We start from the raw sequence: 57671 nt of genomic DNA, 5'->3' as shown, positions 1-57671 counted from the left end.
AACTCCGCTTTGGCTCTCGTCCGGGGTGGGCATCTCCGGGGCACCGCGCGTGGCGCGGGGAGGGACGAGGCGCCCACGGGGGGTGGCTTCGGGGGACCGGGAGAAGGTGGCGCCATGGATCCGTTCGTCGTCGGACTGGTGGGAGTGTTCGTCCTGTTCGTCGTCATCGCGCGGGTGTCCGGGAAGAAGGGCGGCAGGCGGGGCGGGGGCAAGGGCGGGGCCGCGCGGCGGGGCGGCGCGGCCGGGAGCGCGGGCGGCGGCAGCTGGTGGGCCGGGGACTCCGGGTCCTCCTCGTCCGGCGGGCACCATGGGCACCACGGGGGCCACGGGGGCCACGGGGGCCACCACGGCGGGCACTCCTGCGGCGGCGGCCACTCCTCGTGCGGGGGTCACTCCTCCTGCGGCGGCGGGTCGTCCTGCGGGGGCGGCGGTGGCTGCGGGAGCAGCTGAGGCGGACGGGGCGGACGGCGCCGGGGAGAGGCTGCTGGGACGAGGGGTGCGGGCCCTTGGCACCCGCTCCCGGCGTACGCCGTGGTGGAACAGTTGAACTGTGAGCCCCCCGAGGGATGGAATGCCCCCGTAGTTGGGTAAAAACGCTGTGGCAGGGCCTCTGTTCATGATTCCCTCTAAAACGCCAATGCAGCCAACGCAGCCCCCAGGACGTCTCGCAGACGCCTCGTACCGGCCGGGCCGGCCGGGCTGACACGGCCATCTCCCCTCATTTGCGTGTTAGCGGAGCCGATCCATGCTCACGACCCTGAACACCACGTACAGCGATACGCGCGCTGCCGACCTCGCCTGGGCCCTGGGGCGCGAGCCGCTCCCCGCCCTGGCCACCCTCGACCTCGAACTGACCGGCACCAAACTCCAGTTGAGGCTCCTCGGCGCCTCCCACCAGATCCTCCTGGAGGAGGACCGCGGCCTGTGCTCCGAGACCGTGGCCTGCATCCCCGGCTCCAGCACCCCGCTGCCGCTCGGCGTCGCCAAGCGCGTCGGCGACTGGGAGTACGAGTTCGCGGCGCGCGTCGAGATGCTCACCCCGGGCTCCTTCGCGGGCCGCGCCCAGGAGTTGCTCGCCCTCGTCTCCGAGCACCCGCACGGACTCGCCGGTGTCTTCCCGGGCAGCCCGCACGCGTTCACCGCGATGCTGGCCCAGCGGCACGAGGACCATGTGCACTGGCGCACCTGGCACGCCTACCCGCAGGACGGCCAACTCGTCGCCACCCGGACCCGGGTGGGGGCGCGGGCGCGCGGCGGGCGGCCCGGCCAGGACGCCGACGCGGCGTAGTCCGGGACGTCCGCCGCATAAACCCGGATGGGGTCAACTGCCCCCAGATACACACCTGCGGGTGACGAAGCGTGCCCGTCGCGTGACGTAACGTCGCAGCGTGATCGAACCGCAGGCCCCCGCGCCCCCGGGCGCCCCGCCCTCCCGGACCGGCCCCGCAGGGCTGCCCGTCCGGCCCGGCACCGGGCGGTTCCTGGTCCTCGCGTGCGTCTTCGTCTGCGCGGCCTGCGGACTCGTGTACGAGCTGGAACTCGTCGCGTTCGCCTCGTACTTGATCGGTGACTCGGTCACCCAGGCGTCCGTCGTGCTGTCCGTGATGGTGTTCGCGATGGGCATCGGCTCGCTCGGCGCCAAACGGCTGCGCCGGCACACCGCCGTCGGCTTCGGCGCGGTGGAGACCCTGCTCGCCCTGGTCGGCGGGTGCAGCGCGATGGCCCTGTACGCGGTGTTCGCCTGGACCGGCGGCTGGGGCGGCCTGTGGGCCGAGGGCCCGCGCTGCCTGCTGGTCGCCTTCTCGCTCGCCATCGGCCTGCTCATCGGCGCCGAGGTCCCGCTGCTGATGGAGCTGATCCAGCGCATCCGCCGGCAGGACGCGCCCGCCGCCGTGGCCGACCTGTTCGCCGCGGACTACGTCGGCGCCCTCGTCGGCGGCCTCGCCTTCCCCTTCGTACTCCTGCCGTTCTGCGGCCAGTTGACCGGCGCGCTGCTCACCGGCACGGTCAACCTCGTCGCGGGCGGCGCCCTCGTCCTCGGCCTCTTCCGGCGCGACCTGACCCGCCGGGCCCGCTGGACCCTGCTCCTCGTCGGCCTCGCCGTCCTCGGCGTCCTCGCCTCGGCCGCCGCCCTCTCCGCCGACTTCGAACGCGCCGCGCGCCGGGCGGTGTACGGCACCGACGTCCGGGTCGCCGTGCAGACCGGGGTGCAGGAGGTCGTCCTCGCGGGCGGCACCGGCGGCCGCCCCCTCGACCTCTACCTCGACGGCCGGCTGCGCGTCGGCGGCCAGGACGCCCGCCGCTACCACGAGGCCCTGGTCCACCCCGCCCTCACCGGACCGCACGCCCGCGTGCTGATCCTCGGCGGCGGCGACGGCCTCGCCGCGCGCGAGGTGCTGCGCCACCGGGGAGTGCGCCGCGTCGACATCGTCGAACTCGACCCGGGGCTCGCCCGGTTGGCCCGCAGCGACCCCGGCCTCGCCGCCGCCGACGGCCATGTCTACGCCGATCCCCGCGTCCGTCTCACCACCGCCGACGCCCTCAACTGGCTGCGCGCCGCGCCCGGCGCCGCGTACGACGTCGTGATCGCCGACCTCCCCGACCCCGGCATCACCGCCAGCACCAAGCTGTACTCCGAGGAGTTCTACGGCCTCACCCGCCGCGTGCTCGCCCCCGGCGGGCGCCTCGTCGTGCACGCCGGGTCCGCCACCACCCGCCCCCGCGTCTTCTGGACGGTCGCCGCGACCCTGCGCGCGGCCGGGCTCGCCGCCACCCCCTACCGGGTCCTCGGCCACGACCCCGGCTTCCCGGCGGGCCCCGACCGCTCGGCGGGCGCGCCCGAGGCCCCGCACGACTGGGGCTTCCTGCTCGCCGCCGCGGGCCGCGCCGCGCCACCCCTGCGCCTGGACCCGGCGGTCCCCGCGGCCACCCTCACCCCGGCCGCCCTCGCCGCGGACCGGCGGGCGGCCGAGCGAACCCGGATCGGGGGGCTGCCCCCCTCCACCCTGATCCATCCGCGGTACTGAGCGGGTGCCGGTTCCGGCGAGGGTACGATCCGCCTCCACCTGGGTAGGCTCAGCCGACATGGAGCAGCAGGTCTTCGTCCCGGTCCCGGCCGACCGTCTCGCCACGGCACTCGCCGACCCCGCGCGCGTCGCCCGGGCCGTCCCCGGGCTCCAGCAGGACGCCGGTGCCCCGCCCGTCGCCGGGCGCCTCAAACTGCGCGTCGGCGGACACTCCGTCACCTATCGCGGCACCGCGCGGGTGCTCGCCCGGCAGGACGGCGCGTACACCGTCGAGGGCGACGCCACCGAGGCCCGCGGCAGCGGCGCGGTCACGTTCGCCCTCACCCTGCGCCTCGCGGACGCCGAGGGCGGTACGACGGTCACGGCCGAGGGCGGCGCGGACGCCTCCGGCCGGATCGCGGAGCTTCCCGCCGACACCGTCGCCGCGGCGGCGACCCGGCTGCTGACCCGGTTCCTGGAGGCGCTGGGGGAGCGGGCGGAGGAGCCCGGGACCGGGACGGAGGAGGCGGCAGAGGCCGAGGAGGCGCAAGAGGCGTCGGCGGCCGGGCACGCGTCCGTTTTCGACACCGAGATTCCGCCATCCTCGCTCGACCCCGACCCCGACCCCGACGCGGACGACGAGGACGACGCGCAGGAGACGGCCGAGGACGGGGCGGGCCCCGCGGACGACGGGGAGGGCCCCGCGGACGACTTCACCGACACCGGCGTCCCGCCCGCCGAGGCGGCCCACGCCCGCCGCACGATGATCGGCCGCAGCGCGGAGGAGGTCGACCACGCCCCGCCACGCGGCCGCTATGCCCCGGTACCGGCCCCGCAGACCGTTTCGGCGAACCAGGCGCTCAAGTGGGCGGCGCCGGCCGCGGCGTTGGCGGTGGCGTCGGCGTTCGTGGTGGGCCGGGCACTGCGCCGACGCCGTTGAGACCGTCCGCCTCGGGCGGCTTTCGCCGTGGCCGGTCCGCCCGCGGGACGGAGCCGCGTATCGGACACGGTCGCGCACCTTCGGGCGCCGCCCCAGTACTGTCGTCCCGTGAGTGACGAAGACATCACGCTGACCGCGGGCGACGCGGAGGTGATCGTGCGGCCCGGGAACGGCGGCCGCATCGGCGGACTGAGGATCGGCGGCACGGAACTGCTGCGGCAGGGCGACCGCTTCGGCTGCTTCCCCATGGTCCCCTGGGCCGGCCGCATCCGCGACGGCCGTTTCCTGGACGGCGGCATCGTCCGCCGGATGCCCCTCAACTCCCCGCCGCACGCCATCCACGGCACGGCCCGCGACGGCGCCTGGCGCACCGCGCGCGTCACCGCGCACGAGGCGGTGATCACGCACGAACTGACCGACCCCTGGCCGCACTCCGGCCGCGTCACCCAGATCGTCGCGCTTGCCGAGGACAGCCTGACGCTGACGATGGCCGTGGAGACGTACGACGACTCGTTCCCCGCGCAGATCGGCTGGCACCCCTGGTTCCACCGCACCCTCGACGGCGTCGACGCGGCCCTGGACTTCGCGCCCGCCTGGCAGGAGGAGCGCGGCGCCGACCACCTGCCCACCGGCAACCGCGTCGAGCCCAAACCGGGCCCGTGGGACGACTGCTTCGGGATGCCCGGCGGCGTCGACGTCACGCTCACCTGGCCGGGCCTGCTGGAGCTGAAGGTGGCGAGCCGCGAGGAGTGGGTGGTGGTCTACGACGAGCAGGACGAGGCAATCTGCGTGGAGCCGCAGACCGGTCCGCCCAACGGGCTGAACACCTGCCCGCGCCTGGTCACGCCCCTGGAGCCGCTGGAGGCGACCACGACCTGGAGCTGGCGGCGCCTCTAAGCTGGCCGCATGAGCGATGTACGGGCTGAGCTGCTTCAGCAGATCAAGGACAAGGCCGTGGTGCACGGCAAGGTGACCCTCTCCTCGGGTCTGGAGGCCGACTACTACGTCGACCTGCGCCGCGTCACCCTGGACGGCGAGGCCGCCCCGCTGGTCGGCCAGGTGCTGCTGGACCTCACCGAGGACCTGGAGTTCGACGCGGTGGGCGGGCTCACCATGGGCGCCGACCCGGTCGCGGCCGCCATGCTGCACGCGGCCGCCGCGCGCGGGCGCCGGCTGGACGCCTTCGTGGTCCGCAAGGCCGCCAAGGCGCACGGCATGCAGCGCAGGGTCGAGGGCCCGGAGATCCGGGGCCGCCGGGTCGTGGTGGTCGAGGACACCTCCACCACCGGCGGTTCCCCGCTCACCGCCGTGGAGGCGGTGCGCGAGGCCGGTGCCGAGGTCGTCGCCGTCGCGACCATCGTGGACCGCGCGACCGGCGCCGCCGAGAAGATCGAGGCCGGCGCGGGGGTGCCGTACCGTTTCGCCTTCTCGAAGGATGAACTGGGTCTGGACTGACACTCCCGTGTGACCTGGACTTGGGGGGCGTCGTGCGTCACCCGCCGTCTGGAAGGATGGGGGACCGACGACGACGTCACCCACCAGGTCCAGGGCCGTACGCAGAACCCACCCGCAACACAAGGAGCGGACAGATGCCCATCGCAACTCCCGAGGTCTACGCCGAGATGCTCGACCGGGCGAAGGCAGGCAAGTTCGCCTACCCGGCCATCAACGTCACCTCCAGCCAGACCCTGCACGCCGCGCTGCGCGGCTTCGCGGAGGCGGAGAGCGACGGCATCGTCCAGATCTCGACCGGTGGCGCCGAGTTCCTCGGTGGCCAGTACAGCAAGGACATGGTGACCGGCGCGGTCGCGCTCGCCGAGTTCGCGCACATCGTCGCGGAGAAGTACCCGGTCAACATCGCGCTGCACACCGACCACTGCCCGAAGGACAAGCTCGACGGGTACGTCCGTCCGCTGATCGCCCTGTCCAAGAAGCGCGTCGACGCCGGTCTCGGCCCGCTGTTCCAGTCGCACATGTGGGACGGCTCCGCCGAGACCCTCGCGGACAACCTGGAGATCGCGCAGGAGCTGCTGGAGCAGGCCCGCGCCGCCCGGATCATCCTGGAGGTGGAGATCACCCCGACCGGCGGCGAGGAGGACGGCGTCTCGCACGAGATCAACGACTCCCTGTACACCACGGTCGACGACGCGATCCGTACGGCGGAGGCGCTCGGCCTCGGCGAGAAGGGCCGCTACCTGCTGGCCGCGTCCTTCGGCAATGTGCACGGCGTGTACAAGCCGGGCAACGTCGTGCTCCGCCCCGAGCTGCTGAAGGAGCTCAACGAGGGCGTGGCCGCGCGGTTCGGCAAGGAGTCCCCGTTCGACTTCGTCTTCCACGGCGGCTCCGGCTCCAGCGAGGAGGAGATCCGCACGGCGCTGGAGAACGGCGTGGTGAAGATGAACCTGGACACCGACACCCAGTACGCCTTCACCCGCCCCGTCGCCGGCCACATGTTCGCCAACTACGACGGCGTCCTGAAGGTCGACGGCGAGGTCGGCGACAAGAAGTCCTACGACCCGCGCACCTGGGGCAAGCTGGCCGAGGCCGGCATGGCCGCGCGCGTCGTGGAGGCCACGCGGCACCTGCGCTCCGCGGGCAACAAGATCAAGTAAGCGCTCGGGCGCCGTGCACGGCGGACCTGGCGGCTTTCGGGCCGCCGGGGCCGCCGTCCGCTGTATGTGCCGGGGCCGCCGTCTCGCTGTATATGTGGGGGCATGCCCGAAGTCCGGATCGGCTCGTCCCGGGGTACGTGGATCCTGCTCACCACGGTGCTCGGCTCCAGCATGGCCCTGCTGGACTCGACCGTCGTCAATGTGGCGCTGCCCCGCATCGGCCGCGATCTGAACGCGAGCCTCGGCGCCCTCCAGTGGACCGTGAACGCGTACATGGTCACGCTGGCCGGGCTGATCCTGCTCGGCGGCTCCCTCGGCGACCGCTACGGCCGCCGCCGGATCTTCGTGCTCGGGGTGGTCTGGTTCGCCACCGCCTCCCTGCTGTGCGGCATCGCGCCGAACTCCGTGCTGCTGATCGTGGCCCGCGCCCTCCAGGGCGTCGGCGGGGCACTGCTCACCCCCGGCTCGCTCGCGCTGATCCAGGCGTCCTTCCACCCCGACGACCGCAGCCGGGCCGTCGGCCTGTGGTCCGGGTTCGGCGGGATCGGCGCGGCGGTCGGCCCCTTCCTGGGCGGCTGGCTGGTCTCCGGGCCCGGCTGGCGCTGGGTGTTCCTGCTCAATGTGCCGCTCGCCCTGCTCTGCGTGCCGGTGGCCCTGCGCCATGTCCCGGAGTCGGCCGACGAGGGCGCCCACGGCCGCTTCGACGTCCTCGGCGCGGTGCTGGGCGCGCTGTCGCTGGCGCTGCTGACGTACGCGCTGATCGAGGCGCGGGCGGGCACGGCCGCGGTGGTGGTGAGCGCGGTGCTCGGGCTCGCCGCGGCGGCCGCGTTCGTGTACGTCGAACGGCACCGGCCCGACCCCATGCTGCCGCCGGACGTCTTCGCCTCACGGCAGTTCACGGCGGTCAACCTGGTCACGCTGTGCGTGTACGCGGCCTTCGGCGGCTTCTTCTTCCTCACCGCGCTCCAGTTGCAGGTGGCGGTCGGCTGGTCGCCGCTGGTCGCGGGGACGGCGCTGCTGCCGACCACCATCCTGATGCTGCTGTTCTCCTCCGCCTCGGGCGCGCTGGCCGACCGCACGGGCCCCCGGCTGCCGCTCACCGTCGGGCCGCTGCTGTGCGCGGCCGCGATGCTGCTGATGCTGCGCGTCGGCCCGGGGGCGAGCTATCTCACCGACGTGCTGCCCGCGCTGCTGGTCATGGGCGCCGGGATGGTCACCCTCGTCGCCCCCCTCACCGCCACGGTCCTCGCCTCCGTCGACACCGCCCGCGCGGGCGTCGCCAGCGGCATCAACAACGCGGCGGCCCGGGCGGCGGGCCTGGTGGCGGTGGCGGCGCTGCCGCTGCTGGCCGGGATGGGCGCGGACGCGTACCGCTCCGCGCCGGCCTTCGACGCCTCGTTCAACCGGGCGATGCCGATCTGCGCGGGGGTGCTGGTGCTGGGCTCGATCCTCGCGTTCTTCCTGGTCACGGGACGCCCGACGCCGGAATGCCGGCACCCGGAGCGGCATACGCACTGCTCGCTGACGGCGCCTCCGCTGGAGGGGGAGCGGGCCGGTTCGTAGCCACCCCCCAGGGGTTCTGCCGGACGTGGACGCCGGTACGCGAGACTGAACCCATGACCATTCACGAGAACCTGCTCGGCGGGCCGCCCCCGACCCACCTCCCCGATGACCCGGAACCCCGTGAGCAGCTGGCCCAGGGCACCGCGCCGGCGGACGTCGCCGCGCAGCACCCCACCTCCTCCCTCGCGTGGGCGCAGCTCGCCGACGACGCCTTCGAGCGCGGCTCCGTCGTGGAGTCGTACGCCTACGCCCGTACGGGCTACCACCGCGGCCTCGACTCCCTGCGCCGCAGCGGCTGGAAGGGCCACGGTCCCGTGCCCTGGGAGCACGAGCCCAACCGCGGCTTCCTGCGCGCCCTGCACGCCCTCGCCCGCGCCGCCCAGGCCATCGGCGAACAGGAGGAGTACGAGCGCTGCGCCCAGTTCCTGAAGGACTCCTCGCCCACCGCGGCGTCGACCCTCGGCTGAGACACCGCGCGTCACCTGTGTGGCCCGTCTGGCAACAGGCGGGCCTTGCCGTACCGGGGGTGATTGCGGAGGATGCGAGTGGGGACCGGGGCCCCCGTGCCGGCATCGGCAGGGGCGGACCGCTACCCGTAGCAACAACAGGAGACAGCGATGTCCCAACAGGCTCACCCCCACGAGGCCGCTGAGCCCGAGACCCCGCATCTCGACTTCGCCGGCACGACGCCGTACGAGGACTACGTCCGCGCGGACCTGCTCACCCACCTCCAGCACACCCTCTCCGACGACCCCGGCGAGATGGTCTTCCTGGTCACCACCCAGGTGATGGAGCTGTGGTTCACGGTGCTCGTGCACGAGTGGGAGACCGCCGCGAAGGCGCTGCGCTCGGACGACGTCCCCACGGCGATCGCCGCGCTGAAGCGCTCCGTGCGCGAGCTGGAGGCCCTGAACGCCTCCTGGACCCCGCTCGCCGGTCTCACCCCCGCCCAGTTCAACTCCTACCGCGCCGCCCTCGGCGAGGGCTCCGGCTTCCAGTCGGCGATGTACCGGCGCCTGGAGTTCCTGCTCGGCGAGAAGTCCGCGTCCATGCTCGTCCCGCACCGCGGTGCCCCCCGCGCGCACGCGGAACTGGAGAAGGCGCTGCACGAGCCCAGCCTCTACGACGAGGTGCTGCGGCTGCTGGCCCGCCGGGGCCACGCGATCCCGGACGAGGTCCTGTCCCGGGACGTCTCCCAGCGCCATGAGCCCGTCCCCGCCGTCGAACAGGTCTGGGCCGAGGTCTACTCCGGCGCCCAGGACGGCGAACTCGTCCGTCTCGGCGAGGCGTTGACCGACGTGGCCGAGCTGGTGTGGCGCTGGCGCAACGACCATCTGGTCGCCACCCGCCGCGCGATGGGCTCCAAGACCGGCACCGGCGGCTCCGCCGGGGTGGCCTGGCTGGAGAAGCGCGCCCGCAAGAACGTGTTCCCCGAGCTGTGGACGGCCCGGTCCTATGTCTGAACTCACCTCGCGGGCCAAGGAGCTGGACGCGGCGGACGCGCTGGCGCCGGTGCGCTCCCGCTTCGTCCTCGACGACGTCGTCTACCTCGACGGCAACTCGCTGGGCGCGCTGCCCGCGCATGTCCCGGACCGGATCGCGGACGTGGTGCGCCGTGAGTGGGGCGAGCTGCGGATCCGCTCCTGGGAGGAGAGCGGCTGGTGGACCGCGCCCGAGCGGATCGGCGACCGGATCGCTCCGCTGGTCGGGGCGGCGCCGGGGCAGATCGTGGTCGGCGACTCCACCAGCGTCAACGTGTTCAAGGCGGTCGTGGCCGCGGCCCGGATGGCGGGTCAGGGGCGCACCGAGATCCTGGTGGACGCCACCACGTTCCCCACGGACGGCTACATCGCGCAGTCGGCGGCACGCCTGACCGGGCACACGCTGCGCGCGCTGACGCCCGCCGAGGTGCCGGACGCGCTCGGGCCCCGCACGGCGGCGGTGCTGCTCAACCACGTCGACTACCGCACCGGGCGGCTGCACGACCTGCCCGCGCTCACCGCGGCCATCCACGCGGCGGGCGCGCTCGCGGTGTGGGACCTGTGCCACAGCGCGGGCGCGCTGCCGGTGGGGCTCGACGAGCACGGGGTCGATCTCGCCGTCGGCTGCACGTACAAGTACCTGAACGGCGGCCCCGGTTCACCGGCGTTCCTGTACGTCCGCCGCGAACTCCAGCCACGCTTCGACTCCCCGCTGCCCGGCTGGAACTCCCACGCGGAGCCCTTCGGGATGAGGCCGTCGTACGATCCGGCGCCGGGCGCGGTGCGCGGCCGTGTCGGTACGCCGGACATCCTCTCCATGCTGTCGCTGGAGGCGGCGCTGGAGGTCTGGGAGGGCGTGGGCATCGACGCGGTCCGCGCGAAGTCGCTCGCGCTGACGGACTTCTTCCTGTCGTGCGTGGCCCGGTACGCCGGGGACCGGGTGGAGTCCGTGACGCCGACCGCCCACGGCGAGCGGGGCAGCCAGGTGTCCCTGCGCTGCGAGAACGCCGGTGACGTCATGAAGCGGCTGATCGAGGCGGGCGTCGTGGGCGACTTCCGCCCGCCGGACGTCCTCCGCTTCGGCTTCACCCCGCTGTACACGAGCTTCGCGGAGGCGGAGCGGGCGGCGAGGGTGCTGGGGGCGGTGCTGAGGTAATCCCGGGGGCCCCGTCCGCTCCGGTCCGGCGGCGTCGTCGGATGGGGGTGGGCGGGGTTCGGGCGCCGGGCGCCGAGTGCGGTGCGCGGGTGCGCCGTGGCTGGTCGCGCGGTTCCCCGCGCCCCTTCGGGGCGGCTGGCCGGCGTGGGGCGAGCGACCCGTCCCCCACCCCCCGTCCCCCACCCCCGGACCCCACGTAGCCGCACGTCACACGCCTGATACCGTTCCCCGCCAACGGCCGACGAAGACCCCCACCTGGTCCGCCGAACCAAGAAACGTCCCGTCGTTGAGAGGTTGGAGCATGCCGGACGACGCCGCCGCAGCAGCCCGCGCCGCCGCCGAAGAGGAGTCGGCCTTCTCGCACGACCCGGTCGACCCCGATGCCACCGCCTCCTACGGCACCCACCCCGACCAGGTGATCGACTTCTACGCCCCGCGCACGGCGGGGGACACCGAGGCCCCGCTGGTCGTCGTCCTGCACGGCGGAGCCTGGCGCGCCCGCTACGACCGCCGCCACGTCACCCCCTTCGCCGGCTTCCTGGCCCGCAGGGGCTTCGCCGTGGCCAACGTCGAGTACCGCCGCGGCGGCGACGGCGAGCCCGAGGGCGACACCCCGCCCGCCGGCCGCTGGCCCGACACCTTCGAGGACGTCGCCGCCGCCCTGGACGCCCTCCCGGACCTGGCCCGTACGGCGCTCCCGGGGGCCGACGCCCGCCGCACCGTCCTCACCGGCCACTCCGCCGGCGGCCACCTCGCGCTGTGGGCCGCCGCCCGGCACCTCCTGCCCGCCGACTCCCCCTGGCGCCTGCCCGAGGCCGCCCCCCTGCGCGGCGTCGTCGCCCTCGCCCCGATCGCCGACTTCACGACCGCGGAGCGACTGGCCGTCTGCGAACACGCCTCCCTCCAACTCCTGGGCGGTCCCGAACACTTCGAGCACCGCCGCCCGTACACCGACCCCGCCCTCCTCCTCCCGACAGGCATCGCCACCACCGTCGTCCAGGGCCGCGCGGACCTCGTCGTACCGGAAGCGGTCGCCGAGGCGTACGCGGACGCCGCGGCGACCGCGGGCGAGATGGTGGGCCTGACCCTGCTGGCGGACGTCGGCCACTTCCCCCTGATCGACCCGTCGGCGGACGCGTGCGCGGTGGTCGCGGAGGAGATCGCCCAACTGGCCTGGTGAAGCCGTCCAGGTGATCGATCCCGTGGTGGACCATTCGGACGAGTCCGCACCCGGCTCACCTGGACCCCCCTGGGAAAACCTCATGCGTGGGCCCTTACGAGGAGGGACCCCGTGTCCCTTCCTGCCGGGGGAGAGATGATCTCGGTCCTGATGTCCGAGAACCCGAAAGAGGTCAGGGCGGCGGACCACTCCCGCGGTGTGTGGTCCCACCTGGTTACCGCCCTGGCCTCCCGCAGAGTTCCCGTCGGCTGGACGCCGGCCGGGGACGCGGTGAGGGCCGTATGCCCCGGGTAGTACCTGAGACGGACACCGGGGAACCCGACTCCAAGCTGACGACCGGCCCCCGTCCGGCGCCTACCGTTGACCGGGTGACCGAGACGACGCCCCCGCGCCCGACCCCGCCGTTCGGGTCCGGCCGCCCGCGCAGCCCGGAGCTCCGGCTGGCCGCGGATGCCCTCGCCGGGCTGCGGCAGGACCTGTTCCACGACGCCTTCGCCTACCGGCCGCTGCCCCCGCTGGGCCCGGACAGCCGTCTCGTGCGCCGCCGTTCGGGCCGGCTGCGGGAGTACGCGGTCTGGGCCCCGCACACCGCGGTGGCCCTGCTCGGTGTGCTGGCGATGTGGATCGACCTGTTCCGCGCCGGCACCTTCACCGCGTCGGCCCTGGTCTGCGCGCTGCTGACCCTGGCACCGGTCCTGCTGACCCTGGCCCGCCCGGCCGGGGCGTTCTGGCTGTCCCTCGCGGCGTGCACGGTCATCGGGGCCGTCACCGGCGACCCGATGGGCGGCATCTGGACGCCGGGCGGTTTCTTCTCCCACCTGGTGGTGCTCACCGTCGTGGCGATCCGCACCCGGCCCCGCACGGCGGCCTGGATGTGGGCGCTGACCGGTGTGTACGGCTTCTTCGACGCGAGCCTGTTCGGCCATGTGTACGCCCGCGACGACGTGGCCCAGATGATGTTCCTGTCCGCGCTGATCCTGCTGGTGGTCGCCGTGCGGCACGTCCGCAAGGAGGCCGCCCTGGAGGTGACCGCGCAGCAGACCGTGACCGAGCACGAGCGCTCGCGCCGCACCCTCCTGGAGGAGCGCACCACCATCGCGCGGGAGCTGCACGACGTGGTCGCCCACCACATGTCGGTGGTCGCCATCCAGGCCGAGGCGGCGCCCTACCGGGTGGAGAACCCGCCACCGGAGCTGGAGAAGGCGTTCGTCACCATCCGGGAGAACGCGGTGGCGGCCCTGACCGAGCTGCGCCGGGTCCTCGGGGTGGTGCGCGCGGAGGACCACGAGGCGCCGGACGCCCCGCAGCCCACGCTCGCCGACCTGGACCGGCTGCTCGCCAACGTCCGCGAGGCCGGGCTCACCGTGGACAAGACGGTGACCGGCGCGGTGCGCGAACTGCCGCAGGGGGTGGAGCTGTCCGCCTACCGGATCGTCCAGGAGGCGCTGAGCAACGCCCTGCGGCACGCGCCGGGGGCGAGCGCCCGGGTGGAGGTCTCCTACGTCCTCGGCGGCCTCGGCCTGCGCGTGGTCAACGGCCCGCCGCCCGCGCCGAGCCTGCTGAAACCGTCACCGGGCGCGGGGCACGGCATCACGGGCATGCGGGAGCGTGTCACCATGCTGGCCGGCGAGATGACGGCGGCCCGCACGACCGAGGGAGGCTACGAGGTGACGGTGTTCCTCCCCGTGGCACCCCCGGCGGCCGGACCCGAGGACGGCGCATGACGATCCGTGTCCTGATAGCGGACGACCAGATGATGGTCCGCGAGGGCTTCTCCGTCCTGCTGAACGCGATGCCCGACATCGAGGTCGTCGGCGAGGCCGTCAACGGCCGCGAGGCGGTGGAGCGGGTACGGCAACTCGCCCCGGACGTCGTCCTGATGGACATCCGCATGCCCGAGATGAACGGCATCGAGGCGACCCGTGAGATCGTCGCGGCCGGCACCGCGGCGAAGGTCCTCGTGCTGACCACCTTCGACCTGGACGAGTACGTCTACCAGGCCCTGCGCGCGGGCGCCTCCGGTTTCCTCCTCAAGGACGCCTCCGCCCGCCAACTGGCCGACGGCGTAAGGGTGGTGGCCTCGGGCGAGGCGCTGCTCGCGCCCTCCGTCACCAAACGCCTGATCTCCGAGTTCTCCCGCCTGGCGGAGGTCCGCCGTCCCCTGCCCACCACCCAGAGCGGCGCCTACGGCGACCTCACCGAGCGGGAGACCGAGGTCCTCGTCCTCATCGCCCAGGGCCTGTCCAACGCGGAGATCGCCGAACGCCTGGTCGTGGCCGAGTCCACCACCAAGACCCACGTCAGCCGCATCCTGGTCAAACTGGGTCTGCGCGACCGCACCCAGGCGGCGGTCTTCGCGTACGAGGCGCGGCTGGTGACGCCGGGCTGAGTCCGCGGCCTGGTCAGATCCGGTCCGGCGGGTTAGCGTCGGCGCATGTCAGGGCCTGTAGACCTCGCTTTCGACCCCTGGGACCCGGCGTTCACGGCCGATCCGTACCCGGCGTACGCCGAGGTGCGGGCGCGCGGGCGGGTGGTGCGGTACGAGCCCACCGACCAGTGGCTGGTGCCGCACCACGCGGATGTCTCGGCGCTGCTGCGGGACCGGCGGCTCGGGCGGACGTACCAGCACCGGTTCTCGCACGAGGAGTTCGGCAAGAGCGCGCCGCCTCCCGCGCACGAGCCGTTCCGGACGCTCAACGATCACGGGATGCTGGACCTGGAGCCGCCGGACCACACCCGGATCCGGCGGCTGGTGTCGAAGGCGTTCACCCCGCGCACGGTGGAGCGGCTGAGGCCGTACGTGCACGGCCTGGCCGGCGAACTGGTCCGGGGCCTCGTCCGGGACGGCGGCGGGGACCTGCTGACGGACGTCGCCGAGCCGCTGCCGGTGGCGGTGATCGCCGAGATGCTCGGCATCCCGGAGGCGGACCGGGGGCAGCTGCGGCCCTGGTCGGCGGCGATCTGCGGGATGTACGAGCTGAACCCGTCCGAGGACACGGCGGTCCGTGCGGTCCGCGCGTCGGTCGAATTCACCGAATACCTGCGGGAGTTGATCGCCGAGCGGCGGGGGCGCCCCGGGGACGACCTGATCTCCGGGCTCATCGCCGCGCACGACGAGGACGACGACCGGCTGACCGAGCAGGAGATGGTCTCCACCGCCGTCCTGCTGCTCAACGCGGGCCACGAGGCCACCGTCAACGCCACGGTCAACGGCTGGTGGGCGCTCTTCCGCAACCCCGCCCAGCTGGCCGCGCTGCGCGCCGACCACTCCCTGATCCCGACCGCGATCGAGGAGCTGATGCGCTACGACACCCCGCTCCAGCTCTTCGAGCGCTGGGTCCTGGACGACATCGAGATCGACGGCACGGTGATTCCGCGCGGCGCCGAGATCGCCCTGCTCTTCGGCTCCGCCAACCACGACCCCGCCGTCTTCCCCGACCCCACCCGCCTCGACCTCACCCGCGCCGACAACCCCCACATCTCCTTCAGCGCCGGCATCCACTACTGCATCGGCGCCCCCTTGGCCCGCCTCGAACTGACCGCCTCCATGACCGCCCTCCTGAACCAGGCCCCCACCCTCACCCTGGCAAAGGAACCGACCCGCAAACCGAACTTCGTCATCCGGGGCCTGGAGGGCCTGAGCGTGGAAGTGCGGTGAGACACCGGTGTCCCTCCAGCCGAGGAGGAGGACCGCGCCGCCGACGACCCGGATCGCGGGGGGGTTGGACGAGGCACGCGGCCGGCAGCGGGCCGGTGTCCTTGCCCTGGCCCGCCGCGAAGCCCAGGCCGGTGAGCGGCATCAGCAGGGCCGAGCCCCCGAAGGCGATCACCAGATGCCCGGCGGCCCGGCGCGGCCTGCCGACCGCGCCCGCGAGAACGGGTTCGGCCCGGCCGGAGGGCTCCTCGCCGCCCAGCCGGAGCACCGACTGCACCGCCGCCCGTCAGGGGCACGGGAAGTGGCGCGCTCGACCACCACGGCGCATCAGCCACGGCCCGTCAGCCACGGCGCGTCGGTCACGGCGCGTCGGCCGGGCGACGCGCCGTCACCTCTCCTTCGTCTCCTCCAGTACCGTCCGCCCCACCAGCGCATACCGCTCCGGCGCCCGCCGCTTGAGGTACCGCGCGTACGCCACCCCCACCACCGCGACCGCCCCCACCAGCCACGGCGTGGCCCGCAGCACCAGCGACCCCGACTCGCTCCCGGCCGCCGCCCCCATGTTGGACACCAGCAGCACCACCACCCCGAGCATCGCCACCCCGCCCACCAGTGGCGCGGCGAACGTGCGGAACCAGTGCCGGCTCTCCGGGTGGTGCGAGCGGAAGTACGCCAGCACGGCGAACGAGCAGACGGCCTGGACGACGAGGATCGCCATCGTGCCGAGGATCGCGAGCAGCACGTACGTGCCCGTGTACGGATCCTTCCCCGCGATCCAGAACGCGCCGATCAGCACCGCCGCCACCCCCGTCTGCACCAGCCCGGCGATATGCGGCGAGCCGTGCCGGGCGTGGGTGCGGCCGACGGTGCGCTGCATGGAGGGCAGCACGCCCTCGCGGCCCAGGGCGTACAGATAGCGCGCGGCGCAGTTGTGGAAGGCCATCCCGCAGGCCAGCGACCCGGTGATCATCAGCCACTGCATGACGTCGACGGCCCAGTGGCCGACGTACCGCTCGGTGGGGACGAAGAACATCGAGAGGGGGTTCGCGGAGGACGCCGCCCGCACGGCCTCCCTCTCGCCGTTGCCGCAGATGGCCATCCAGGAGACGAGGACGTAGAAGACCCCGACGCCCAGGACGCTGACCATCGTGGCCTTGGGGATGATCCGCTTGGGGTCGCGGGACTCCTCGCCGTACATCGCCGTGGACTCGAAGCCGACCCAGGACCAGAAGGCGAAGAACAGGCCGAGCCCGGCGGACGTGCCCTTGAACGCGTTGACCGGGTCGACCGGCGCGAGGCTGAACCCGTGCGGCCCGCCGCCGTGCAGGGCGACCGAGACGGCCATCGCGGCGAGCACCGTGACCTCGGTCGCCAGCAGCACCACCAGCAGTTTCTCGGCGACGCTGACCCCGAACCAGGTGCCGGTGGCGTTGATCGCCAGCATCAGGATCGCGAAGGACCACCAGGGCAGGTGCACCCCGGTCTGGTCCCGGAGGGTGGTCGTGGCGAAGGTGGAGAAGATCCCGATGAGCGCGGGCTCGAAGACGACGTAAGCGAAGGTGGCGAGCAGCCCGGAGGCGAGCCCGATCGTGCGGCCGAGGCCGTAGGAGATGAATCCGTAGAAGGCGCCCGTCGACGTGATGTGCTTCGCCATCGAGGTGAATCCGACGGAAAAGATTGCCAGTACGACCATTGCGACGAGATAACTCGCGGGCGCCCCGATGCCATTGCCGGACGACACCATGAACGGCACGTTCCCGGTCATCGCGGTGATCGGCGCGGCCGTGGCCACGGCCATGAACACCACACCGAGCAGCCCGACGGCATTGGGTTTCAGCCGATGAATCGTTTCGCCTCCGTCGGTGTCCGCCGCCGGTACGACACCCTCGTCCACTGCCATGAATGACCCCCTCCGGGTCCGGTCCCTTGGGTCCTGATGGGTCCTGATGGGTCCTGATGGAGCAGGATGCTGGACGAGAAGGGGGCACGGGAAGGGGTCGGCGCGGTTAAATATTTGTCACTAGACCATTGGGGCGATGCGTGCGGGGTCATCCGCGGGCGGGCAGCACCAGTCCCCACGCCCCCTCGGCCACCCGCCAGGTCCGCCGCCGTACCGGGCCCGTCACCTTCGCGTCGGCCCGGTAGTGGAAGTCGGGGCCCGTGACCGTGACCGTGTGCCCGGCGGCCCGCAGGGGCCCGGCCGCGGTACCCGTCGAGAGGGGGCGGACCTCCAGCTCGGCGAGACCGCCGCCGGCCGGGGCCAGGGAGAGGGACTCCACCGGCTGGTCGAGGTCCACCAGCGCCTCGCCGTCGACCTCCACCCGCAGCCGGGTGGGGCCGGGGGCGGGTATCGCGGACAGCCGGGTCGGGCGCGGGGTCAGGGTGCGCACCAGGGACCGGTACCAGGGTCGGCCGGCGGCCGCCATCGGCGTGGGCGCGGGCACCCGCGCCGGGGCCGGGGGGATGGCGAGCGCGCCGAGCACCAGGCCGCCGCTGTCGTCGGCCAGCAGGTCCAGGCGCCGCTCCGCGCCGTCCAGCACCGCCCGCGCCGCCGCCACCGCGCCGGTCGGCACGCCCAGGGACGCCGCCAGGGTGAGCGTCTCGCCCACCGGCACCACCGACAGCGCGCATCCGGCCGGTTCCCGCTCCCGGTGCAGCAGGGTCACCGCGCGCACCAGGGCGGCGTCGTCGCCCACCACCACCGGCCGGCGGGAACCCCGACGGCCCAGTGCCCGGGCGAATTCCTCCGGCCCCTCCGGAAGACACACCTTGGCCGCCGCACCCGCGCTGAGCACGTCTTTCGCGATCCGTACGGACTCCCCGTCCGTCTGCCGTGCCCCCGGATCGATGATCACCAGCAGCTGATCGGACATCGCGAAAGTCGCCACCTCGGTCCTGCCTCGCTTCCTCGGGTAGCATCTTTGTGCAAGAGCCCCTTGCGCTATTGCGCCAGGGGCTTCGTCTATTCCGGGGCATCCGGTCCGACGGTTGTGCGGCCAACGACGGTCGCGGTGGCACGCGGCGGTGAACCTTACGCCCGTGCCCCTGACCTTGGACATGCCCCGCCCGGAAGGGGTGTACGCGCGTGCCCGCACTTGTGCTGCTCGGTGCTCAGTGGGGTGACGAGGGCAAGGGGAAGGCCACCGACCTGCTCGGTGGATCGGTGGATTATGTGGTGCGATACCAGGGCGGCAACAACGCCGGCCACACGGTCGTCGTCGGCGACCAGAAGTACGCCCTCCACCTCCTGCCCTCCGGCATCCTCTCTCCCGGATGCACGCCGGTCATCGGCAATGGTGTCGTCGTCGACCCCTCGGTCCTGCTCTCCGAGCTGAGCGGTCTGAACGAGCGTGGCGTCGACACCTCCAAACTGCTCATCAGCGGCAACGCGCACGTCATCACGCCGTACAACGTCACGGTCGACAAGGTGACGGAACGCTTCCTCGGCAAGCGGAAGATCGGCACGACCGGGCGCGGTATCGGCCCCACCTACGCGGACAAGATCAACCGCGTGGGCATCCGGGTCCAGGACCTGTACGACGAGTCGATCCTCCAGCAGAAGGTGGAGGCCGCGCTCGACGTCAAGAACCAGGTCCTCACCAAGCTGTACAACCGCCGCGCGATCGCCGCCGACCAGGTGGTCGAGGAACTGCTGGGCTACGCCGAGCAGATCGAGCCGTACGTCGCCGACACCGTGCTGATCCTCAACCAGGCCCTGGAGCAGGACAAGGTCGTGCTGTTCGAGGGCGGCCAGGGCACGCTGCTCGACATCGACCACGGCACGTACCCCTTCGTCACCTCCTCCAACCCGACCGCCGGCGGCGCCTGCACCGGCGCGGGCGTGGGTCCGACGAAGATCAGCCGGGTCATCGGCATCCTCAAGGCGTACACCACCCGCGTCGGCGCCGGCCCGTTCCCGACCGAGCTGTTCGACGAGGACGGCGAGGCGCTGCGCCGGATCGGCGGCGAGCGCGGTGTGACCACCGGCCGTGACCGCCGCTGCGGCTGGTTCGACGCGGTGATCGCGCGCTACGCGACCCGGGTCAACGGCCTGACCGACTTCTTCCTCACCAAGCTGGACGTGCTCACCGGCTGGGAGCAGATCCCGGTCTGCGTGGCGTACGAGATCGACGGCAAGCGCGTCGAGGAACTGCCCTACTCACAGACCGACTTCCACCACGCGAAGCCGGTCTACGAGAACCTGCCGGGCTGGTCCGAGGACATCACCAAGGCGAAGACCTTCGCCGACCTGCCGAAGAACGCGCAGAACTACGTCAAGGCGCTGGAGGAGATGTCCGGCGCCCCGATCTCCGCGATCGGCGTGGGTCCGGGCCGGGACGAGACGATCGAGATCAATTCGTTCCTCTAGCCCCTTCCGGTAAGCGGGAGTTCGGCCCGTCTTCACCGTGCGGCAGCGCCCGCCGGATCCGCCTTCGGGTGGGACCGGCGGGCGCTGCCGTGTCCGGCCCCACCTGACCCATCCTTGACCTGGACATGGTCATTTCCTGGTTTGCGGCGCCGAGGGGCGCGAGCACGATCTACGCGGGTAGCCTCCGCACGGAACGCCCCCTGCACGCGCCAACTCCAGTCTCAGGAGCCTTGAATGACCCACAGTCCCATGAACCGCCGGCAGTTCGTGAAGAAGTCGGCCGTCACCGGCGCCGCCGTCGCCGCGGCGGGTGCGGTGGGCAGCGGCACCGCCGAGGCGGCCGAGAAGGGTCACGGCCACGGAAAGGCGCCGCGCACCTGGTCGTTCTCCATCCTGGGCACCACCGACCTGCACGGCCACGTCTTCGACTGGGACTACTACGCCGACGCGCCCTACACCGACAAGGCCGGCAACTCGGTCGGCGTGGCCCGCGTCGCCACCCTCATCAAGCAGCAGCGCGAGGCCAAGGGCGAGCACCGGGTGCTGCTCGTCGACGCCGGCGACATCATCCAGGGCACCTCGCTCGCCTACTACTTCGCCCGGATCGACCCGATCACCGGCACCGGCGGCAAGCGCGGCCCCAAGCACCCCATGGCCGTCGCCATGAACCACATGCGCTACGACGCCGCCGCCCTCGGCAACCACGAGTTCAACTACGGCATCGACACGCTGCGCAAGTTCGAGGAGCAGTGCGACTTCCCGCTGCTCGGCGCGAACGCCCTGCACGCCAAGACGCTGCGCCCGGCCTTCGAGCCGTACACCGTCAAGCGCATCAAGGTCCCCGGCGCCCCCGACATCAAGGTCGGCATCCTCGGCCTGACCAACCCCGGCATCGCGATCTGGGACAAGGACAACGTCGGCGGCAAGCTGGTCTTCCCGGGCCTGGTCGAGCAGGCGAAGAAGTACGTGCCCCGGCTGCGCGCCCTCGGCTGCGACGTCGTCTTCCTGACCGACCACTCCGGCCTGGACGGCTCCTCCTCGTGGGGCGACGAACTCCCCTACGTCGAGAACGCGTCCAACCTGGTCGCCGAGCAGGTCCCGGGCATCGACGCGATCCTGGTGGGCCACACCCACGTCGAGGTGCCGTCGTACACCGTCAAGAACGAGCAGACCGGCGAGGACGTTTTGCTGTCCGAGCCGTACTGCTGGGGCTACCGGCTCAGCGTCTTCGACTTCGAGCTCGAACTGCACCACGGACAGTGGAAGGTGACGGGCAAGAAGGCGCAGACCCTCAACCCCAACGGGGTGGCCGAGGACCCGCAGATCAAGAAGCTCCTGGAGGCCGACCACGAGCTGGTGGTGAAGTACGTCAACACCCCGGTCGGCACCTGCACGGCGGACCTCTCGGCGGCGGAGTCCTGCTGGAAGGACGTGCCGATCATGGACTTCATCCACAAGGTCCAGATCGAGACGGTCAAGACCGGCCTGTCCGCCGCGGACGCCGCCCTCCCGCTGATCTCGGTCGCCGCGCCCTTCAGCCGCACGGCCGACATCCCCCGGGGCAACGTCACCATCAAGGACATCGCCGGCCTCTACATCTACGACAACACCCTCTACGCCAAGAAGCTCACGGGCGCCCAGCTCAAGGACTACCTGGAGTACGCGGCCAAGTACTACCACCAGGTCCCGGCGGGCACGAAGGTCGACACCGCGACCCTCACCAACGCCAACAGCTTCTGGGACTACATGTACGACACGGCGGCCGGTGTCGACTACGACATCGACATCGCCCAGCCCGAGGGCTCCCGCATCAAGAACCTCAGCTACGACGGCGCCCCCGTCGCCGCCGGCCAGGTCTTCGTGGTCGCCGTCAACAACTACCGGGCCAACGGTGGTTCGGGCTACCCGCACATCGCCACGGCGGAGATCGCGTACAGCTCCACCAACGAGATCCGCGACATGATGATCGACTACGTCACCGCGACCAAGACCCTCGACCCGGCCGGCTTCGCGGTCACCAACTGGAAGCTGACCCAGGCGGGTACGCCGGTCTTCTAGCCCGGCAAGGACACCGGACACCGGACACCCAGGCACCCGCTCACCGCCACGGACGGGCGGGTGCCGTACGCCGGGGCCGGTCAGCTGAAGACGATCATCGAGCCCTGGGCCAGCGAGCGGGTCGCGGCGGCGTGCAGGCCCAGCCAGACGTGGCGTTCGCGGGAGAAGGGGTTCGGGTCGTAGGGGGTGGGGGCGGCCGGTTCCTCCAGCTCGGTGGGGGCCGCGGGCGGGGCGGGGGGCGTCGGGGGGTTGGCCGGATCGATGCCGATGACCGGGGCGACGTACTGGAGTTCGCGCAGCAGCGCCTGGGCGGAGCCCAAGGGGCCGCCACCGGCCAGCAGTTGCTCGTCGGACAGCGGATGCGGGAAGTCGACCGGGACGTAGGCGCCCGCGTGGTCGTAGTGCCAGACCAGGTGCGACTGCTGGGCCGTGGACTCGAACATCTCCAGCAACTGCTCGTAGTCCCCGCCGAGTTCGTCCACCGGTGTCACCGGCAGGCCGCAGACCTGGAGCAGATAGGCGCGGCGCAGGAAGTGCAGGGCGTCGTAGTCGAACCCGGCGACCGGCGCGACCTCGCCGGACAGGCCCGGCATGTACTGGTACACCGGCACCGGCGGCAGCCCCGCCGCGGCCAGCGCGTGGTTGTAGTGCGCGAGTTCCTCGGCGAACGGGTTGTCCGGCGTGTGGCACAACACGTCGACGAGCGGTACCAGCCACAGGTCACAGGCCAAGGAGAGCTCCTCACACAAAGAGGTGGTCCGGGAAGCGTAATCGGTGCGCGGGTGGTCCCATACCCCCACGTCCGCTCAGCTATCGGACAGATCTTCCAGCAGGGCCAGCGAGTGGGCGTTGGCCGCGGCGACCAGGGCGCGGGCGGCCTCGGCGTCCCGCCGGGCCAGGGCCTCCACCAGCTCCGTGTGCCCCGCCCACAGCCGGCCGCGCAGATCGGGGAGGCGGCGCAGGTGCTGGACCGCGCAGACCCAGGACTGCACGCGCAGCCGGTGCAGGAAGTCGCCGAGGTAGGGGTTGCCGAACAGGACGCTCAACTCGCGCCAGAAGCGCAGGTCGTAGCCGATCAGTACGGTCAGGTCACCCGCGCCGGCCGCGCGCTGGGCCTCCTCGCCGCGGCGGCGGACGGTGGCCAGCAGGGCGAGGGTGCGCGGGTCCTCGGGCGCGGTGCGGAAGGCGGGGTGCCCGGCGGCGAGGGCCTGGAACATGCCGTCCGTGACCAGGCTGCGGGCCTCGATCATGTGCCGGTAGTCGGCGAGCGCGTACTCGGGCACGCGGAAGCCGCGATGCTGGTCGGCCTCCAGGATGCCCTGCGCGGACAGGTCGACCAGCGCCTCGCGCACCGGGGTGGCGGAGACGCCGTACTGGTCGGCGATCTCCTTCACGGTGAACGCCCGGCCCGGCCGCAGCCGCCCGGCCAGCACCTCGTCACGGAGCGCGTCCGCGATCTGCTGGCGCAGGGTGCTGCGGGTGACGACGCCGTTGCCGGGCATGGCCGGTTTCTCCTCACGCGTATGGGTGATGTACTCGCACGTATGGCCGACTCTGCAGAGTCTCACGAGCACGTCACCTTACGCGTTCGGCCTTTGCCGACGGCAGCGCCGATCCGGTTACGCCGTGTACTCGTCCGCCACGGACAGCGCGGCGTCCAGGGCGGCGAGGCCCTCCTTCAGCTCCGCCTCGCTCGTGTTGCACGGCGGCACCACATGGGTGCGGTTCATGTTCACGAACGGCCACAGGCCCTGCTTCTTGGCCGCGGCGGCGAAGGCGGCCATCGGCGCGTTCGCCTCACCGGCCGCGTTGTACGGCACCAGGGGCTCACGCGTCTCCCGGTCCTTGACCAGCTCCAGCGCCCAGAACATGCCCACACCGCGGACCTCGCCGACGCTCGGGTGCCGCGCGGCCAGCTCGGCCAGGCCCGGCGCCAGCACGCTCTCGCCGAGCCGCTCGGCGTTCGCCACCACGCCCTCCTCCGCCATCACGTTGATCGTGGCGACGGCGGCGGCACAGGCCAGCGGGTGCCCGGAGTAGGTCAGACCGCCCGGGTAGGGCCGCTTGCCGAAGGTCTCCGCGATCTCCCCCGAGACGGCCACGCCGCCGAGCGGCACATAGCCGGAGTTCACACCCTTGGCGAAGGTCATCAGATCCGGGACGACATCGAACAGATCGGCGGCGAACCACTCGCCGGTACGGCCGAATCCGGCCATGACCTCGTCCAGGATGAAGACGATCCCGTACTTGTCGCACAGCTCACGCACCCCGGCGAGGTAGCCCGGCGGGGGCAGCATGATCCCGGCGGTGCCCGGGACGGTCTCCAGGATGATCGCGGCGACGGTGCCGGGACCCTCGAAGGCGATCGTCGTCTCCAGGTGCTCCAGCGCCCGCGCGCTCTCCTGCTCCTCCGTCTCGGCGTAGAAGCGGGAGCGGTACAGGAACGGCGCCCAGAAGTGCACGACCCCGCCGGTGCCGCTGTCGGAGGGCCAGCGGCGGGGGTCGCCGGTGAGGTTCACGGCCTGCTGGGTGCCGCCGTGGTACGAGCGGTAGGCCGAGAGCACCTTCGGGCGGCCCGTGTGCAGCCGGGCCATGCGCACCGCGTGCTCCACCGCGTCGGCGCCGCCGTTGGTGAAGAAGATCTTGTCCAGGTCGCCGGGGGTCCGCTCGGCGATCAGCCGGGCCGCCTCCGAGCGGGCCTCGATCGCGAACGCCGGGGCGAACGTGGTCATCGTCGCCGCCTGCTCCTGGATGGCCGCGACGACCTTGGGGTGCTGGTAGCCGATGTTGGTGTAGACGAGCCCGCTGGTGAAGTCCAGGTAGCGCGTGCCGTCGTAGTCCCAGAAGTACGACCCCTCGGCGCCGGCGACGGCGAGCGGGTCGATGAGGTCCTGGGCGGACCAGGAGTGGAAGACGTGCGCACGGTCCGCGGCCTTCACTGCGGCGCCGGCTGCGGGATCGGTCTGAGGGGTCATGCGGGCGAGCGTAAATGTCCGGGATGCGGACGCGGTATCGGCGTCCTGTTCCGTGACCGGGCCCAATCCGCGACACGTTGTCGACATCGAACCGGCCGGGGGGCGCGCGGCCTGTTACGGAACCGTGGACGGCCGGGCCCCCGGCACCTTGTACGACCGGATTATTCTCGGGCCGTTGCCACGGCTGACGGGGCGGGAAGGCGGGCGGTCATGGAGGAACTCGGTCCGGGGGACCCCCAGAGGATCGGGGGCTACCGGCTGCTGGCGCGCCTCGGCGCGGGCGGCATGGGCATGGTGTACCTGGCCCGCTCGGACCGGGGCCGTACGGCCGCCGTGAAGCTGGTGCGCGAGGAACTGGCCGCGCGGGAGGAGTTCCGGGCGCGGTTCCGGCGCGAGGTGGGCGCCGCGCGGCGGGTCGGCGGGTACTGGACCGCGCCGGTGCTGGACGCGGACACCGGGGCGGCGGTGCCCTGGGTGGCCACCGGGTACGTGGCCGGGCCGAGCCTCCAGCAGGTCGTGGGGCACGATCACGGGGCGCTGCCGGAGCGCTCGGTACGGATCCTCGCGGCGGGGCTCGCGCACGCGCTGAAGGACATCCACGCGGCCGGGATCGTGCACCGGGACCTGAAGCCCTCCAATGTGCTGGTGACCATCGACGGGCCGCGCGTCATCGACTTCGGCATCGCCCGCGCCCTGGAGACGGGCGCGGAGGGCGGCGAGGGGCTCACCACGACCGGGTCGCTGGTCGGCTCGCCCGGGTTCATGGCGCCGGAGCAGGTGCGCGGGGACAAGGTCACCCCGGCCTGCGACGTCTTCTCGCTCGGCTCGGTGCTGACGTACGCGGCGACCGGGCGGATGCCGTTCGGGAACGCCGGCAGCGGGGTGCACGCGCTGATGTTCCGGATCGCCCAGGAGGAGCCGGACCTGGCGGGGGTGCCGGAGGGGATCGCCGATCTGGTGCGGGAGTGCCTGCGCAAGGATCCGGCGGCCCGGCCGTCCCTGGAGGCGCTGCTGGAGCGTACGGGGGCGGGGGACACGGTGTCCGACGGCCGCTCCCGCGACCCCTGGCTGCCGGGCGCGCTGGTGGCCCAACTCGGGCGGCACGCGGTCGGGTTGCTGGAGGTGGAGGAGCCGGAGGCGGGCGCGGACGGCCCCGGGGAGGGGGGCGCGCGGCCGGGGTCCGGGGACGCGCGGGGCGGCGGTTCGCCCGAGCACTCCGCCGTCTCGGACGGGGGCGGGACGCCCGCCGCGAAGGGGAGCGGGTCCGGCATCGAGCGGGTGCCGTCGGCGGGGGAGGGGGCGCCGCTGCCGGTGACGGTCCCCGGGGCGTACGGGGAGCCGCGGCAGGAGGCCCAGCCGCACCCCCGGCAGGACGCCCGGCAGCCGTACGTCGCGCAGGGGCCCGCGTCCGCGCCGCCGCCGCGCGCGCCGCGGTCCTTCGGGTACGGGTATCCCCAGCAGTCGTACCCGCCCTACCCGCCGTACGGCGCGGAGCCCGAACCGGAGCGGCGCAGCGGGCGGTCCACGGCCCTGCTGGTCGTGATCGCGGTGATCGTGGCGGTGGGCGCGGGCGGCTCGGTGTACGCGCTGCTGAACAGCGGGGTCGAGAGCAAGGGCAGCGGCGCCGCCCCGGCACCGGCCTCGGGGTCCGCGTCGCCCACCGGTTCCGGCGAGCGCGGTCCGGACCCGGCCTCGCCCTCCGCCTCGTCCTCCTCCTCGGGCGCGGGCGCCGTCCCGGCCGCCTACCTCGGGACCTGGACGGCGACCATCGGCAACGCGGGCGGCGCCAACACCCGCCGGCTCACCATCCGGCAGGGCAAGGTGGGGGAGGACGTGCTGACGCTGGTCGCGCAGGGCCCGGCGGACGGCGGCGGGTCGTACCGCTGCGTCTTCGCGGCCGATCTCAGCCAAGCGCCGTACGGCGACGGCCCGTTGGAGATCGGCCCGTCCGTCGTGACCAGCGGCGAGCCCGCCTCCTCGTGCACGCCGGGCGACCCGACGGAGGTCAGCCTGCTCCCCGACGGGCGGCTGCGGCGGACGCAGCAGGGCGGCGGGGAGAGCCTGACGTACACCCGGCAGTGAGCGGACGGCCCGGCCCGCCCCCCCCGGCGACCGGCTCCCGCGCCCACCGGGGCCAGTTCGCCCGTGATGGGCTTCCGCGCTCACCACGAACCGACTTGCCTCGCCCCTGACCGGACCCCGTGGTCACCGGGGATCGGCTCGCTCCTGACCGGGCCGACGGCCACGGGGGTCGGTTCGTTCTTGGCCGGACCCCGTGGTCACCGGGGATCGGCTCGCTCCTGACCGGGCCGACGGCCACGGGGGGTCGGTTCGTCCTTGGTCGGGCCTCGCGGTCACCGGGGGTCGGTTCGTTCTTGTCCGGGCCCCGTGGTCGCCGAGGATCGGCTCGCTCCTGGTCGGGCCCGGCGCTCACCGGGGATCGGTTCGCTCCTCGCCGGACCTCGCGGTCACCGCGGACCGGCCCGCCCCCCAGCCGCCCCCGCGCCCCGCGCTCACCGCGGCTCCGGCGGACGCTGTCTCGGCATGTTCGGCCGCGCGCCCCCCGCCGGCGGCAGGACGAATCTGGCGGCCTGCCCCACCACCTCCTGCCGCGGCACATACGCCACCGACTGCGCCCCCACCGGCGCCCCGCCCGCCCGGAACGCCACCATCCAGTCCGCCGTCTCCGCCCTGACCAGCTCCGTCATGTCCTCCGAGAAGCGGCGCAGCAGGACCACGCACCGCTCCGCCGCCTCGCTCGCCGTGCCCTCGGTGGGGCCCAGCACCTCCCGCACCCCCTCCACCGCCCAGTCGAACTGGAGTGCCTGGAGGCGCCGCTGCACCGCCTGCGCCGTCGCCACGTCCCGCATCCAGCCGGACGTCACCCCGAAGTACCGGTCCGCCCCGGCGCACGCGGCCGCGAGGAGCAGCGCCAGACACCCCCAGGGCGCCACGCCTCCCGCCACCTTCGTCAGATCCAGCAGCGGCAGCGCCGCCCCGGTCACCGCCCCCACCGCCGCCCCGGCCCGCAGCACCCGCGCCCCGCGCCGCTTCCACACCCGGTCCCGCAGATACCAGTCCGCCGTCCGCAGCGCGCCGTGCTCCACCCACCGGTACAGCTCGTCCAGCCGCTCGCCGGGCTCGCCCCAGTCGCCGGGCGGCAGCGCCCGCCCGGTCAGATCACCCGGCCGGGGTCCGGCCGAGCCCTCGCCCCGCCCGTCCTGGGGCGGCCCCTCGGGCTGCATCTCCGGCTGACCCACCCGGCACTCCCTACTGATCGCGACCGGTCACGTAGCGTGACATTCCCTGCCGACGTGCGCCACCCTTCCTACCGCCCAACGGGTGGCCCGGTCGTGACTTTCCCCGTTATTCCGCCCGGAAGAGGGCCTTGATCAGCTATAGATCCGTCATCTCTCTCACTCGAAAGAGTGGCGGTGTGATGGCCGCCTGGACCACGTAGGCTCGTGCCAAGGAGAAAGACACAGAGGAGCTGATCGTGATCCCCGGTGGTGGCCAGCCCAACATGCAGCAGTTGCTCCAGCAGGCCCAGCAGATGCAGCAGGATCTGCAGCGCGCCCAGGAGGAACTGGCGAACACGGAGGTCGACGGGCAGGCGGGCGGCGGCCTGGTCAGGGCAACCGTGACCGGCGCCGGCGAGCTGCGCGGCCTGCAGATCGACCCGAAGGCGGTGGACCCGGAGGACACCGAGACCCTCGCCGACCTGATCGTGGCCGCCGTGCAGGCGGCGAACGAGAACGCGCAGGCGCTCCAGCAGCAGAAGCTCGGCCCGCTGGCCCAGGGCCTCGGCGGCGGCTCGGGCATCCCCGGTCTGCCGTTCTGAGCCCGGTCCAACTAGCGTACGTACCGAAAGGTCTCCAGGAAGGGCAGTCCGTTGTACGAAGGCGTGGTCCAGGACCTCATCGACGAGCTGGGGCGGCTGCCCGGCGTCGGTCCCAAGAGCGCGCAGCGGATCGCCTTCCACATCCTCCAGGCCGAGCCGACGGACGTGAAACGGCTCGCGCAGGCGCTCCTGGAGGTCAAGGCGAAGGTCCGCTTCTGCGCGGCCTGCGGCAATGTCGCGCAGGAGGAACTGTGCAACATCTGCCGTGACCCGCGCCGCGATCCCTCGGTGATCTGCGTCGTGGAGGAGCCGAAGGACGTCGTGGCGATCGAGCGCACCCGCGAGTTCCGCGGCCGCTACCACGTGCTCGGCGGGGCGATCAGCCCCATCGAGGGTGTCGGGCCCGACGACCTGCGTATACGGGAACTTCTCACGCGGTTGGCCGACGGGACGGTCACGGAGCTGATCCTGGCCACCGATCCGAATCTCGAGGGCGAGGCGACGGCCACGTACCTCGCGCGCATGATCAAGCCCATGGGCCTGAAGGTCACCCGCCTGGCCAGCGGCCTCCCGGTGGGTGGCGACCTGGAATACGCGGACGAGGTCACCCTCGGCCGCGCCTTCGAGGGGAGAAGACTCCTAGATGTCTGACGCCACGCTGCACGCCACGTCGCAGAACCCCGACGACTTCGCGGTACAGGTCGCGGACCAGGTCGAGAGCTTCCTGGTGGCCGTCACCGAGGTGGCGCGGGGCGACGAGCCCGGCTCCACCGTGCCCTTCCTCCTCCTGGAGATCTCCCAGCTGCTGCTGGCCGGCGGCCGGCTGGGCGCCCACGAGGACATCGTCCCCGACGAGCGCTACGAGCCCGACCCGGGCCCGGAGGTGGACGTGGACGGGCTGCGGGAGAACTTCGCCCGGCTGCTGGAGCCGGTCGACGTCTACTCCGAGGTCTTCGACCCCTACGAGCCCCGCAGGGCCCCGGTGCCGGCCCGGATCTCCGACGACCTCGCCGACATCATCACGGACCTGCGCCACGGCATGGCCCACTACCGCGCGGGCCGCACCTCGGAGGCCCTGTGGTGGTGGCAGTTCTCCTACTTCTCCAACTGGGGTCCGACGGCCTCCGCCGTGCTGCGCGCCCTGCAGTCGGTGCTCATCCACGTCCGCCTCAACCAGCCCTTGGAGGAGCTGGACGGCCTGGACACCGACCAGACCCCCATGGGCGACGAGACCCTGGAGTTCGAGGCGGGCCGGGTGATGGCCGAGGAGATCGGCGGACCGCTGGGGATGCGGCCCGGTTCGTGACGCCGTAGCCGTCGTCGGGGCGTCGGGGCGTACGGCCGCGGATGTGACCCGGGGCACGTTCCGCGTGGGCCGGTCCCGGGCGGGCAGGAGGCCAACCGGAAGCGGGCGTCCGGGGTCCCTCGGGCCGATGTCTCACCATGCGGGAGCAGGGTGGTGGATTTCGGGCGCTCGTTAAACTGAGCCGACACAAACGAACCGAGCGAGGAGCGCACGTGGGCCTTGTCGTGCAGAAGTACGGAGGCTCCTCCGTAGCCGATGCCGAGGGCATCAAGCGCGTCGCCAAGCGGATCGTGGAAGCGAAGAAGAACGGCAACCAGGTTGTCGTCGTCGTTTCCGCGATGGGCGACACGACGGACGAGTTGATCGATCTCGCCGCGCAGGTCTCTCCGATGCCTGCCGGGCGCGAATTCGACATGCTGCTGACCGCCGGAGAGCGGATCTCCATGGCGCTGCTGGCCATGGCGATCAAAAACCTGGGCCACGAGGCCCAGTCCTTCACCGGCAGCCAGGCCGGCGTCATCACCGACTCGGTCCACAACAAGGCCCGGATCATCGATGTCACGCCGGGCCGCATCCGGACCGCGCTGGACGAGGGCAACATCGCGATCGTCGCCGGTTTCCAGGGCGTGAGCGCCGACAAGAAGGACATCACCACGCTCGGCCGCGGTGGCTCGGACACCACCGCCGTGGCCCTCGCCGCCGCCCTCGACGCCGAGGTCTGCGAGATCTACACCGACGTCGACGGTGTGTTCACCGCCGACCCGCGCGTGGTGAAGAAGGCGAAGAAGATCGACTGGATCTCCTTCGAGGACATGCTGGAACTCGCGGCCTCCGGTTCCAAGGTGCTGCTCCACCGCTGTGTGGAGTACGCCCGCCGCTACAACATCCCGATCCACGTACGCTCCAGCTTCAGCGGGTTGCAGGGCACGTGGGTCAGCAGTGAGCCGATTGGGGACAAGAAGGTGGAGCAGGCCATCATCTCCGGTGTCGCGCACGACACCTCCGAGGCCAAGATCACGGTCGTCGGTGTGCCGGACAAGCCGGGTGAGGCCGCCGCGATCTTCCGGGCCATCGCCGACGCGCAGATCAACATCGACATGGTCGTGCAGAACGTGTCCGCCGCCTCCACGGGCCTGACGGACATCTCCTTCACGCTGCCGAAGACCGAGGGCCGCAAGGCCATCGACGCCCTGGAGAAGTCCCGCGGCGGCATCGGCTTCGACTCGCTGCGCTACGACGACCAGATCGGCAAGATCTCCCTGGTCGGCGCCGGTATGAAGACCAACCCGGGCGTCACCGCCGCCTTCTTCGAGGCGCTGTCCGACGCGGGCGTGAACATCGAGCTGATCTCGACCTCCGAGATCCGTATCTCGGTCGTCACCCGCAAGGACGATGTGGCGGAGGCCGTGCGCGCCGTGCACACCGCCTTCGGGCTCGACTCCGACACCGACGAGGCCGTCGTCTACGGAGGCACCGGCCGATGAACGCCAAGCCGACGCTCGCGGTCGTGGGAGCGACCGGAGTGGTCGGCCGGGTCATGCTCCAGATCCTTTCCCAGCGCAAGGACATCTGGGGCGAGATCCGTCTGTTCGCCTCCCCCCGCCCGGTGGGCCGCAAGCTGGCCGTGCGCGGGGCGGAGGCCGAGGTCTCGGCCCTGACCGAGGACTCCTTCGACGGGGTGGACATCGCCCTGTTCGACGTGCCGGAGCCGGTCGCCGCCGAGTGGGCGCCCCGTGCCGCCGCGGCCGGCGCGGTGGTCGTGGACAACTCCGGCGCCTTCCGCGCCGATCCGGACGTCCCCCTGGTGGTGCCCGAGGTCAACGCCCACCGGGCGCACAACCGCCCGCGCGGCATCATCGCCAACCCCGGCGCCACCACCCTCACGATGATCGTCGCCCTCGGCGCGCTGCACGCCGAGTACGGGCTGCGCGAGCTGGTGGTCTCCACCTATCAGGCGGTGAGCGAGGCCGGCCGGGCCGGGGTGGAGGCGCTGCGCGCCCAGCTGTCCCAGGTCGCCGGCACCGAACTGGGCACCGCGCCGGGGGACGTACGACGCCTCGTGGGCGACGCCACCGGCCCGTTCCCGGAGCCGGTCGCGCTGAACGTCGTCCCGTGGGCCGGCACCGCGGCCGAGGACGGCTGGTCCTCGGCGGAGCTGCGGGTGCGCGACGAGACCCGCCGGATCCTCTCGCTGCCCGGCCTGCCGGTCGCCGTCACCTGTGTCCGGGTGCCGGTGGTCACCACCCACTCCCTCACGGTCCACGCCCGTTTCCAGGGGGCGGCCGGGGTGGACGGCGCCCGCGAGATCCTCGCCACCGCGCCCGGCGTGGTGCTGTGCGACGATCCGGCGGCCGGCGAGTTCCCCACCCCCGCCGACGTGGTGGGCACCGACCCCGCCTGGGTGGGGCGGCTGCGGCAGTCCCTGGACGACCCGACCGCCCTCGAACTCTTCGTCTGCGGCGACAATATGCGCAAAGGCGCCGCATTGAACCTCGTACAGATCGCGGAGCTGGTCGCCCAGGAGTCCGCCGGGTGAACCGTGTGGCCGCTTTGTAGGATCTGTGTGCGAAGCGTGTCCGGCGGCATGGTCCAAACCGCTTGAGCCGGCCCTCTCGGCGACAGAAGATGTGCCTCCCCGCCCTCCGCAACCACGCGGAGGGCGGGGAGCGTCTTTGCGGTCACTCTTCGGGGCGTGGGGGCGTCATGAGCGGACCGGGCGAGGGGATGCCCGTCCACATCGGACATAGGGGAAGAGCGGGACGCATGACGGCACTTGAGGCACCGCCGGCTGTCGCACATGTGACGCCCGGCGCGTACAACCCTGGCGGGGGCAGACGTGTCCAACAGGCGTGGCAGAGGTACTGGAACTCACAGGGGGACGCGGCACCGCGGCCCTTCGGCCGCCGCGTGCGGCGTTGCGCCCCCGCACGCCCGGCGGCATGCCGGTGATCGCGCCCATGCCAGCCGCGCGGCCCGCCCGCATACCCGGTCAGCGTGACGGCGCCGACGACACCACGGCCGCGGAGGCCGTCACCGGCACCACCGTGGACCACCTGACCGAGACCTACCGGGCGCACTACCGCTCGCTGCTCGGTCTCGCCGCCCTCCTGCTCGACGACACCGCCTCCTGCGAGGACGTCGTCCAGGAGGCCTTCATACGGGTCCACTCGGCGCGCAAACGCGTCCGCGACCCGCAGAAGACCCTCGCCTATCTCCGGCAGACGGTCGTCAATCTCTCCCGCTCCACGCTGCGCCGCCGCATCCTCGGCCTCAAGCTGCTCGCCAAGCCGATGCCGGACATGGCGAGCGCGGAGGAGGGCGCGTACGACCAGCTGGAGCGCCGCGACCTCATCAAGGCGATGAAGGGGCTCCAGCGCCGCCAGCGTGAGGTCCTGGTCCTGCGCTACTTCGCGGACATGACCGAGGCCCAGGTCGCCGAGACGCTCGGCATCTCCCTGGGCTCGGTGAAGGCGTACGGCTCGCGCGGCATCGCCGCGCTGCGGGTGGCCATGGAGGCGACGACATGACCGGGCACCCGCACCGCACCGCCCCGACCACACCTCACCGCACGCTGGGAACGAAACTGTGAACCACCGCCCCGACGACAGGAGCACCGAGGGGCTCGAACCCGAACGCGACCGGGAGAGCGCCGACTTCCTCGGCTCCGCCCGCGAAGGCACCGGTCCGGGGGCGGAGGGCGAGTGGCTCGCCCGGACGCTCGGCGGGCTCGGCTCGGACGAGGCGGCGGTGCGGCGGCTGCTGCACTCCGCGGTCGACGGCATCGAACCGGGCGCGGGCACGCTGGAGCGGCTGCGCCGGGCGGTCCCCGCGCGCCGGGCCCGCAAGCGGCAGGCGGCCGTGGGCATGGCGGCGGCGGCCCTGTTCTTCGGTACGGCGATCCCGGCGCTGGTGCATGTCTCCGACTCCGGCGGCTCCGACCCGGACACCGCGATGGCCGGCCAGTCCTCACAGGCGCGGTCCGGCGCCGGGCACGACAAGGACAGGGGCGGCCCGGCGGTCGGCGGCAGGGGCACGGACGGCAACCCGGTCCAGCCGGGCACGGGGCCCGGGAAGCCGGGGGACAAGGACAGCGGGGGCGCGGCCGGGGCCGGTGCCCCCGGTGGCGCGAACCCCTCCGCCACCCTGGCCGCGGGCGTCCCGGTGTGTACGCCGGCCCAGCTGGGCTCGGCCACGGGCAGCGCGGCGGCGCCGGACTCCACGGGAATCGTCTACGGCGCGTTCCGCGTCACCAACACCTCCTCCGGGTCCTGCGCGGTGAGCGGCGCGGGCACGGTGGGCGCGAGCGCGCTGGGCGCGGCGGACCCCGCGAAGATCGCCGTCGTACGGCATGCGGCGGGCGACGCGGCGACGGGTCTGCCCGACCCCGCCCAGGAGGCCACGGGCCTGGTCCTGCAGCCCGGTGCCGCCTACCAGGAGAAGTTCGCCTTCGTCCCCTCCGAGGCGTGTCCCACCACGGGCGGCACGGACGGCGGTACGGACGGCGGCGCGACCCCGGACCCGTCCCCCACCCCGAGCGACGGCCCGGCGGCCGACACCGGCAGCTCCGCCGGCACCGCCCCCCAACTGGGCACGGGCGACACCACGGCCGACGGCAGCGTCGTGATCACCCACACCGCGGCCTCCGGCGGCCCGGCGACTTCGACGAAGGTGCCGGGGGAGTGCGCGGGGACGGTGTATTACACGGGGGTCCTGGCGGATTCGTAGGAGGGGCGGACATGGGGCCGCCTTCACTGCGGGCAGTCGTGCCGCTGGGGCGGCACGGGCGGGCGCTGGAGGTACCCCCTCTGGGGGAGGCACCCGGCCGGCGCCGGTGAGCGTGACCCACCCCCGGCCGGCCGCGGTACCGGTCAGCTGCTCGACACCGTGACCGGCACGGTCTCCTCCGGTGCCAAGCCCAGCGCAGCGTCCCGCGCGGCCTCGACCTCCCGCCGCAGCAACCGGAACCACATGAACACCGTGAACCCGGCGAAGACGAACCACTCGCCGGTGTACCCGAGGTTCTGGAACGCCTTCAGATCGAGCCCCGTACCGTCCGGCGCCGTCGCCGGCACCGCCTTCATCCCGGCATCCGCCTTGTCCAGCGTCACCCACGCGTCGTACAACCGGTCCGGCACCAGGTTGACCAACGCCGCCGAACTGATCGCCGCCGTCTGCCCCGCGGGCAGCCCGCCCTGCGCGCTGACCCCGTTGTCCCCCGGCGTCTCGGACGCCTGCAACGCGCCGACGACCGTCACCTCACCGCGCGGCGCCGCCGGCGCCTTCGCCGCGGACGCCGCCCCGGGCAGCCACCCCCGCACCACGGGAAGCGACTTCCCGCCGTCGGTCCGCAGCAGCGTCAGGACGTAGAACCCGTTCTTGTCGTCCAGCTGCCGGCCGGGCACGAGCAGCTGCGTCCCGTACCGCCCGTGCGCGGACACCCGCCGCCCGGACGTCGCCTTGTTCACCGGCAGCATCGACTCCAGCGGTCGCGCCGCCTGCGTGGCGTCGGACGCGGCCTGCCGGTTCGCGGCGTGTTCCTCGTGCACCCGCCCCTCGAACCGGCTCAGCTGCCAGGACCCCATGAAGATGCAGAAGGGGATGGCGAGCAGCACGAAGACGTTGATGCCCCACCAGCGCGGAGTCAGCAGAAACCGGTACACGCCCCCCACGGTACGGCGCCCGCCCCGCCGCCCCGCCCGCGGGTGCGCCCTCGCGGGCCCGGGGCGGGAGCGGATGGCGGGAAAGTTATCCACAGGCTGCGCTCACCCGCCGCACAATTGTCGCCGCGGCCAGGCAGTATGGGCGCATGACTGGGGCCAAGACTGAGAGCACGACGCCGAGCGCACCGCAGGCGCCGGGCAGCGCGGACATGCCGGACTGGGAGAAGCGCTTCCGGGCGCCGCGGGTGTCCCTGCCCGACTGGGCCGAGGACGCACCGGACCGCTCCCTGTTCGTGTCGAACGCGACGGGGACGTACGAGCTGTACGCGTGGAACCGCGCCACGGGCGAGCAGCGCCAGGCCACCGACCGGCCGAACGGCACGACGGACGGCACGCTCTCCCCGGACGGCGCCTGGATCTGGTGGTTCGACGACAAGGACGGCGACGAGTTCGGCATCTGGCGCCGCCAGTCCTTCACCGGCGGCGCCGACGAGCCGGCCGTCCCCGGCCTCGCCCCCTCCTACCCGGCCGGCCTCGCCCTGGCCCGCGACGGCGGCACCGCGGTCGTCGGCCGCTCCACGGACGAGGACGGTACGACGATCCATCTGGCCCGCGCCGGCGCGGACCCGGTGGAGATCTACCGGCACCGCGAGTCCGCGGGCGTCGGCGACCTCTCCCGCGACGGCTCCCTGATCGCCATCGAGCACACCGAGCACGGCGACGCCATGCACGCCGCGCTGCGCGTGCTGCGCCCGGACGGCTCGACGGTCGCCGAGCTGGACGACACCAAGGGCGGCGCCGAGGAGCTGGGCCTGGAGGTGCTGGGCTTCGCCCCGGTCGACGGCGACACCCGGCTGCTCATCGGGCACCAGCGCCGGGGCCGCTGGGAGCCGCTGGTGTGGGACGTGGCCACGGGCGAGGAGACGGACCTCGCCCTGGAGCTGCCCGGCGACGTCAGCGCCGAGTGGTACCCGGACGGCTCGGGCCTGCTGATCGCCCACAGCTTCGAGGCCCGCAGCGAGCTGTTCCGGTACGACCTGGCGAGCCGCGAGCTGACCGGTGTCCCCACGCCGCCCGGCACCGTCTCCGGGGCGACCGCGCGCCCGGACGGCAGCGTGGAGTACCTGTGGTCCTCCTCCGCCGAGCCCTCGGTGGTGCGGTCCACCTCCGGCGGTGTGGTCCTGGACCCGCCCGGCATGAAGTGCCCCCCGTCGGTGCCGGTGGAGGACGTGTGGGTGGAGGGCCCCGGCGGCCGTATCCACGCCCTGATCCAGAAGCCCGCGGGCGCGACCGGCCCCCTGCCCACCGTCTTCGACCTGCACGGCGGCCCGACCTGGCACGACAGCGACTCCTTCGCCTCGGGCCCGGCCGCCTGGGTCGACCACGGGTACGCGGTGGTCCGCGTCAACTACCGCGGCTCCACCGGGTACGGCCGCGCCTGGACCGACGCCCTCAAGCACCGGGTCGGCCTGATCGAGCTGGAGGACGTGGCGGCGGTCCGCGACTGGGCGGTCTCCTCGGGCCTCGCCGACCCCGACCGGCTGGTCCTCACCGGCGGCTCCTGGGGCGGCTATCTGACCCTGCTCGGCATCGGCACCCAGCCACAGGCGTGGACGGTCGGCATCGCGGTCGTCCCGGTCGCGGACTACGTCACGGCGTACCACGACGAGATGGAGGCCCTGAAGGCCATGGACCGCACCCTCCTCGGCGGCACCCCCGAGGAGGTCCCGGAGCGCTTCGAGGCGTCCTCCCCGCTCACCTACGTCGACCAGGTCAAGGCCCCGGTCTACATCTCGGCCGGGGTCAACGACCCCCGCTGCCCCATCCGCCAGATCGACAACTACATCCACCGCCTCCAGGCCCTCGGCGCCACCCACGAGGTGTACCGCTACGACGCCGGGCACGGCTCGCTGGTCGTCGACGAGCGCATCAAGCAGGTGGCGCTGGAGCTGGACTTCGCCGAGCGGCACCTCCCGGCGTAGCCGTCCGCTGGACCCGCGCGCTCCCCTCCGGCAGCCCGCCGGAGGGTCAGCGCAGGGCGGCCAGGCCCCTGCGGGTGACGGCGACCACCACACGGTCCCCCTTCGCCAGCACATGGTCGGCGGGGGTGTCGCTGCGGCCCGCGAGCGCCAGGACCCGCCAGGAGCCGGGGCGGAACGCCTGGTCCACCGTGCGGCCCTCCAGCATCGGATGGCCGTCCACGTCGACGGCGGCGAACAGCAGCACCTGCCGCTCCACCGCCACCGCGCCGAGCACCTGCCGGCCGAGCATCGCCCCGGCGAAGGCGGGCGCCGCCAGATGGGTCACGCTCCGGCTCCGGGTCAGGGCGTGCGGGTAGGCGGCGCGCAGGGTCCGGTAGACGGCGGTGGCGAAGTCGTCGTCGTACAGCCGCAGCACCACCCGCAGATCCGGCCGTACCGTCCGCGCGTACAGCACCGCCTCCAGGTTCGTGGTGTCCGCGCTGGTCACCGCGAGCAGTGCCTGTGCCCGGTTGATCTTCGCGGACTCCAGCACCCCCTCCTGGGTGACGTCCCCGAGCACCACCGGCACCCGCAGCCGCCGAGCCGTGGCGAGCCCGCGCGCCTCGGGGTCGGACTCGACGCAGACGACGGGCACGTTCAGCTCCCGCAGCCGGGTCAGCACCCGGGTGCCGATCTTGCCGAGCCCCAGCAGCACCACATGCCCGGCGAGCCCGCGCGGCGGCCTGCGCAGCGAGGTGGCGGTGCGGAAGGTGCCCAGCGCCTCCAGGACCGCGGCCAGCAGCACCGGCAGCAGCAGCAATCCCACCAGCGCGGACAGGAGTTGGAGCAGCTGGCGGCCGAGCGGCGCGCCGACCGCCGGGTCGTCGATGGCGAACATGTCGAGCAGGGTGAGGTAGAAGGCCCGCACCGGATGGATCCCGGTCACCGCCCACAGGGCGATCGCCAGCGCGAGCACACAGCCGACCAGACCGGCCAGCGACCAGCGCAGCCGCCGCGAGAACAGCGAGTTGAGCCAGGGGAGGATTCCCGCCCCGCGTGCCGCCGACTCGGGGCCGCCCGCCGTCGACACCTGCTCCAGCACGATCGCCGTCCGCCCGGCGGCGCCCCGCACCTCCTCGTCGGCCGGCAGCAGCCGGGGCTCCTGCTCCCCGCCGGCGGGATCGCTCACCGACAGCAGGGCGAGGGTGTGCAGGCCCGAGTCGGCGGGCAGCGGCCGTTCCACCGCCCGCAGCAGCAGCCCCTCGGTCTGCACGACCTTGCTGGTCCCGGCGAGCGCGGTCGCGGCCAGCGCCGGCGCGGCGGTGTCGGCGTCGGAGAGCACGGTGGTCGACGCCTCCGCACCGGCGTCGCCCCCGCCGTCGTACGCCAACGCGGCCGCCTGGTCAAGGAGTTCCTCGATGTGCTGGCCCAACCGCCTGTTGTAGAGCCGCAGTACGAGCCGCAGCCGGGGGTTGAGCCGGCGGGCGGTGAGCGCGGCACGGATGTTGGTCTCGTCGTCGTCGTGCACCAGCGCGAGCGCGGTGGCCCGCCCCACCCCGGCCTCGGCGAGCACCGCCTCGGTCAACTCCACGGCTTCGAGAACGGGTTGGCCGACCGGCGAGGCCGCGGTGGCCGCCGCGCCCGGTACGGCGGGCCGCCCGCCGACCGCCGCGTTGACCACCCGGTCCAGCAGCGCCGCCGACGCGGCCCGCGCCCGGCCGACCACCGGGCCCCTCGCCGCGCGCTCGGCAGGCGGCACCACGAGGGTCACCTGCTCGCCGTACACCCCGCGCAACTCGGCCGCCAGCCGGTGCGCAAGCCCGTCGTCCCCGCACACCACCATGTGGGGTGCGCCGGGTCCCCCTTGAAACGGAACACTCGCCACGAGGGGAAAGACTGCCTCAGGGAGAGGACTGGTTCCAGGGGCGGCCGAACGCCCGTGTCGCACACCGGCGTTCGGCCCCCGCGACGGTCCCGTGGCGGCCCCCGTGTCGGCCCTGTTGGCGGCCCCCTCGGTGGTGTCCGTCAGCGCTCGGCCGCCGCCTTCTCGAAGTCGAAGCGCGCCAGGTCCGCGAGCCACACCCGGGCGTTGCCGTCCGAGGGGGCCCGCCAGTCGCCGCGCGGGGAGAGGGAGCCGCCGGCCGAGACCTTGGGCCCGTTCGGCATGGCCGAGCGCTTGAACTGGGCGAACGCGAAGAAGCGGCGGCAGAAGACCTCCAGCCAGCGCACGATCTCCGCGAGGTCGTACGCCCCCCGCTTCGCCTCGGGGAAGCCGGGCGGCCAGGCGCCCGACCCCGCGTCGTGCCAGGCGTGCCAGGCCAGGAAGGCGATCTTCGAGGGCCGGAAGCCGTAGCGCAGCACATGGAAGAGGGTGAAGTCGTGCAGCGCGTACGGGCCGATCTTCGACTCGGTGGACTGCATCTCCTCGCCCGGCACCAGCTCCGGGCTGATCTCGGTGTCCAGGATCGCGGCCAGGATCTCGCCGGTCTCCGCGTCGAACTGCTCACTGCTGATCACCCAGCGGATCAGGTGCTGGATCAGCGTCTTGGGCACACCGGAGTTCACGTTGTAGTGGCTCATCTGGTCGCCGACGCCGTACGTCGACCAGCCGAGCGCCAGCTCGGAGAGGTCGCCGGTGCCGAGCACGATGCCGCCGCGCTGGTTGGCCAGCCGGAACAGGTAGTCGGTGCGCAGGCCCGCCTGGACGTTCTCGAACGTGACGTCGTACACCGGCTCGCCCGCGGCGAAGGGGTGGCCCATCTCCTTCAGCATCAGCCGCGCGGTCGGCGTGATGTCCAGCTCGGCCGCGGTGATGCCGAGCGCCCGCATCAGCCGGTGCGCGTTGTCCTTGGTGTGGTCGCTGGTGGCGAAGCCGGGCAGGGTGAAGCCCAGGATGTCGCTGCGCGGGCGCCCGGCGCGGTCCATCGCGCGGGCGGCGACGATCAGCGCGTGCGTGGAGTCCAGACCGCCGGAGACGCCGATGACCACCTTGGGCCCGCCGATCGCCCCGAGCCGCTGCTGGAGCCCCTCGACCTGGATGTTGTACGCCTCGTAGCAGTCCAGGGCGAGCCGGTCGGGGTCGGCGGGCACGAACGGGAAGCGCTCCACCCGGCGCCGCAGCCCCAGATCGGCGGCGACCGGCGGGTCCAGCAGGAAGGACACCGTGCGGAAGTCGCCGGTGCGCGCGGCATGGGTACGGCGGTTGTCGTCGAAGCTGCCCATCCGGCTGCGCTCCTGCCGCAGCAGGTCGAGGTCGATGTCGGCCGCCGCGAACTGCTCGCCGAGCGGGAAGCGCTCGGACTCGGCCAGCAGCGCCCCGTTCTCGTAGATCATCGTCTGGCCGTCCCACGACAGATCCGTGGTCGACTCGCCGAGCCCGGCCGCCGCGTAGACGTACGCGGCGAGGCAGCGGGAGGAGGCCGAGCGGCACAGCAGCTTGCGGTCCTCGGCGCGGCCGACGGTGATCGGGCTGCCGGAGAGGTTCGCCAGCACGGTCGCCCCGGCGAGCGCCGCCTCCGCGCTCGGCGGCACCGGCACCCACATGTCCTCGCAGATCTCCGCGTGCAGCACCAGGCCCGGCACGTCGTCCGCGGCGAACAGCAGGTCCACGCCGAACGGCACGTCCGCGCCGCCCAGCCGGATGGTGCCGCCGCGCTCGTCGTCGGCCGCGGCGATCTGGCGGCGCTCGTAGAACTCCCGGTAGTTCGGCGGGTACGACTTCGGGGCCACGCCGAGGATCCTGCCGCGGTGCACGACGACCGCGCAGTTGTAGATCCGGTTGCGGTGGCGCAGCGGGGCGCCGACGACCAGCACCGGCAGCAGGTCCGCGGAACCGGCGACCACCTCCGCCAGGGCCGTCTCGACCGCGTCCAGCAGCGGGTCCTGGAGCAGCAGGTCCTCGATCGAGTAGCCGCACAGCACCATCTCCGGGAAGACGGCGACGGCGACGCCCTCCTCGGCGCACCGGCGCGCCTGGCGCAGGACCGATGCGGCGTTGGCGCCCGGGTCGGCGATGACGGTGTGGCCCGTGCACGCGGCGACACGCGCGAAGCCATGCTGATAGATCGACCAGAAGTTCACAGAGGGAAGCCTAGAACTTCCGCGCCACGGCGGTCACAGGCGCTCGCCTTCGCCCCGAACCCGGCCGTACAGTACCCCTAGGGGTATTTTTCGAGGAGTGAGCGTGGAACTGGAGCTTGAGGGCGCGTCCCTGAAGGCCGTCCTGAACCGGCTGCGGCGCGCGCAGGGCCAGATCTCCGGGGTGATCCGGATGATCGAGGAGGGCCGCGACTGCGAGGACGTCGTCACCCAGCTGGCCGCCGCCTCGCGGGCGCTGGACCGCGCCGGTTTCGCGATCATCGCCACGGGGCTCCAGCAGTGCGTGGCCGACATCGAGTCGGGGCGCAGGACCGGGGAGGACGCGGAGGCGATGAAGGCGCGGATGGAGCGGCTGTTCCTGTCGCTGGCGTAAGCCGCCCGGCTGCTGAGCTGTTCGGCTGCTGAGCCGTTTCGGTGGCTGAGCCGCGCTCGGTGGCTGAGCCGCTCAGCTCCTGAGCCGTTCGGCGTTTGAGCCGCTCAGCGCCTGAGCCGTTCGGCGTTTTTGAGCCGCTCAGCGCCTGATCTGCCTGGCGGCTGACCCGCCCGGTGGCTGACCCGCCCGGCGGCCGACCCGTCCGGCGCCGCCGGAGGCCTTCGCACACCCGCGCGCGGGCCGTTCGGCCCTTGTCCGCCCCCGCCCGCCCTGACTTCACTGGTCCGTCGGCCCCCGACCACCACCGGCAAGGCGGAACGCCCGATGACCAGTGACACGACCACCGGCGCCACTCCCCGGCAGCGGGACCGGCACGGCGGCAGCCGCCCGATCCCGCCCGAGGCCACGGCCCACGCCTCCCGCGCCTTCGCCTGGCTGCTGATCGTGACCGGCGCGCTCGGCATCCTGGCCTCCTTCGTGATCACGATCGACAAGATCCAGCTGATCCAGGACCCGCACTTCACCCCGTCCTGCAACCTCAGCCCGGTGCTGTCCTGCTCCGATGTGATGCGTAGCGCCCAGGCGTCCGTCTTCGGCTTCCCCAACCCGCTGCTGGGCCTCGCCGCCTATCCGGTCGTGGTCACCACCGGCTTCGCCCTGCTGTCCGGCGCCCGTTTCCGGCGCTGGTTCTGGCTCGGCCTGAACGCGGGCACGTTGTCCGGCGCGGGCTTCTGCATGTGGCTGATGAGCCAGGCCCTGTACGACATCGGCGCGCTGTGCCTGTGGTGCTGCCTGGCCTGGGCGGCCACCATCGCCATGTTCTGGTACACCACCGCGCACAACCTGCGGCACGGCGTCATCCGCGTGCCCCGCGCCGTGGTGGCGGGCGTGCTGGAGTTCCACTGGGTGGTGCCGTTCACCTGGTACCTGGGCATCGTGATGCTGATCGGCACACGGTGGTGGGACTACTGGGTGTCGCTGTTCTGACCCCGCCGTCACGGCGGCCGGGGCCGACCGGCCCTGCCGTCGCCCGCGTTGCCCCGGTTAGCGTCGCGCAATGGAGCGCAAGAACATCCCCGACCCGGGCTTCGCGGGCGACGACGGCTCACCCGAACCCCGCCTCGCCGCCGCCCTGGCCGCCTGGTCCAAAGCCCCCTCCGTCACCGCGGAGACCGAACTGCTCGCCCTGCTCGCGGACGCCCGCCTGCTGGTGCCGGTCGTCGCCGTACTCGGCGAGACGGAGACCGGCCCGGACGGCCGCGCGGGCGAGAAGACGAGCGACATGGCGGTCGCCACCCTGAGCCTGCCCGACGGCCGCCGCGGACTGCCGGCCTTCACCGGCCTCGACGCGCTGACCCGCTGGCGCCCCGACGCCCGCCCCGCCCCGGTCCCGGCCTGCAAGGCGGTCGAGGCGGCCTGGCACGCGGGCGCCGAGACCCTGCTGGTCGACGTGTGCGGCCCGGTCTTCTACGAACTCTCCGGCGCCGCCCTGCGCGCGGTCGCCGAGCGCCGCCCCCATCTGCCCCCGCCGCGCGACCCCGAGATCGCCGAGGCCCTGTGTACGATCCTGGCCCGCCACCCCGCCGTGAGCCGCGCCCATCTGCTGCCGGCCGCCGGTGACACGGACGCCCGGCTGGTCGTCGTACCGGCGTCGTCCGGGACCGACGACCAACTGCCCGCCGCCGCCCACAACGTGGCCGAGGCCGTGCGCGATCTGGCCGCCGACCTGGCCGGTGATCCCCTGCTGCGGGTGCGTCTGGACCGCGGCCTCGACCTCGCGGTCGTACCCGGGGACAGGGCGGTCTTCGGCACCCCGCTGTACCGCCGCCACTGACCGGGGGCCGCCGGGCAAGAGGGGCCACCCGGCCCTACCGGCGGCCGGAGCCGGGCCTGTTGGGCCCTATCGGCGGGGGGTGTCCCCGGGCCGATCATGTGGCGGGCCGGGAAGCGCCGGGTCCACGACCCGCACGCGTGGCGCTTCCCGGCCCGGCTCCGACATGCACAGCTGGGAGGGACGCCGTCCGGTGGACGAGGCACAGATACACAAGGTGATGACCGAACGGCCGAGCGCCGAGGTCACGGCGGCCGGCCCCCGGCCGCCGGCCGTACGACGCGCACGGCCCACCTGGATCCAGTGGCTGACGACCACGGACCACAAGCAGATCGGGACGATGTACCTGGTCTGCGCGTTCGCGTTCTTCCTGATCGGTGGCGTGCTGGCGCTGCTGATGCGCGCCGAACTGGCCCGCCCCGGGCTCCAGATCATGACGAACGAGCAGTTCAACCAGGCGTTCACCATGCACGGCTCGATCATGCTGCTGCTGTTCGCGATGCCGCTGTTCACCGGCTTCGCCAACTGGATCATGCCGCTGCAGATCGGCGCGCCCGACGTGGCGTTCCCCCGGCTGAACATGCTGGCCTTCTGGCTGTTCCTGTTCGGCTCGCTGATCGCGGCGGGCGGCTTCCTGACGCCCGACGGCGCGGCGGACTTCGGGTGGTTCCTGTACGCCCCGCTGTCCGACGCGGTGCACTCGCCGGGCCTCGGCTCCGACCTGTGGATCATGGGCGTGGCGCTGTCCGGCTTCGGCTCGATCGCGGGCGCGGTCAACTTCATCACCACGATCATCTGCATGCGCGCGCCCGGCATGACCATGTTCCGCATGCCGATCTTCGTATGGAACGTGCTGCTGACCGCGCTCCTGGTCCTGATCGTCTTCCCGGTCCTGGCCGCGGCCCTGTTCGCGCTGGAGTGCGACCGCAAGTTCGGCAGCCACATCTTCGACGCGGCCAACGGCGGCGCCCTGCTGTGGCAGCACCTCTTCTGGTTCTTCGGCCATCCGGAGGTCTACATCCTGGCGCTGCCGTTCTTCGGCATCGTCTCCGAGGTGATCCCGGTCTTCTCCCGCAAGCCCATGTTCGGCTACATGGGCCTGATCGCCGCGACGATCTCCATCGCGGGCCTGTCGGTCACCGTGTGGGCCCACCACATGTACGTCACCGGCGGCGTGCTGCTTCCCTTCTTCTCCTTCATGACGTTCCTGATCGCGGTGCCGACGGGGGTGAAGTTCTTCAACTGGATCGGCACCATGTGGAAGGGTTCGCTCAGCTTCGAGACCCCGATGCTGTGGACGACCGGCTTCCTCATCACCTTCGTCTTCGGCGGCCTGACGGGCGTGATCCTGGCCTCGCCGCCGCTGGACTTCCACGTCTCCGACTCGTACTTCGTGGTGGCCCACTTCCACTACACGATCTTCGGTACGGTCGTGTACGCGATGTTCGCCGGATTCCACTTCTGGTGGCCGAAGTTCACGGGCAAGATGCTGGACGAACGCCTCGGCAAGATCACCTTCTGGACGCTGACGGTGGGCTTCCACCTCACCTTCCTCGTCCAGCACTGGCTGGGCGCCGAGGGCATGCCGCGCCGGTACGCCGACTACCTCGCCACCGACGGCTTCACCGCCCTCAACACGGTCTCCACCATCGGTTCGTTCCTCCTCGGCCTGTCCATCCTGCCGTTCTTCTACAACGTCTGGAAGACCGCCAAGTACGCCGAGCCGGTGGGCGTCGACGACCCCTGGGGCTACGGCCGCTCCCTGGAGTGGGCCACCTCCTGCCCGCCACCGCGCCACAACTTCACCACCCTGCCGCGCATCCGCAGCGAATCCCCGGCCTTCGACCTGCACCACCCGGAGATCGCGGCCCTTGAGGCGGAGGCGGCGAGCTAGAACGTCTCTTCCGGCTCCTTGCCGCCGCCCCGGACGGGATCCGGCGCGTACGGCCGCACGGCGGAGAAGCGGGCCGACGCGATGGGGCCCCGCGCGCGCAGCCGACCGGCGGGAAAGCCGGGCGAGCGACGACAACCCTCAGGGGCCCTGGGGCCCCCACCCTCCGGACAGCGAGCGGGGGGGAAGCGCGCGCCCGGCCCCCACCCCTCCACGACCCGAAAGAGAGACCCCCGAGCCATGGCGCATCCCGTACTGGCCCTGGCCACCACCGCGGTGACCGCCGCCGGCTGTGTCTGGTACCTCCCGGCCCTCGCCGACCTCCGCGCGGGCGCCGACCGCCCGGTGTCCCGCCGGCTGCGGGCGGCGTCCTGCGTGACGGCCTGGACGACAGCCGCGGCCGTCGCCGTCCTCCTCCTCACCACGAACCCCTGGAAGTGGCCGGCGACGGCCGCCGGGACGGGCACCTTCCTGGCCGCGGCCCTCCTCCTCTCCTCCGCCCTCCACCACTCCCGCGAGACCCGCGAAGCCGCCACCCACTGGACGGAGTTGACCCCCGCGCAGGCCCCACCGGCCCCCGACCGCACCCGCTACGTGGTCGCCGTCCTCCTCACCACCGGCCTGACCACCGCCGCGATCACCGGCGCCCTCCGCCTGGCCGAGAACCCCGACACCCCGACGGCCTGGCTGACCACGATCACCACCCCCGCCGCCGTCCTGGCCCTCTTCATCACCTTGGCCGCCACCCACACCCACCACCACCGCCACCCTCACTGACCCGGGCCCGGTGCGCCCTTGCCGTCCGAGTACGCGTACTCGGACGGCAAGGGGCAGGTACGGATGCGGTGCTCGACGTGGCGTCAGCACCGTGCTTCTCGACCGCTGCGGCGTCGCGGTCGTACGTGCACCGCCTTCCGGCGGCATACCGCGTGACACGGGGAGGGGCCACGCGATCATCTTCCGCTAACCAAGTCGCACGCCGGCCGCAAGAAGTGGTGGGACGGCCTCGACGACGAGCAGCGCGACGAGTACCGGCGGGCCTTTCCCGAGACCATCGGTGATCTGGACGGCATTCCGTCCGACGTTCGGGACGGTGCCAACCGCGAGAACCTGGACATTCTGATCGGCAAACTCTCCGGCGAGGCCGGCGAACGCGCCAAGACCTAGTTGGACGCTCTCTAGAGCATCCGGCAGCAGATGCAGGGCAACGCCGCGAAGCAGTTGGCGGACCCCAAAGAGCCGCCCATGTACCTGTTGGGGATCGGCGACGAGAGACTCGGCCGTGCCGTCGTCGCGTTCGGGAACTTGGACAAGCCCGAGAACGTGTCGGCGTACGTTCCCGGTCTCGGTACCGCCCTGGACGACGGTTTCGCCGGGGGCGACGTGAAGCGTGCGTACGACACCGCGGTCGACGCCCGGAACATCGATCCGTCCAGCGCGTCCCTCGTGTGGCTGGGCTACGACCCGCCGCAGCTCGACGCTCCCCAGGACGCCGCCACCTCGCTGTCCGACGCGGATGTGATGTCCGCGCATGACGCGGAGGTGGGCGCACCGGCGTACAACTCGTTCATGGGCGGACGCGCCGCGACGAACGACCACGAGGACCCGCACCTGGCCGCGATCGGCCACTCCTACGGATCCCGCCCCGTGGGCGCGGCAACGCAGGAGCCAGGGGGAACCCCCGGAGCCGACGACATCATCCTCGTCGGGAGCCCCCGTACCGGCGTCGACCACGCGGAGGACCTCGGGGTCGGGAAGGACCACGTGTTCGTGGGCGCGGCCGCGAACGACCCCGTCACCCACCTGCCGTCGAAGAAGGAGGCCGTGGCGGGCACCGTCGGCTACCTCGGTGGTGGTCCCATCGGTGCCTATGTCCTCGGGGACCTCGCGGACCAGGGGGACGACGACCTCTGGTTCGGTAAGGACCCGGCCGGCGAGGCGTTCGGTGCCAGACGGTTCAAGGTGTCGGACGGCCCGGTGCCGTTGCTCGGCGGGCAGGGGCTCACCCCGGCGCATTCCAACTACTTCAACCCGGCCAGGGACAAGGACCCTGTGTCCGCTGCCAACATCGCGGCCGTCGTCGCGGACCGTCCTGACCTCGTGACCTGGGACAAATACCGATGAAAACCCGTGCTGCGGCCCTCGTGGCGTCGATCCTCGTCGTCTCCGGCTGTGGCCTCGCCGGCGGCGGCGGAAGCGAGGGAGGAAGGCGGACGCGCCGAAGGAGACGAACATGAACACGCAGGAGGCGGCCGACCACGCCGAGGGAATCATCGACGCGACCCTCAAGGCGGTCAACCCGTCGGTCGAGGTCATGCGGGGGCCGTCGAGCGAATCCAGCTGCACGGACTTCAAGAACGACGGCACCGTGACCGGTTCGGTGAGCCGCCGACGCCACGTGATGACGATCATCGCGCCGGAGCGCCGTGGCGGCTTCCTCGGTGTCGTGGAGCGCTTCTGGAAGAAGGAGGGCTACAAGATCACGTCGGTCCGCGACAGCGCCGACATGCCGGCGATCTTCGCGACCGCACCCGACGGCTTCGAGGTCGGCCTGGAGTTCGACTACAAGGGCCAGGCCGGGTTCCACGTGATCTCCCCGTGCGTCACCGAGTCAAAGGTCACCGACCCTCCCCGCAAGCCCCTGGACCCCGCCTCCCCGGAATCCAAAGGACTCCCCTACATCCACTCCGACTTCTGGTCAGCGAGCACCCCGCCCTCGTCCTGACGAGCACCCGGGGCCACCGGGATCGGGCCGGCCAGATCATGCCACCCCGGTCAGGCGGCCAGTCCGCTACCTCCAGAAACCACTCAAGGGCCCGACCCACTAAGCGGATCAGGCCCCTGACCTGGTACTTCAGCTGTCGGGGTGGCGGGATTTGAACCCACGACCTCTTCGTCCCGAATGAGGTTCGGGCGCTGAGCCTGCCAGCCTCGATGGCGTTTCCGCAGGTCGGAAGGATGGGATCGGTTGTTGCCGCGTGGCTTGGAAGGGGCTCGGGGAGCGGATCGGCTCCCCGATGGCTCCCAGCGCTGGGGCTCCCACCCTGCACCCTGAGCCCCCCGCGTGTCCCAAGGTGTCCCTGCGTTCGACCCGACAGGTCATTCACCAGAAGGTCGAAGGTGACCTCCTCATGGAGCGCGACTCCGGGAGCGGACATCGCAGAGGCGAGATCTGGGTCCAGGCCGCGCTGACGAGCTGGCCGTCGAGCGGCAGCCCTCGGCGTGGCTGTTCGAGCGGCCAGGTGCTCGTAGTGCTCCCCGCCCATACGCCATGGCTGGGCTCCGTAACGGCGGATGATCATACGGCCCTTCGCAGGCGAGTTCTTTCCGTCAGACGTGCCTCTGAGGTTGAAAGGGTGGGGTGACAGGGCTACGGAGACTGCACTCCCAGTCCGGTCTCGGCGATGAAGCCGTCGAGGACCTTGGGTCGGCCTTGGATGTCGCGTAGGCGGTTCTTCACGAGTGGGGTGAGGTCTTCGATCGTGCGGGGTGCGAGGTTGGCCAGGGACTTCTTCAGATGGGCCCATACGCCTTCGACGGGGTTGAGGTCGGGCGCGTAGGGCGGGAGCTTGACGATGGTCAGCCAGTCGCTGTTGCGTTCGCAGAACTCCCTTAGGGCCTTGGCGTGATGAGTGCTGGCGTTGTCCCACACCACGATCAGCGGTGCACCACCGAGCTGCCGACGGGCGGAGGTCAGCAGGTCCGCGAACTCGCGAGCCCGGAAGCCCTTCTTCTCGCCGGTACGGCCCCGGTACGTCTGCGTCCGGTAGATCAGACGGGTCTCGCGGCCGGGTCTGACGCAGATCATCCCGGCCATCAGGACCCGGCCCGAACCCTTGCCTGTCACCTTGACCAGCGGCGTCCTGCCCTGCCGCGACCAGGTGCGGCCCTTGCCGGGCTTCAGGTCCTGCCCGGCCTCGTCCTCGAAAGCTACCCACGCGCCCAAGAGCTGGGCCGTCCTCTTACCCTCGACCACTGCTCCTCCCGTCACCTGGCCACAGCCTGCTCGTCGCGCTCGACGGCCCGGTGCGCGGGGACCTGCGGCGACCACCCCAGCCGATGCAGCAGATACGACACCCCGCGCGGGGTGTACCGGTGCCCGAACAGCCGGTGGATCAGCTCGGCCACACGCGCGAGGGTCCACCTCTGGTCCTCCACCCAGCCGTGCGCCGCAGGGCCGGCCTCCAGCTCGGCCTGCAGGCGTTCTGCCTGGGCATCGCTGAGCTGACACGGAAAGCCGCCGGGCCCCTTGGACACCAGAGCCGCTCTGCCGCCGTCCCGCCAGGCAGCGTGCCAGGCGTACGCCGACTTCCGCGACACCCGTAACCTGCGGGCCACCTCCGGCGGCTGCACCCCCTGCTCGAACATCTCCACGGCCTCGAAACGCACCGCCTCGCGCTTCGCCCGCCGCGCAGCGGTCAGACCGCCGCCATCCGCATACCTCATGACGAGGATGTACCACCGCCAACGCCCGCTGTCACCCCACCCTTTCAACCTCAGCTGCAACACACGCAGGAGTGGCTGGCGGGCGTGCCGCAACCACTGCGCGCAGTAGCACGGACCACTACATCACCCGGCAGACAGGAAGCGGCTGTCGGCCAAGCTCGCAAGCCCAGCGGGTCCGTGAGAGGGCTGTGAATGGCGCAGACGCTGTCAGCAAGGGGCTCGGCCTCCGTGTGTAATGCGCCACAAGTCGACCACCACATGCCTCCGCGTGTGTGCCGCACGTCGAGTCAGAACGTCGGGACACCTCAGTGTGTTCGAGTCTGCGGCCCTATCTTGACGCGCTTGACGCCAGGACTCGACGAGTCAATCGAAAGGCCCTATACTCGACAAGTCGCCAGCAGTGCTAGGCGGCCCTACCGGCTGGGGAAATACCCACCAAGCAGCAAAAAGCGGATAGAAAGGCGGTCTCGAAGGTAATGGCGAGTACGCATTCCGAAGGGGCCAGCGAAACCCGAGGTCACAATCCACAGGACGAACCAGCCTCTACGGACGGCGTGAACTCTTCGACGGCCGACTTTCCTCCGCCTTCACCTCCGACTGAATACACCACCGAGTTCCGGGGGGCCGAAGCTCCTTCAGTAGACGTGAAAGTGGGCGACGCCCGCAGAATCTCGATGGCTGACGACTCAGCCGACCTCGTCGTTACTTCCCCCCCGTACTACAACAAGCGCGATTACGGTGTCTCCGGTCAGATCGGCCAGGAAGCCACACCCAAGGCATACGTCGACGCCATGATGGACTGCCTCAAAGAATGGAGGCGAGTCCTTCGGCCGACAGGATCGGTATTTTTGAACGTAGGCGACACCTATGTGCGCCGCTCTCTGGCAGGAATCCCAAGCCGAATCGAAGCTGCGGCAATCGATGATGGCTGGCTGATTCGCAACAGGATTATCTGGACAAAAGACGTCGGAATGCCCGACCCGTCTAAGAACAAACTTGCCAGCAGGCACGAATACATTATCCATCTGGCACCTAAGTCGACTTACTACTACGATCTCTTCGGCTATTCGAACGATGTCTGGAACGGTTCGAATCCCGGCGACGTATGGCGGATCAATCCGGAGCGCAACATGGGGAAGCATCTAGCTCCATTCCCTACGGAGATCGTGCGACGCGCCGTTCTACTCGGCTGCCCGCTAGTAGTTTGCGGAAAGTGTGGGACCCCAAGTCAGCGAGTCGTCAGGCGCACTGCCAAGCTTGACCCCACCCGCCCCCAAGCGAAGCGTGCTATGGAACTGGCGAAGGAGGCGGGCCTCACCCCAGCTCACATCGCAGCCGTTCAGGCCACCGGGGTATCTGACGCCGGTAAAGCCTTGAAGGTTCAGAACGGCACAGGACGGAATGCCGCCGCAGTTCAGATCCTGGCAGCGGAAGCAAAGAAGGTACTCGGCGGCTACTTTCGCGAGTTCACATTCTCGCAGAAGGAGACCGAAGGCTGGACACGGTGCAGCTGCGGAAAAGAGGCGCCACAAGAGCGTGGCGTCGTTCTCGACCCATTCATGGGTACTGGCACCACTTTGCGAACGGCATTTGCTATGGGCCGCACTGCCGTTGGTGTGGACCTTAAACCCATCATCGATAGCAAATTCGCGGCTCTCACCGGCCACGAACCGGAACACTCGTAGGCCGCGTCAGCCAGCGGCATACCTGCGGCCTTGAGGTATTTCATTGAGCTTCTTCAGCGTTGCTGCTCCAGTGTGAGGATGGCCTTGGCGATTGACGTCATGCGGTTGGGGCTGCATCGGGACCGGCGGAAGATACGCCAGGACTTCAGCCTCGCGACGCCGCGTTCGACGGGCGCTCGTGCTGCGGCCAGTGCCCGGTTGAGGGTCTTTTCGGTGGGAGTGAGTTCCTGCAGGGGTCTGCGCTTGATGCCGGTGGTCAGCCACGGGCCGGCGCCCTGGTAGGCGAGATCGGCCAGGACGGGAACGCCCTGGCGCTCGCAGATTCGGATGATCTGGTGGGTGCGGGCGGCGGTCAGGTCGTGGGTGCGGCCCGGCAGGGCGGGCGAGAGCCACAGCAGCCGGCCGCCGGGGTCGGTGACGACCTGCACGTTCACGCCGTGGCGCCGGTGTTTGTGGGAGTAGTCGGCCCGGCCGTCGCCGACCCGGTCGCACTCGGCGAGGGTTCCGTCGAGCAGGACGAACTCGGGGTCGTGCGCGCGGAGCGTCTTCAGCAGGCCCGGTGCGCGTTCGGCGAGCAGGCCGACGACCGCACTGGTGTAGGCGTGGGCGGTGGACTCGCTGATCCCGAACCCGGCGGCGATCTTCGCCAGAGTGGTGTGCTCGCGCAGGTACACCAGTGCCACCATCGCGCGCTGGGACGGGCGGAGCTTGCAGCGCCGGTCGCCCTCACGGGTGACGATCAGCATGGTGACCCACTCCACGAGTGCATGCGGCAGGTCGAGTGCGGCAGGATGGATAACCAACGAGGCCCCCGAGCAACGTGATTGAGACGTCAGACATCTCGATCAACAGCCCGGGGGCCTCGCTCGTTGCGCTTCACGCCCCATCACCCGATCGGTGGCCAAGTCGAAGAAGCTCAGTGATCAATATGGGCGTCACCATGGCCCCCATCGCGACGGCGTCGCGCCAGACGTGCCAGCTTGTGCGTTGGATGGTTGCTGCAAGGGCGCCACCCGCCGAGACGGACATCGCGACGGGGACGATCATCTTGAGGGCGAGTGCCCTCCGTGACACCTGATACAGGACGTCTTCCCGCTGCAAATAGTCCAGCGTCGGACGATCTGGACGCGTCGCCAAGGAGCTGTCCCGAACCTGGCGCACCAGGTGAGCGCGGCGCCGTCTTGCGTGTGCCCGCCCGCGAGCCCAGCAGATCCGTTCCAAGAGCGTTCTGTTACCTCGGCGCTGCGATGTTGCCGTCATGGTCAGAGCCCATACCGACATGGTCCAAGCAGTGAAGATGAGCGCCCCAAACTCGGCTTTCGACACGCTCTCCCCCTTCGGAATCGTGAGGCTCAACCCCATCACAAGTCCCTATGACCTGGGGAGGTTCACAAAAATGGCTCACTGCCGGTAAGAAGCCCCGCGTGCCGAGTACCGTCGATCTGGCCACCGCAGGCCCGTGACCCCTGCAGAATCGGGCTGCCGACCTGGCAGACGACCCAACTCCGTGGTCTCAGTTCTGGTCTCGGTCCCCTACGTCCGGGAGCGTTCAGAGGGCCGTCGACCAGCGGTTCCGCCACAGGTCAGAACGCTCCTGATCTTCCCTGGACCCCCAGGCGAACCTTTGGAAAGCGTGTTGGGGGCAACCCCTCATGAGTTCGAATCTCGTATCCTCTGCCAGCCCAGAGGGCCGGAACATGAAAGTGGACGCTGTTGGTTTATTCGGCCCTTCGCGTGACGTCGGTCCCCATGACCCGGTTGTGGTCATGGGGACCGACGTTGTTGTGTGGGGTGGGTGCCGATGTCGATGCAGCCGAAGGGCCCGGGAGAGATTCCGGCGGAGACGGTGCGGGTGGCCCGGGCCGTGTTCCCGAAGGGGAGCCTGGCGATCCGGGTCCGGGACGAGCTGGGGCCGATGTTCCTCGACGAGGACTTCTCGGATCTGTTCGCCTCACGAGGCCGGCCCGCCTGGTCACCGGCCGGGCTGGCGCTGGTGTCGGTGCTCCAGTTCGTGGAAGGGCTGACCGACCGCCAGGCCGCGGAGGCGGTGCGGGCACGGATCGACTTCAAGTACGCCCTCGGGCTCCACCTCGATGATCCTGGCTTCGACTTCTCGGTGTTGTCGGAGTTCCGGGACCGGTTGGCCGGGGCGGATGGTGGGCGGCGGGTGCTGGATGGTGTGCTGGCCGCGGCCCGGGGAGAAGGGGTTGCTCAAGAGCGCGGGCCGGGCCCGCACGGACGCCACGCATGTGCTCTCGGCGGCCCGTGAGCTGTGCTGGCTGGAGCAGGTGGCCGAGACACTGCGGGCGGCTTCGAACGCGCTCGCTCAGGCCGCTCCGGAATGGTTGTCCGAGATCGCGGAGCCGGACTGGTTCAGGCATTACGCCATCCGGGCTGAGGATTCCCGGTTCCCCAAGGCCCGCGCGAAGCGGGACGAGGTGGGTCTGCGGATCGGCCGGGACGGGACACGCCTGCTGGAAGCCGTCTTCGGCGCTGGCGCCCCCGCAGCACTGCGCTCGTTGGATGAGGTGGAGTTGCTGCGTCAGGTCTGGGTCCAGCACTTCCACCGGGTGGACGGCGAGGTGGCGCGGCGAGGCCCAAAAGACCGGCAGCCGGGCGCGACGCGCCTGGCCAACCCCTATGACCCGGAAGCCCGTGTCGGCGTCAAACGCGACATCATGTGGGACGGATACAAGGTCCACCTCACCGAGACCTGCGGCGAGACCAGCGTCCCGAACCTGGTCACCAACGTGGCCACCACGGTGGCGACCGTCGCGGACAGCGCGATGAACGAGGAGATCCACGCATCCCTCGCCGCACGGGACTGCCTGCCCGCCGAGCACTGGGTGGATGCCGGATATCCCACCGCCGCCCATGTCCTCGCCGCCCGCGACCGCCATGGTGTCGAGCTGCACGGGCCACTGGTCAAGAACACCTCGTCCCAGGCCAAGGGCGCTTTCACGCTGGACGCATTCACCGTCGACTGGAGACACCGGCAGGTGACCTGCCCTGGCGGGGTCACCGCAACGGACTGGTATCCCCGCAACGATTCCAAGGGCCTGCCCGTCATCCGCGTCAGGTTCCCCGCCAGCCGCTGCGGCCCCTGCCCCCACCTGCGGGACTGCGTCAGCTCAGCCACTGGCCGCCGCCGGGAACTCATGCTGCGGCAACAGCAGACCGAGCACGATGCCATCCGCAGTATCCGCGCCGAGCAGCAGACCGATGCCTGGAAAGAGCGCTACAAGATCCGGGCCGGCGTCGAGGGCACCATCTCCCAAGCAGTTGGGCGCTGCGGCCTGCGCAGATCCCGCTACCGGGGGCTGACGAAGACCAGCCTCCAGCACCAGTTCACCGGAGCCGCGATCAACTTCGCCCGGATCGACGCCCACCTCACCGGCACACCACGGGCACGCACCCGCACCAGCCACTTCGCAGCGCTGTGCCCCGCCGAGCTGACGCTCGACGGGGCACAAGCAGGGGCCGAATAAACCAACAGCGTCCATGAAAGTGGTCCGGCCCTCTGGCGTCGCACCCCGTCGTCGGCGAGCCGACCAGGCCGCACAGGCGCATCCCGTCTGGCTACCGCAACCTCGTCGGCCACTCAGGCTTGTGAGGTGCGCCTGCACAACACAACGCTTGGTGCGGCCCAGCGGGTGAAGCGGCCCACCAAAGCGTGGATCTTGCCCCATGGACTACCACCGCCGTACACCCGGCCGGACTCGTGGTTGCCGTTCTGGTTGCATTAGCCGCCGTCCGCTACTGAGAGCGGCCCGAGTGGGCAGACGGTTCGGCCGACGTCGAGCGCTACCACCATGCCAGCCTCCGCGCCTGGTCCGACGGCCGCATCAACGACAAGCCCGCCTGGCAGCGGCCCCGCCGCTGCGAAGGTGAACACTCCCGGTAGTCCGCCCCGTACCGACCCCCTGATCTCAGACACTCCGCCCCCGGCGGTGGCCCTCCCTCCCCACCTATGTCGCAGCCGAGTGGTAGCTCATGGCTTCCGGCCATGGCCGGAAGCCATGCTGCGTAGCAGCCAGCAGATAGTCAACACGGAGCGGCATTCCAGGAGGGAACCGGTGGCTCTATGATCGACAGCAGCGTCCGAACTGCGTTGCGTCGGAATGGAGATGAGGAATCGTGGCGTTTATTGTTCCCGAGCGTGTCTCGAAGGCTGCGAAGGCAATTGCAGCGGTAGGGCGATCTAGGTCGGATGCCGATGTGGCCAGACTCCTGGTTGTTAAGCGAATGGGTTTGATTCCAGGGCAATCGATTGTCATCACAAATCAAGATGCAGTGAATATTTGTGACGAGCTCTATGGAGTTCCGGGGCGTGAGCCGAACGCATGGTATGAGCCGTTCAGCGGCGATTGGCGCAAACAACAGGGGAATGGGGGTTGGCCGGTAGGGAGTATTAAGACCCAGCTGGAACGCCCCAATAAAAACATGCGGACCATCTTGGACGGACAAAAAGATGGAGCGAATATTGTCGTTTCCATGCGGGAAGCGGATGTCTATCACGAAAGTCTCGCCACAGAGTTCAAGTGCAAGCGGTTCCCTCTAGAAGAGGCGATCATCTGGTTCTTTCGCGGCCGAGCGGATCTGCCCGAGGGGCAGGAAGTTGATGTCTCATCACTCGTTGATGAGTTCACCGACTTCTTTCATCTTAGCCCCACCGAGCGGAAAAAGCTCTTTACCGACCCTGCGCCCGGTCTTTCTGTAGCGGTAACGACGATCGAGTCGGAGCAGTCTCTCGGTCTCTTGCTCCCGTCTCCACAACCCCCCAAGGATCGTGTGCCGGCCAACCCCGTCGAAAGAGAAACTCAGGATGACGGCTTCGAGTGGACGAAGGAACTCTCCGACCGCACGTTCGAGAACGCTGACGTCAGAAGCCTCGTCGAAACGGTAAAGACCCTCGCCGACGCAAGGGATCTCGTGCTCCCGGACGAGGATTCTCTAATCGAGAGGTGCGTCGTAGCCCTCCTGTCAGGCCACCTGGTACTCCAAGGACCCCCCGGGACCGGTAAGACCACGCTGGCTCGCCTGCTGGCCGAAGCCTTTTCTGCCGACACTGTGATGACCACTGCCACCGCCGACTGGACTACCTATGAGGTTATCGGAGGGCTACGCCCAAGTCACGATGGAACGTTGGAGCCGGTGCTCGGAGCCGTCCCGAAGACCGCGCTGTCCTGTGCAGAGAAGATGCGCGCATCCGCCATCTCAAGCGTGACTACTATGCATGAAGGCGACGCTGACGAGATGGATGCGCGATGGTTGATTATCGACGAGTTGAATCGCGCTGATATTGACCGAGCCATTGGGGGGCTCTATACCGTCCTATCTTCCACGGACGGCCGCCATCTCCGTTCGACGCCGATCGATCTATGGTTTGAGAAAGACTCGAGGCGTCGGCTCCTATGGGTGCCCGGCCGTTTCCGGATCATTGGAACGATGAACGACGTCGATACCTCCTTTGTAAATTCCCTCTCTCAGGGCCTCACTAGGAGATTTCAGTTCGTATACCTAGGCGTTCCCAACATCGATCAAATTGATGCCGAAATTGAGCTGTGCCAGCGCCAGGCGCAATC

The 57671-nt window shown here is 71.4% G+C and carries 48 protein-coding genes and 2 pseudogenes (1 of these 50 only partly in view); 36 read left to right on the top strand and 14 right to left on the bottom strand.

What is annotated here, in order from left to right:
* Positions 1-114 precede the first annotated feature (114 nt).
* From QHG49_RS16610 to QHG49_RS16540, 15 genes are all read left to right on the top strand, one after another.
* A complete protein-coding gene (locus tag QHG49_RS16610; protein WP_301490163.1) occupies positions 115-450 on the top strand; it encodes a hypothetical protein in 336 nt (111 codons plus the stop codon).
* A gap of 295 nt (positions 451-745) precedes the next feature.
* Positions 746-1288: a DUF2617 family protein gene (locus QHG49_RS16605; RefSeq protein ID WP_145487042.1), complete on the top strand. Its 543-nt coding sequence runs from the start codon at positions 746-748 to the stop codon at positions 1286-1288.
* A 100-nt stretch (positions 1289-1388) separates the two neighbouring features.
* Positions 1389-3026: a polyamine aminopropyltransferase gene (locus QHG49_RS16600; protein WP_159703422.1), complete on the top strand. Its 1638-nt coding sequence runs from the start codon at positions 1389-1391 to the stop codon at positions 3024-3026.
* Between the two features lie 58 nt (positions 3027-3084).
* Entirely contained in the window at positions 3085-3945 is an 861-nt protein-coding gene (locus tag QHG49_RS16595) for an SRPBCC family protein (protein ID WP_301490162.1), read from the top strand.
* 108 nt (positions 3946-4053) lie between these two features.
* Complete coding sequence (locus tag QHG49_RS16590) at positions 4054-4842, top strand: aldose 1-epimerase (protein ID WP_159703463.1); 789 nt, start codon at positions 4054-4056, stop codon at positions 4840-4842.
* A gap of 9 nt (positions 4843-4851) precedes the next feature.
* Entirely contained in the window at positions 4852-5400 is a 549-nt protein-coding gene (gene pyrE / locus QHG49_RS16585) for an orotate phosphoribosyltransferase (RefSeq protein WP_037658405.1), read from the top strand.
* A 134-nt stretch (positions 5401-5534) separates the two neighbouring features.
* Positions 5535-6557 carry a class II fructose-bisphosphate aldolase gene (fbaA, locus tag QHG49_RS16580; protein ID WP_145487046.1) on the top strand — a complete coding sequence of 341 codons (1023 nt, stop codon included), beginning with the start codon at positions 5535-5537 and terminating at the stop codon, positions 6555-6557.
* 102 nt (positions 6558-6659) lie between these two features.
* Positions 6660-8120, top strand: coding sequence for an MFS transporter (locus tag QHG49_RS16575; RefSeq protein ID WP_159703466.1), 1461 nt, complete (start codon positions 6660-6662; stop codon positions 8118-8120).
* 53 nt (positions 8121-8173) lie between these two features.
* On the top strand, positions 8174-8587 hold the full coding sequence (locus QHG49_RS16570) for a DUF3151 domain-containing protein (protein WP_037658410.1): 414 nt from the start codon (positions 8174-8176) through the stop codon (positions 8585-8587).
* A 150-nt stretch (positions 8588-8737) separates the two neighbouring features.
* Positions 8738-9583 carry a tryptophan 2,3-dioxygenase family protein gene (locus tag QHG49_RS16565; protein ID WP_145487049.1) on the top strand — a complete coding sequence of 282 codons (846 nt, stop codon included), beginning with the start codon at positions 8738-8740 and terminating at the stop codon, positions 9581-9583.
* Positions 9576-10757, top strand: coding sequence for a kynureninase (gene kynU, locus QHG49_RS16560; protein ID WP_159703472.1), 1182 nt, complete (start codon positions 9576-9578; stop codon positions 10755-10757). The genes QHG49_RS16565 and kynU overlap by 8 nt, the downstream gene beginning before the upstream one ends.
* Before the next feature lie 301 nt (positions 10758-11058).
* Positions 11059-11937 (top strand): alpha/beta hydrolase, encoded by an 879-nt coding sequence (locus QHG49_RS16555; protein ID WP_301490161.1) that lies wholly within the window; start codon positions 11059-11061, stop codon positions 11935-11937.
* Positions 11938-12305: 368 nt separating this feature from the next.
* Positions 12306-13661, top strand: coding sequence for a sensor histidine kinase (locus tag QHG49_RS16550; protein ID WP_301490160.1), 1356 nt, complete (start codon positions 12306-12308; stop codon positions 13659-13661).
* Positions 13658-14326, top strand: coding sequence for a response regulator transcription factor (locus QHG49_RS16545; RefSeq protein ID WP_159703481.1), 669 nt, complete (start codon positions 13658-13660; stop codon positions 14324-14326). Before QHG49_RS16550 ends, QHG49_RS16545 begins: the two co-directional genes overlap by 4 nt.
* 45 nt (positions 14327-14371) lie before the next feature.
* Positions 14372-15595, top strand: a complete 1224-nt coding sequence (locus QHG49_RS16540) for a cytochrome P450 (protein WP_301490159.1) — start codon at positions 14372-14374, stop codon at positions 15593-15595.
* A gap of 21 nt (positions 15596-15616) precedes the next feature.
* Here QHG49_RS16540 and QHG49_RS16535 read toward each other — a convergent pair.
* From QHG49_RS16535 to QHG49_RS16525, 3 genes and pseudogenes are all read right to left on the bottom strand, one after another.
* A pseudogene (locus QHG49_RS16535) lies at positions 15617-15869 on the bottom strand (ABC transporter permease); the annotation flags it as partial.
* Positions 15870-15980: 111 nt separating this feature from the next.
* Entirely contained in the window at positions 15981-17492 is a 1512-nt protein-coding gene (locus QHG49_RS16530) for an APC family permease (RefSeq protein ID WP_159703487.1), read from the bottom strand.
* A 148-nt stretch (positions 17493-17640) separates the two neighbouring features.
* A complete protein-coding gene (locus QHG49_RS16525) occupies positions 17641-18465 on the bottom strand; it encodes a diacylglycerol kinase family protein (protein WP_201300623.1) in 825 nt (274 codons plus the stop codon).
* A gap of 212 nt (positions 18466-18677) precedes the next feature.
* Between QHG49_RS16525 and QHG49_RS16520 the strand changes: the two genes are divergently transcribed.
* Together QHG49_RS16520 and QHG49_RS16515 are read left to right on the top strand one after the other, a co-directional pair.
* Positions 18678-19961 (top strand): adenylosuccinate synthase, encoded by a 1284-nt coding sequence (locus QHG49_RS16520; RefSeq protein WP_145487057.1) that lies wholly within the window; start codon positions 18678-18680, stop codon positions 19959-19961.
* 234 nt (positions 19962-20195) lie between these two features.
* The gene (locus QHG49_RS16515) at positions 20196-22019 is read left to right on the top strand and encodes a bifunctional UDP-sugar hydrolase/5'-nucleotidase (RefSeq protein ID WP_301490158.1); all 1824 of its coding nucleotides are present in this window, start codon (positions 20196-20198) and stop codon (positions 22017-22019) included.
* An 80-nt stretch (positions 22020-22099) separates the two neighbouring features.
* On the opposite strand, the gene QHG49_RS16510 is transcribed toward QHG49_RS16515, so the two are convergent.
* From QHG49_RS16510 to QHG49_RS16500, 3 genes are all read right to left on the bottom strand, one after another.
* Entirely contained in the window at positions 22100-22750 is a 651-nt protein-coding gene (locus QHG49_RS16510; protein WP_159703496.1) for a hypothetical protein, read from the bottom strand.
* Between the two features lie 75 nt (positions 22751-22825).
* Complete coding sequence (locus QHG49_RS16505) at positions 22826-23521, bottom strand: GntR family transcriptional regulator (RefSeq protein WP_145487060.1); 696 nt, start codon at positions 23519-23521, stop codon at positions 22826-22828.
* Between the two features lie 117 nt (positions 23522-23638).
* Complete coding sequence (locus QHG49_RS16500) at positions 23639-24994, bottom strand: aspartate aminotransferase family protein (RefSeq protein ID WP_145487061.1); 1356 nt, start codon at positions 24992-24994, stop codon at positions 23639-23641.
* A gap of 210 nt (positions 24995-25204) precedes the next feature.
* Between QHG49_RS16500 and QHG49_RS16495 the strand changes: the two genes are divergently transcribed.
* A complete protein-coding gene (locus QHG49_RS16495) occupies positions 25205-27076 on the top strand; it encodes a serine/threonine-protein kinase (RefSeq protein WP_301490157.1) in 1872 nt (623 codons plus the stop codon).
* A 431-nt stretch (positions 27077-27507) separates the two neighbouring features.
* Here QHG49_RS16495 and QHG49_RS16490 read toward each other — a convergent pair whose 3' ends face one another.
* Entirely contained in the window at positions 27508-28254 is a 747-nt protein-coding gene (locus tag QHG49_RS16490) for an SLATT domain-containing protein (RefSeq protein WP_145487063.1), read from the bottom strand.
* A gap of 236 nt (positions 28255-28490) precedes the next feature.
* Here QHG49_RS16490 and QHG49_RS16485 point away from each other — a divergent pair, with 236 nt between their 5' ends.
* From QHG49_RS16485 to QHG49_RS16455, 7 genes are all read left to right on the top strand, one after another.
* A complete protein-coding gene (locus tag QHG49_RS16485) occupies positions 28491-28835 on the top strand; it encodes a YbaB/EbfC family nucleoid-associated protein (RefSeq protein WP_145487064.1) in 345 nt (114 codons plus the stop codon).
* 51 nt (positions 28836-28886) lie between these two features.
* Positions 28887-29486, top strand: a complete 600-nt coding sequence (gene recR, locus QHG49_RS16480) for a recombination mediator RecR (protein ID WP_145487065.1) — start codon at positions 28887-28889, stop codon at positions 29484-29486.
* Complete coding sequence (locus QHG49_RS16475) at positions 29479-30141, top strand: DUF5063 domain-containing protein (protein WP_301490156.1); 663 nt, start codon at positions 29479-29481, stop codon at positions 30139-30141. Before recR ends, QHG49_RS16475 begins: the two co-directional genes overlap by 8 nt.
* 212 nt (positions 30142-30353) lie before the next feature.
* The gene (locus tag QHG49_RS16470; RefSeq protein WP_145487067.1) at positions 30354-31625 is read left to right on the top strand and encodes an aspartate kinase; all 1272 of its coding nucleotides are present in this window, start codon (positions 30354-30356) and stop codon (positions 31623-31625) included.
* Positions 31622-32677, top strand: coding sequence for an aspartate-semialdehyde dehydrogenase (locus tag QHG49_RS16465; RefSeq protein WP_159703502.1), 1056 nt, complete (start codon positions 31622-31624; stop codon positions 32675-32677). Before QHG49_RS16470 ends, QHG49_RS16465 begins: the two co-directional genes overlap by 4 nt.
* Positions 32678-33080: 403 nt before the next feature.
* Complete coding sequence (locus QHG49_RS16460; protein ID WP_145487069.1) at positions 33081-33668, top strand: SigE family RNA polymerase sigma factor; 588 nt, start codon at positions 33081-33083, stop codon at positions 33666-33668.
* Between the two features lie 58 nt (positions 33669-33726).
* A complete protein-coding gene (locus QHG49_RS16455) occupies positions 33727-34866 on the top strand; it encodes a hypothetical protein (protein WP_244320173.1) in 1140 nt (379 codons plus the stop codon).
* Between the two features lie 143 nt (positions 34867-35009).
* Here QHG49_RS16455 and QHG49_RS16450 read toward each other — a convergent pair whose 3' ends face one another.
* The gene (locus QHG49_RS16450; protein WP_301490155.1) at positions 35010-35801 is read right to left on the bottom strand and encodes an SURF1 family protein; all 792 of its coding nucleotides are present in this window, start codon (positions 35799-35801) and stop codon (positions 35010-35012) included.
* Between the two features lie 209 nt (positions 35802-36010).
* On the opposite strand from QHG49_RS16450, the gene QHG49_RS16445 reads away from it, so the two are divergent.
* Complete coding sequence (locus QHG49_RS16445; RefSeq protein ID WP_301492808.1) at positions 36011-37783, top strand: prolyl oligopeptidase family serine peptidase; 1773 nt, start codon at positions 36011-36013, stop codon at positions 37781-37783.
* A 46-nt stretch (positions 37784-37829) separates the two neighbouring features.
* On the opposite strand, the gene QHG49_RS16440 is transcribed toward QHG49_RS16445, so the two are convergent.
* Both QHG49_RS16440 and QHG49_RS16435 read right to left on the bottom strand, forming a co-directional pair.
* On the bottom strand, positions 37830-39605 hold the full coding sequence (locus QHG49_RS16440) for a TrkA family potassium uptake protein (protein ID WP_159703508.1): 1776 nt from the start codon (positions 39603-39605) through the stop codon (positions 37830-37832).
* A gap of 182 nt (positions 39606-39787) precedes the next feature.
* Positions 39788-41842 (bottom strand): NAD(+) synthase, encoded by a 2055-nt coding sequence (locus QHG49_RS16435; RefSeq protein WP_301490154.1) that lies wholly within the window; start codon positions 41840-41842, stop codon positions 39788-39790.
* Between the two features lie 103 nt (positions 41843-41945).
* Between QHG49_RS16435 and QHG49_RS16430 the strand changes: the two genes are divergently transcribed.
* From QHG49_RS16430 to QHG49_RS16400, 7 genes are all read left to right on the top strand, one after another.
* Positions 41946-42233: a metal-sensitive transcriptional regulator gene (locus tag QHG49_RS16430; protein ID WP_145487074.1), complete on the top strand. Its 288-nt coding sequence runs from the start codon at positions 41946-41948 to the stop codon at positions 42231-42233.
* A gap of 324 nt (positions 42234-42557) precedes the next feature.
* On the top strand, positions 42558-43220 hold the full coding sequence (locus QHG49_RS16425) for a vitamin K epoxide reductase family protein (protein ID WP_145487075.1): 663 nt from the start codon (positions 42558-42560) through the stop codon (positions 43218-43220).
* Positions 43221-43290: 70 nt separating this feature from the next.
* Entirely contained in the window at positions 43291-44067 is a 777-nt protein-coding gene (locus QHG49_RS16420; protein ID WP_145487076.1) for an SseB family protein, read from the top strand.
* A 217-nt stretch (positions 44068-44284) separates the two neighbouring features.
* Entirely contained in the window at positions 44285-45958 is a 1674-nt protein-coding gene (gene ctaD, locus QHG49_RS16415) for a cytochrome c oxidase subunit I (RefSeq protein ID WP_236576385.1), read from the top strand.
* Positions 45959-46195: 237 nt separating this feature from the next.
* Positions 46196-46732, top strand: a complete 537-nt coding sequence (locus tag QHG49_RS16410; RefSeq protein WP_159703520.1) for a hypothetical protein — start codon at positions 46196-46198, stop codon at positions 46730-46732.
* A gap of 420 nt (positions 46733-47152) precedes the next feature.
* A complete protein-coding gene (locus QHG49_RS16405) occupies positions 47153-48079 on the top strand; it encodes an alpha/beta hydrolase (RefSeq protein WP_370530472.1) in 927 nt (308 codons plus the stop codon).
* A gap of 109 nt (positions 48080-48188) precedes the next feature.
* A complete protein-coding gene (locus QHG49_RS16400; protein ID WP_301490153.1) occupies positions 48189-48680 on the top strand; it encodes a hypothetical protein in 492 nt (163 codons plus the stop codon).
* Here QHG49_RS16400 and QHG49_RS34125 read toward each other — a convergent pair.
* The 3 genes from QHG49_RS34125 to QHG49_RS16390 all read right to left on the bottom strand — a co-directional run bounded on the left by QHG49_RS34125 (position 48574) and on the right by QHG49_RS16390 (position 50401).
* Positions 48574-49257 carry a DUF2399 domain-containing protein gene (locus tag QHG49_RS34125; protein WP_370530471.1) on the bottom strand — a complete coding sequence of 228 codons (684 nt, stop codon included), beginning with the start codon at positions 49255-49257 and terminating at the stop codon, positions 48574-48576. The genes QHG49_RS16400 and QHG49_RS34125 overlap by 107 nt on opposite strands.
* Positions 49258-49325: 68 nt before the next feature.
* Positions 49326-49901 carry an IS630 family transposase gene (locus tag QHG49_RS16395; protein ID WP_301490152.1) on the bottom strand — a complete coding sequence of 192 codons (576 nt, stop codon included), beginning with the start codon at positions 49899-49901 and terminating at the stop codon, positions 49326-49328.
* A 41-nt stretch (positions 49902-49942) separates the two neighbouring features.
* A complete protein-coding gene (locus tag QHG49_RS16390; protein WP_370530470.1) occupies positions 49943-50401 on the bottom strand; it encodes a transposase in 459 nt (152 codons plus the stop codon).
* Between the two features lie 674 nt (positions 50402-51075).
* Here QHG49_RS16390 and QHG49_RS16385 point away from each other — a divergent pair.
* Positions 51076-52086, top strand: coding sequence for a site-specific DNA-methyltransferase (locus QHG49_RS16385; RefSeq protein ID WP_301490151.1), 1011 nt, complete (start codon positions 51076-51078; stop codon positions 52084-52086).
* Positions 52087-52139: 53 nt separating this feature from the next.
* On the opposite strand, the gene QHG49_RS16380 is transcribed toward QHG49_RS16385, so the two are convergent.
* Entirely contained in the window at positions 52140-52889 is a 750-nt protein-coding gene (locus tag QHG49_RS16380; RefSeq protein ID WP_301490150.1) for a transposase family protein, read from the bottom strand.
* A gap of 998 nt (positions 52890-53887) precedes the next feature.
* On the opposite strand from QHG49_RS16380, the pseudogene QHG49_RS16375 reads away from it, so the two are divergent.
* Together QHG49_RS16375 and QHG49_RS16370 are read left to right on the top strand one after the other, a co-directional pair.
* Positions 53888-55574: pseudogene (locus tag QHG49_RS16375) on the top strand (IS1182 family transposase).
* A 649-nt stretch (positions 55575-56223) separates the two neighbouring features.
* On the top strand, positions 56224-57671 hold the 5' portion of the coding sequence (locus QHG49_RS16370; protein ID WP_301490149.1) for an AAA family ATPase. 409 nt of this gene lie beyond the right edge of the window; only the first 1448 of its 1857 coding nucleotides appear in the window; the start codon lies at positions 56224-56226; its stop codon lies off the right edge, out of view.

The sequence above is a fragment of the Streptomyces sp. WP-1 genome (assembly GCF_030450125.1).
In the GTDB taxonomy this organism is placed as follows: domain Bacteria; phylum Actinomycetota; class Actinomycetes; order Streptomycetales; family Streptomycetaceae; genus Streptomyces; species Streptomyces incarnatus.
This window is presented reverse-complemented; position numbering and strand designations above follow the sequence as displayed.

Excerpts from the sequence above, each read along its gene's own strand:
- QHG49_RS16610 (WP_301490163.1), top strand. The coding sequence starts at position 115 with ATGGATCCGTTCGTCGTCGGACTGGTGGGAGTGTTCGTCCTGTTCGTC.
- QHG49_RS16605 (WP_145487042.1), top strand. The coding sequence starts at position 746 with ATGCTCACGACCCTGAACACCACGTACAGCGATACGCGCGCTGCCGAC.
- QHG49_RS16595 (WP_301490162.1), top strand. The coding sequence starts at position 3,085 with ATGGAGCAGCAGGTCTTCGTCCCGGTCCCGGCCGACCGTCTCGCCACG.
- pyrE (WP_037658405.1), top strand. The coding sequence starts at position 4,852 with ATGAGCGATGTACGGGCTGAGCTGCTTCAGCAGATCAAGGACAAGGCC.
- fbaA (WP_145487046.1), top strand. The coding sequence starts at position 5,535 with ATGCCCATCGCAACTCCCGAGGTCTACGCCGAGATGCTCGACCGGGCG.
- QHG49_RS16575 (WP_159703466.1), top strand. The coding sequence starts at position 6,660 with ATGCCCGAAGTCCGGATCGGCTCGTCCCGGGGTACGTGGATCCTGCTC.
- QHG49_RS16570 (WP_037658410.1), top strand. The coding sequence starts at position 8,174 with ATGACCATTCACGAGAACCTGCTCGGCGGGCCGCCCCCGACCCACCTC.
- QHG49_RS16565 (WP_145487049.1), top strand. The coding sequence starts at position 8,738 with ATGTCCCAACAGGCTCACCCCCACGAGGCCGCTGAGCCCGAGACCCCG.
- kynU (WP_159703472.1), top strand. The coding sequence starts at position 9,576 with ATGTCTGAACTCACCTCGCGGGCCAAGGAGCTGGACGCGGCGGACGCG.
- QHG49_RS16555 (WP_301490161.1), top strand. The coding sequence starts at position 11,059 with ATGCCGGACGACGCCGCCGCAGCAGCCCGCGCCGCCGCCGAAGAGGAG.
- QHG49_RS16545 (WP_159703481.1), top strand. The coding sequence starts at position 13,658 with ATGACGATCCGTGTCCTGATAGCGGACGACCAGATGATGGTCCGCGAG.
- QHG49_RS16540 (WP_301490159.1), top strand. The coding sequence starts at position 14,372 with ATGTCAGGGCCTGTAGACCTCGCTTTCGACCCCTGGGACCCGGCGTTC.
- QHG49_RS16530 (WP_159703487.1), bottom strand. The coding sequence starts at position 17,492 with ATGGCAGTGGACGAGGGTGTCGTACCGGCGGCGGACACCGACGGAGGC.
- QHG49_RS16525 (WP_201300623.1), bottom strand. The coding sequence starts at position 18,465 with ATGTCCGATCAGCTGCTGGTGATCATCGATCCGGGGGCACGGCAGACG.
- QHG49_RS16515 (WP_301490158.1), top strand. The coding sequence starts at position 20,196 with ATGACCCACAGTCCCATGAACCGCCGGCAGTTCGTGAAGAAGTCGGCC.
- QHG49_RS16505 (WP_145487060.1), bottom strand. The coding sequence starts at position 23,521 with ATGCCCGGCAACGGCGTCGTCACCCGCAGCACCCTGCGCCAGCAGATC.
- QHG49_RS16500 (WP_145487061.1), bottom strand. The coding sequence starts at position 24,994 with ATGACCCCTCAGACCGATCCCGCAGCCGGCGCCGCAGTGAAGGCCGCG.
- QHG49_RS16495 (WP_301490157.1), top strand. The coding sequence starts at position 25,205 with ATGGAGGAACTCGGTCCGGGGGACCCCCAGAGGATCGGGGGCTACCGG.
- QHG49_RS16475 (WP_301490156.1), top strand. The coding sequence starts at position 29,479 with ATGTCTGACGCCACGCTGCACGCCACGTCGCAGAACCCCGACGACTTC.
- QHG49_RS16465 (WP_159703502.1), top strand. The coding sequence starts at position 31,622 with ATGAACGCCAAGCCGACGCTCGCGGTCGTGGGAGCGACCGGAGTGGTC.
- QHG49_RS16460 (WP_145487069.1), top strand. The coding sequence starts at position 33,081 with ATGCCGGTGATCGCGCCCATGCCAGCCGCGCGGCCCGCCCGCATACCC.
- QHG49_RS16445 (WP_301492808.1), top strand. The coding sequence starts at position 36,011 with ATGCCGGACTGGGAGAAGCGCTTCCGGGCGCCGCGGGTGTCCCTGCCC.
- QHG49_RS16440 (WP_159703508.1), bottom strand. The coding sequence starts at position 39,605 with ATGGTGGTGTGCGGGGACGACGGGCTTGCGCACCGGCTGGCGGCCGAG.
- QHG49_RS16425 (WP_145487075.1), top strand. The coding sequence starts at position 42,558 with ATGACCAGTGACACGACCACCGGCGCCACTCCCCGGCAGCGGGACCGG.
- QHG49_RS16420 (WP_145487076.1), top strand. The coding sequence starts at position 43,291 with ATGGAGCGCAAGAACATCCCCGACCCGGGCTTCGCGGGCGACGACGGC.
- ctaD (WP_236576385.1), top strand. The coding sequence starts at position 44,285 with ATGACCGAACGGCCGAGCGCCGAGGTCACGGCGGCCGGCCCCCGGCCG.
- QHG49_RS16410 (WP_159703520.1), top strand. The coding sequence starts at position 46,196 with ATGGCGCATCCCGTACTGGCCCTGGCCACCACCGCGGTGACCGCCGCC.
- QHG49_RS16405 (WP_370530472.1), top strand. The coding sequence starts at position 47,153 with ATGCAGGGCAACGCCGCGAAGCAGTTGGCGGACCCCAAAGAGCCGCCC.
- QHG49_RS16400 (WP_301490153.1), top strand. The coding sequence starts at position 48,189 with ATGAACACGCAGGAGGCGGCCGACCACGCCGAGGGAATCATCGACGCG.
- QHG49_RS34125 (WP_370530471.1), bottom strand. The coding sequence starts at position 49,257 with ATGATCATCCGCCGTTACGGAGCCCAGCCATGGCGTATGGGCGGGGAG.
- QHG49_RS16390 (WP_370530470.1), bottom strand. The coding sequence starts at position 50,401 with ATGAGGTATGCGGATGGCGGCGGTCTGACCGCTGCGCGGCGGGCGAAG.
- QHG49_RS16385 (WP_301490151.1), top strand. The coding sequence starts at position 51,076 with ATGGCTGACGACTCAGCCGACCTCGTCGTTACTTCCCCCCCGTACTAC.